This is a genomic window from Bradyrhizobium erythrophlei (genome assembly GCF_900129425.1).
GTDB lineage: Bacteria > Pseudomonadota > Alphaproteobacteria > Rhizobiales > Xanthobacteraceae > Bradyrhizobium > Bradyrhizobium erythrophlei_C.
Window position 1 is genome coordinate 6,961,797 of the sequence record NZ_LT670817.1, and the last position, 57,671, is coordinate 7,019,467.

50 protein-coding genes, 1 pseudogene and 1 riboswitch (2 of these 52 cut by a window edge) are annotated in these 57,671 nt (G+C 60.2%); of the genes and pseudogenes, 16 read left to right on the top strand and 35 right to left on the bottom strand.

What is annotated here, in order from left to right:
* The 3 genes from B5527_RS33170 to B5527_RS33180 all read right to left on the bottom strand — a co-directional run.
* Positions 1–973: the 5' portion of a M20 family metallopeptidase gene (locus B5527_RS33170; protein ID WP_079605255.1), read on the bottom strand. Its footprint begins 410 nt before the window's first position; 973 of the gene's 1,383 nt are visible here — the first part of the coding sequence; the start codon lies at positions 971–973; its stop codon lies off the left edge, out of view.
* A gap of 90 nt (positions 974–1,063) precedes the next feature.
* Positions 1,064–1,573, bottom strand: a complete 510-nt coding sequence (locus tag B5527_RS33175; protein WP_079605256.1) for a GNAT family N-acetyltransferase — start codon at positions 1,571–1,573, stop codon at positions 1,064–1,066.
* Positions 1,570–1,860, bottom strand: coding sequence for a DUF1778 domain-containing protein (locus B5527_RS33180; RefSeq protein ID WP_079605257.1), 291 nt, complete (start codon positions 1,858–1,860; stop codon positions 1,570–1,572). Before B5527_RS33180 ends, B5527_RS33175 begins: the two co-directional genes overlap by 4 nt.
* A gap of 264 nt (positions 1,861–2,124) precedes the next feature.
* On the opposite strand from B5527_RS33180, the gene B5527_RS33185 reads away from it, so the two are divergent.
* Positions 2,125–3,513, top strand: coding sequence for an LLM class flavin-dependent oxidoreductase (locus B5527_RS33185; protein WP_079605258.1), 1,389 nt, complete (start codon positions 2,125–2,127; stop codon positions 3,511–3,513).
* An 890-nt stretch (positions 3,514–4,403) separates the two neighbouring features.
* On the opposite strand, the gene B5527_RS33190 is transcribed toward B5527_RS33185, so the two are convergent.
* The 3 genes from B5527_RS33190 to B5527_RS33200 form a co-directional block, all read right to left on the bottom strand.
* Complete coding sequence (locus B5527_RS33190; protein ID WP_245332359.1) at positions 4,404–6,062, bottom strand: thiamine pyrophosphate-binding protein; 1,659 nt, start codon at positions 6,060–6,062, stop codon at positions 4,404–4,406.
* Positions 6,063–6,209: 147 nt separating this feature from the next.
* The gene (locus tag B5527_RS33195) at positions 6,210–6,692 is read right to left on the bottom strand and encodes a GFA family protein (RefSeq protein WP_079605259.1); all 483 of its coding nucleotides are present in this window, start codon (positions 6,690–6,692) and stop codon (positions 6,210–6,212) included.
* A gap of 185 nt (positions 6,693–6,877) precedes the next feature.
* A complete protein-coding gene (locus B5527_RS33200; protein ID WP_079605260.1) occupies positions 6,878–8,002 on the bottom strand; it encodes an alkene reductase in 1,125 nt (374 codons plus the stop codon).
* A 104-nt stretch (positions 8,003–8,106) separates the two neighbouring features.
* On the opposite strand from B5527_RS33200, the gene B5527_RS33205 reads away from it, so the two are divergent.
* From B5527_RS33205 to B5527_RS47215, 3 genes and pseudogenes are all read left to right on the top strand, one after another.
* Entirely contained in the window at positions 8,107–8,490 is a 384-nt protein-coding gene (locus B5527_RS33205) for a winged helix-turn-helix domain-containing protein (RefSeq protein WP_079607698.1), read from the top strand.
* Positions 8,491–8,716: 226 nt separating this feature from the next.
* Entirely contained in the window at positions 8,717–9,568 is an 852-nt protein-coding gene (locus tag B5527_RS33210; RefSeq protein ID WP_079605261.1) for an SDR family NAD(P)-dependent oxidoreductase, read from the top strand.
* 27 nt (positions 9,569–9,595) lie between these two features.
* Positions 9,596–9,919 (top strand): annotated as a pseudogene (locus B5527_RS47215) (isochorismatase family protein); the annotation flags it as partial.
* A gap of 71 nt (positions 9,920–9,990) precedes the next feature.
* Here B5527_RS47215 and B5527_RS46785 read toward each other — a convergent pair.
* From B5527_RS46785 to B5527_RS33235, 4 genes are all read right to left on the bottom strand, one after another.
* Positions 9,991–10,197: a hypothetical protein gene (locus B5527_RS46785; protein ID WP_079607699.1), complete on the bottom strand. Its 207-nt coding sequence runs from the start codon at positions 10,195–10,197 to the stop codon at positions 9,991–9,993.
* A 62-nt stretch (positions 10,198–10,259) separates the two neighbouring features.
* Positions 10,260–10,673 (bottom strand): Rieske (2Fe-2S) protein, encoded by a 414-nt coding sequence (locus tag B5527_RS33225; protein ID WP_079605262.1) that lies wholly within the window; start codon positions 10,671–10,673, stop codon positions 10,260–10,262.
* A gap of 5 nt (positions 10,674–10,678) precedes the next feature.
* Entirely contained in the window at positions 10,679–11,791 is a 1,113-nt protein-coding gene (locus tag B5527_RS33230; protein WP_079605263.1) for an amidohydrolase family protein, read from the bottom strand.
* A gap of 19 nt (positions 11,792–11,810) precedes the next feature.
* A complete protein-coding gene (locus B5527_RS33235; protein WP_079607700.1) occupies positions 11,811–12,872 on the bottom strand; it encodes an amidohydrolase family protein in 1,062 nt (353 codons plus the stop codon).
* Positions 12,873–14,147: 1,275 nt separating this feature from the next.
* On the opposite strand from B5527_RS33235, the gene B5527_RS33240 reads away from it, so the two are divergent.
* Complete coding sequence (locus B5527_RS33240) at positions 14,148–14,534, top strand: hypothetical protein (protein ID WP_154072651.1); 387 nt, start codon at positions 14,148–14,150, stop codon at positions 14,532–14,534.
* 507 nt (positions 14,535–15,041) lie between these two features.
* On the opposite strand, the gene B5527_RS33245 is transcribed toward B5527_RS33240, so the two are convergent.
* Both B5527_RS33245 and B5527_RS45545 read right to left on the bottom strand, forming a co-directional pair.
* Positions 15,042–15,353 carry a YdhR family protein gene (locus tag B5527_RS33245; RefSeq protein WP_079605265.1) on the bottom strand — a complete coding sequence of 104 codons (312 nt, stop codon included), beginning with the start codon at positions 15,351–15,353 and terminating at the stop codon, positions 15,042–15,044.
* Between the two features lie 256 nt (positions 15,354–15,609).
* Positions 15,610–15,756, bottom strand: coding sequence for a hypothetical protein (locus B5527_RS45545; RefSeq protein WP_172842736.1), 147 nt, complete (start codon positions 15,754–15,756; stop codon positions 15,610–15,612).
* Positions 15,757–15,991: 235 nt separating this feature from the next.
* Positions 15,992–16,198, top strand: a riboswitch (cobalamin riboswitch).
* Positions 16,199–16,295: 97 nt separating this feature from the next.
* Between B5527_RS45545 and B5527_RS33255 the strand changes: the two genes are divergently transcribed.
* The gene (locus tag B5527_RS33255) at positions 16,296–17,249 is read left to right on the top strand and encodes an alpha/beta hydrolase (RefSeq protein ID WP_079605267.1); all 954 of its coding nucleotides are present in this window, start codon (positions 16,296–16,298) and stop codon (positions 17,247–17,249) included.
* A 69-nt stretch (positions 17,250–17,318) separates the two neighbouring features.
* On the opposite strand, the gene B5527_RS33260 is transcribed toward B5527_RS33255, so the two are convergent.
* A complete protein-coding gene (locus B5527_RS33260) occupies positions 17,319–17,942 on the bottom strand; it encodes a TetR/AcrR family transcriptional regulator (RefSeq protein ID WP_079605268.1) in 624 nt (207 codons plus the stop codon).
* Between the two features lie 229 nt (positions 17,943–18,171).
* Between B5527_RS33260 and B5527_RS33265 the strand changes: the two genes are divergently transcribed.
* Positions 18,172–19,599, top strand: a complete 1,428-nt coding sequence (locus B5527_RS33265) for an MATE family efflux transporter (protein WP_079607701.1) — start codon at positions 18,172–18,174, stop codon at positions 19,597–19,599.
* A 25-nt stretch (positions 19,600–19,624) separates the two neighbouring features.
* Here B5527_RS33265 and B5527_RS33270 read toward each other — a convergent pair whose 3' ends face one another.
* The 11 genes from B5527_RS33270 to B5527_RS33320 form a co-directional block, all read right to left on the bottom strand.
* A complete protein-coding gene (locus B5527_RS33270; protein WP_079605269.1) occupies positions 19,625–21,148 on the bottom strand; it encodes an FAD-dependent oxidoreductase in 1,524 nt (507 codons plus the stop codon).
* Between the two features lie 95 nt (positions 21,149–21,243).
* A complete protein-coding gene (msrA, locus tag B5527_RS33275) occupies positions 21,244–21,756 on the bottom strand; it encodes a peptide-methionine (S)-S-oxide reductase MsrA (protein WP_079605270.1) in 513 nt (170 codons plus the stop codon).
* Between the two features lie 190 nt (positions 21,757–21,946).
* Positions 21,947–22,555: a flavin reductase family protein gene (locus B5527_RS33280; protein ID WP_079605271.1), complete on the bottom strand. Its 609-nt coding sequence runs from the start codon at positions 22,553–22,555 to the stop codon at positions 21,947–21,949.
* A gap of 2 nt (positions 22,556–22,557) precedes the next feature.
* Complete coding sequence (locus B5527_RS33285; protein ID WP_154072652.1) at positions 22,558–23,067, bottom strand: Lrp/AsnC family transcriptional regulator; 510 nt, start codon at positions 23,065–23,067, stop codon at positions 22,558–22,560.
* Between the two features lie 128 nt (positions 23,068–23,195).
* On the bottom strand, positions 23,196–23,930 hold the full coding sequence (locus B5527_RS33290) for an ABC transporter permease (protein WP_197689235.1): 735 nt from the start codon (positions 23,928–23,930) through the stop codon (positions 23,196–23,198).
* Positions 23,931–23,974: 44 nt separating this feature from the next.
* Entirely contained in the window at positions 23,975–24,796 is an 822-nt protein-coding gene (locus B5527_RS33295; RefSeq protein WP_079607702.1) for an ABC transporter ATP-binding protein, read from the bottom strand.
* Between the two features lie 105 nt (positions 24,797–24,901).
* Positions 24,902–26,101 carry an ABC transporter substrate-binding protein gene (locus B5527_RS33300; RefSeq protein ID WP_172842737.1) on the bottom strand — a complete coding sequence of 400 codons (1,200 nt, stop codon included), beginning with the start codon at positions 26,099–26,101 and terminating at the stop codon, positions 24,902–24,904.
* Positions 26,046–27,026 carry an LLM class flavin-dependent oxidoreductase gene (locus B5527_RS33305; protein WP_154072653.1) on the bottom strand — a complete coding sequence of 327 codons (981 nt, stop codon included), beginning with the start codon at positions 27,024–27,026 and terminating at the stop codon, positions 26,046–26,048. The genes B5527_RS33300 and B5527_RS33305 overlap by 56 nt, the downstream gene beginning before the upstream one ends.
* On the bottom strand, positions 27,026–28,135 hold the full coding sequence (locus tag B5527_RS33310) for an NAD/NADP octopine/nopaline dehydrogenase family protein (protein ID WP_079605276.1): 1,110 nt from the start codon (positions 28,133–28,135) through the stop codon (positions 27,026–27,028). The genes B5527_RS33305 and B5527_RS33310 overlap by 1 nt, the downstream gene beginning before the upstream one ends.
* The gene (locus B5527_RS33315) at positions 28,135–29,304 is read right to left on the bottom strand and encodes a mandelate racemase/muconate lactonizing enzyme family protein (protein ID WP_079605277.1); all 1,170 of its coding nucleotides are present in this window, start codon (positions 29,302–29,304) and stop codon (positions 28,135–28,137) included. The genes B5527_RS33310 and B5527_RS33315 overlap by 1 nt, the downstream gene beginning before the upstream one ends.
* Position 29,305: 1 nt before the next feature.
* On the bottom strand, positions 29,306–30,397 hold the full coding sequence (locus tag B5527_RS33320) for a M24 family metallopeptidase (RefSeq protein WP_172842738.1): 1,092 nt from the start codon (positions 30,395–30,397) through the stop codon (positions 29,306–29,308).
* Positions 30,398–30,885: 488 nt separating this feature from the next.
* On the opposite strand from B5527_RS33320, the gene B5527_RS33330 reads away from it, so the two are divergent.
* The 4 genes from B5527_RS33330 to B5527_RS33345 are packed head-to-tail and all read left to right on the top strand — an operon-like array spanning position 30,886 to position 35,251.
* Positions 30,886–31,491: an SRPBCC family protein gene (locus tag B5527_RS33330; RefSeq protein WP_079605280.1), complete on the top strand. Its 606-nt coding sequence runs from the start codon at positions 30,886–30,888 to the stop codon at positions 31,489–31,491.
* The gene (locus B5527_RS33335) at positions 31,455–32,390 is read left to right on the top strand and encodes an FAD binding domain-containing protein (protein ID WP_079605281.1); all 936 of its coding nucleotides are present in this window, start codon (positions 31,455–31,457) and stop codon (positions 32,388–32,390) included. Before B5527_RS33330 ends, B5527_RS33335 begins: the two co-directional genes overlap by 37 nt.
* Positions 32,391–32,415: 25 nt before the next feature.
* Positions 32,416–32,913, top strand: coding sequence for a (2Fe-2S)-binding protein (locus B5527_RS33340; RefSeq protein WP_079607703.1), 498 nt, complete (start codon positions 32,416–32,418; stop codon positions 32,911–32,913).
* Between the two features lie 4 nt (positions 32,914–32,917).
* Positions 32,918–35,251, top strand: coding sequence for a xanthine dehydrogenase family protein molybdopterin-binding subunit (locus B5527_RS33345; protein ID WP_079605282.1), 2,334 nt, complete (start codon positions 32,918–32,920; stop codon positions 35,249–35,251).
* Between the two features lie 30 nt (positions 35,252–35,281).
* Here B5527_RS33345 and B5527_RS33350 read toward each other — a convergent pair whose 3' ends face one another.
* On the bottom strand, positions 35,282–36,415 hold the full coding sequence (locus B5527_RS33350) for an ABC transporter substrate-binding protein (protein WP_172842739.1): 1,134 nt from the start codon (positions 36,413–36,415) through the stop codon (positions 35,282–35,284).
* A 634-nt stretch (positions 36,416–37,049) separates the two neighbouring features.
* Between B5527_RS33350 and B5527_RS33355 the strand changes: the two genes are divergently transcribed.
* Complete coding sequence (locus tag B5527_RS33355) at positions 37,050–37,487, top strand: EF-hand domain-containing protein (RefSeq protein ID WP_154072655.1); 438 nt, start codon at positions 37,050–37,052, stop codon at positions 37,485–37,487.
* Between the two features lie 424 nt (positions 37,488–37,911).
* Positions 37,912–38,250: a hypothetical protein gene (locus tag B5527_RS33360; RefSeq protein ID WP_079605285.1), complete on the top strand. Its 339-nt coding sequence runs from the start codon at positions 37,912–37,914 to the stop codon at positions 38,248–38,250.
* A 573-nt stretch (positions 38,251–38,823) separates the two neighbouring features.
* Here the strand turns inward: B5527_RS33360 and B5527_RS33370 are convergent.
* From B5527_RS33370 to B5527_RS33395, 6 genes are all read right to left on the bottom strand, one after another.
* Positions 38,824–40,329 (bottom strand): efflux transporter outer membrane subunit, encoded by a 1,506-nt coding sequence (locus B5527_RS33370; protein ID WP_245332777.1) that lies wholly within the window; start codon positions 40,327–40,329, stop codon positions 38,824–38,826.
* A 141-nt stretch (positions 40,330–40,470) separates the two neighbouring features.
* Positions 40,471–43,725: an efflux RND transporter permease subunit gene (locus B5527_RS33375; RefSeq protein ID WP_079605288.1), complete on the bottom strand. Its 3,255-nt coding sequence runs from the start codon at positions 43,723–43,725 to the stop codon at positions 40,471–40,473.
* A gap of 42 nt (positions 43,726–43,767) precedes the next feature.
* Positions 43,768–45,003 carry an efflux RND transporter periplasmic adaptor subunit gene (locus B5527_RS33380; protein ID WP_425305041.1) on the bottom strand — a complete coding sequence of 412 codons (1,236 nt, stop codon included), beginning with the start codon at positions 45,001–45,003 and terminating at the stop codon, positions 43,768–43,770.
* Positions 45,004–45,605: 602 nt separating this feature from the next.
* Entirely contained in the window at positions 45,606–45,782 is a 177-nt protein-coding gene (locus B5527_RS44780; RefSeq protein WP_154072656.1) for a hypothetical protein, read from the bottom strand.
* A 64-nt stretch (positions 45,783–45,846) separates the two neighbouring features.
* Complete coding sequence (locus B5527_RS33390; RefSeq protein WP_079605290.1) at positions 45,847–46,605, bottom strand: outer membrane protein; 759 nt, start codon at positions 46,603–46,605, stop codon at positions 45,847–45,849.
* 70 nt (positions 46,606–46,675) lie between these two features.
* Positions 46,676–48,304, bottom strand: a complete 1,629-nt coding sequence (locus B5527_RS33395) for an outer membrane beta-barrel protein (RefSeq protein WP_079605291.1) — start codon at positions 48,302–48,304, stop codon at positions 46,676–46,678.
* Positions 48,305–48,749: 445 nt separating this feature from the next.
* Here B5527_RS33395 and B5527_RS33400 point away from each other — a divergent pair, with 445 nt between their 5' ends.
* The 3 genes from B5527_RS33400 (at position 48,750) to B5527_RS33410 (ending at position 51,997) form a co-directional block, all read left to right on the top strand.
* Positions 48,750–49,367 carry a hypothetical protein gene (locus tag B5527_RS33400; RefSeq protein ID WP_079605292.1) on the top strand — a complete coding sequence of 206 codons (618 nt, stop codon included), beginning with the start codon at positions 48,750–48,752 and terminating at the stop codon, positions 49,365–49,367.
* Positions 49,368–49,673: 306 nt separating this feature from the next.
* The gene (locus B5527_RS33405; RefSeq protein WP_154072657.1) at positions 49,674–51,287 is read left to right on the top strand and encodes a DUF4118 domain-containing protein; all 1,614 of its coding nucleotides are present in this window, start codon (positions 49,674–49,676) and stop codon (positions 51,285–51,287) included.
* Positions 51,284–51,997, top strand: coding sequence for a response regulator (locus B5527_RS33410; protein WP_079605294.1), 714 nt, complete (start codon positions 51,284–51,286; stop codon positions 51,995–51,997). Before B5527_RS33405 ends, B5527_RS33410 begins: the two co-directional genes overlap by 4 nt.
* Positions 51,998–52,031: 34 nt before the next feature.
* Here the strand turns inward: B5527_RS33410 and B5527_RS33415 are convergent, their stop codons facing one another.
* From B5527_RS33415 to B5527_RS33430, 4 genes are all read right to left on the bottom strand, one after another.
* Positions 52,032–53,108, bottom strand: coding sequence for a YncE family protein (locus B5527_RS33415; RefSeq protein ID WP_079605295.1), 1,077 nt, complete (start codon positions 53,106–53,108; stop codon positions 52,032–52,034).
* Positions 53,109–53,128: 20 nt separating this feature from the next.
* Positions 53,129–53,905: a hypothetical protein gene (locus tag B5527_RS33420; protein ID WP_079605296.1), complete on the bottom strand. Its 777-nt coding sequence runs from the start codon at positions 53,903–53,905 to the stop codon at positions 53,129–53,131.
* 638 nt (positions 53,906–54,543) lie between these two features.
* On the bottom strand, positions 54,544–56,019 hold the full coding sequence (locus B5527_RS33425; protein ID WP_079605297.1) for a cytochrome-c peroxidase: 1,476 nt from the start codon (positions 56,017–56,019) through the stop codon (positions 54,544–54,546).
* Between the two features lie 333 nt (positions 56,020–56,352).
* On the bottom strand, positions 56,353–57,671 hold the 3' portion of the coding sequence (locus tag B5527_RS33430) for an exopolysaccharide biosynthesis polyprenyl glycosylphosphotransferase (RefSeq protein WP_079605298.1). Its footprint extends 157 nt past the window's final position; 1,319 of the gene's 1,476 nt are visible here — the last part of the coding sequence; the start codon falls outside the window, past its right edge; it ends in the stop codon at positions 56,353–56,355.

Consider the following 57,671-nt stretch of genomic DNA (forward strand, 5'->3'; position numbering starts at 1 on the left):
GCGCGCGTCCCGGAATGGCGTTGGCTGGCTTCTCGATATTGCCGGACGACATCGCCAGCACTTCGAGCGTATTCCAGGCATAAAGCCGTTCGGCGGCTGAAAACCCCTCCTCGCCCCAATTCTCCGACAGCGTCGGCTCGCCGGCCGTCGGCTCGATCTTGACGTCGGCCAGGACCGCGCGAATCTGGTTCGAAAGCCGCGGCGGCTTCAACTCGTCCAGCAACAGGTGTCCCTTGCCGTCGACCAGCGTGGCGATCGCGCTGGCGAGGATGGTCGCGGGATTGGCAAGCACGCCGCCCCAGTTGCCGGAATGGTGCGAGCCGTCGCGCAAATTCACATCCAGATGAATCCGCACGCCGCCGCGGCAGCCGAGGAAGATGGTGGGACGATCGGCGGCAAGCCGGGGCCCGTCGGAGGCCAGAAACAGGTCGGCCTTGAGTTCCTCGCGCAGGGATTCGCAGACCTGGCGCAGATCCGGCGAGCCGATCTCCTCGCCCATCTCAACGATGAATTTGGCGTTGAAGCCGATCCTTCCGCCGCGCGCCTCGCGCACGGCGCGAAGCGCCGACAGATTGATGCTGTGTTGTCCCTTGTTGTCGGCGGTGCCACGGCCATAGACACGATTGCCTGACGTGGTCGTCCGCCACGGATCGAGATTGTCCCGCCATTCGCCGACCATGCCGTCGACGACGTCGCCGTGACCGTACATCAGGACCGTAGGCGCCGAGGCGTTCTCGCGATATTCGGCCAGCAGATAAGGATGCTTCCCGCTCGGGGATTCGATCAATCGTGTCGAGAAATCGAGTTGCGCGAAAGCCGGCTGCAGTTCCTGTTCGAGGTAGCCGCGCAGGCAGTCGCGCCGTTCGGGATTCTGGCTTTCGGTGGGATAGGCGACCCTGCGGTCGAGTTCACGGAGAAACGCGCCGGAATGAAGATATTCCTGCGCCCGGGCGATAGCATCGGTTCTGGTCATGTCTTCCTTTCGCGGGCCGCGAGCTTTTTCGAACGCCCTCAGCGTATCGGGATACGCCGCCGGCCGGAAGTGGGCACAGCGCGATATCTCCTAGGGCTTTAACCCCGCCGCGAGCCGGATATCCTTGATGATCATGAACAGATGCCGTGCGTCGGTCGGCGACGGCACAAAGCCAAAATGCCGGTAGAATGCGGCGGCCTGATCGTCCTTGGCATGAACCGCCAGCGCCCGCACGCCGATCACATCGGCGACCTGGAGCGTACGCCCGAGCGCGTCGAGCAGCAGCCCGGAGCCAAGACCACGGCCTTGTGCATTGGAATGGACAGCGAGGCGCGCGAGCACCAGCAACGGGATCGGATGGCGGGACATGCCCTTGACGACGCGCTGAGGAGCTTGCGCGTGCTGAACTTCGCCGGCAACGATTGTATAGAAACCGACGACTTCACTGTCGCTCAACGCGACATAAGTCTGCGACGAATTTGATTGCTGCGCCTGCAACGCGTGACGTATCAGGAAGCGATCGAGCTCCGGTTGCCCGCAGGTGAATTGCTCGACGTTGTGGGTGCGATGCAATTTCACGATATGAAGCGCGTGCGTCACGGCTCGTTTTTGGGATCGAACGCGGAAGGCTCGCGAAACAATCTCTCAAGACGCGCGTGACGGCTCGGCGGCGCATCGAGCGCGGCGACAAAGGCGTCCCATCCTTTGGCGTCAAGCGTGAAAACCCGGCGGTCGGCGAGCCGCTCCTCGGCTTCGCTCAGCGCGGTGTCGAGCACGAATTCGCTGACCGACTTGCGTTCGGCGGCCGCGGCTGCCTGTAGGGTCTTTTTCGCGGCCCGGCTCAGCCGAAGATCAAGCTTTTCCGTTCGATTGGTGCGCTGGGTCATTTTATCTCCTGAGCTCGTGGATATTGCCAGACAATGTCATGACAAGCAAGCCCTGCCGACTCCCGTTAAAATCATATGTGCAACAGAATATTGGTAGATGGCCGGGTCCAAAAATCGTTCCCGCGCTGTCTCTCCGAGATATGTCGAAGCCATCATGCTATTTGATCGTTCCTGGAACTTGTATCGACCACCAAATCATCGATTTTCTTCACGCAGGCCGGGCGATAGTCTCTTCACAAGCGTCGCGCTGAAAGTCGCCAGACCATGACAAAACAAATCCGACTCAACGCCTTCGCCATGAACTGCGTCGCGCATCAATCGCCGGGGCTATGGACCCATCCGCGCGACCGCACCGCCGACTATAACCGCCTGCCCTACTGGATCGATCTGGCGAAAACGCTCGAGCGCGGCCGGTTCGACGGCCTGTTCCTGGCGGATGTGCTCGGCGTCTACGACGTGTTCGGCGGCAGCCCGGATGCAGCGTTGCGCAACGCCACGCAGACCCCGGCCAACGACCCGTTGCTGCTGATTCCGGCGATGGCTGCCGTGACCGAGAATCTCGGCTTCGGCGTGACCTCCAACCTGTCCTACGAGCCGCCCTACACATTTGCCCGGCGGATGTCGACGCTGGATCATCTCACCGAAGGGCGGATCGGCTGGAACGTGGTGACCGGCTATCTCGACAGCGCCGCGCGCGGCGCCGGTAAGGACAAGCAGGCCGCGCATGACGATCGTTACGACGTCGCCGACGAATATATGGAGGTGGTCTACAAGCTCTGGGAAGGAAGCTGGGAGGACGACGCGGCGCTGCGTGATCGCGCGCGGGGAATCTTCGCCGATCCCGCGAAAGTGCATCGCGTCGTTCACGAAGGAAACAACTACCGCGTCGATGCCATCCACCTCTGCGAGCCGTCGCCGCAACGCACCCCCGTGCTGTACCAGGCCGGCACCTCGCCGCGCGGACGGCAATTCGCGGCGGAGCATGCCGAATGCGTGTTCATGTCGGGTCCCTCGGCCAAAATCATCGCGCCGCGCGTGGCCGCGATTCGTGAACTCGCCGCAAAAGCCGGCCGCAACCCGGCTGAAATCCTGATGTTCAGTATGATGACGATCATTCTCGGCCGCACCGAAGCCGAAGCCACCGCAAAATACGCCGACTATCGCAGTCACATCAGTCCCGAGGGCGCGCTGACGCTGATGTCCGGCTGGACCGGAGTCGATTTCTCGACCTACGATCTCGACCAGCAGGTGCGCCACGTCCAGAACGACGCCGGCCGCACCGCGATGGACAACATCACCCGCGCCGATCCGGACCGGGTCTGGACCGTGCGCGAGGTCGCCCAGCATGTCGGCATCGGCGGCATCGGGCCGGTCGTGGTCGGCACGCCCCGGAAAGTCGCCGACGAGATCGAGGCCTGGTTCGATCAGACCGGCGTCGACGGACTGAATGTCCCGTTTGCGATTTCGCCGGGGGATTTCGAGGATATCACCGACATGCTGGTGCCGGAACTGGTCCGGCGCGGGCGTTACAAGAGCGCCTACCAGCCAGGAACGCTGCGCGAAAAACTGTTCGGTACGGGCCGCACACGGCTCACCGCCCCGCATCCGGCGGTGCAGTATCGCCCGCGCGCGGCGGCGAAGGCGGCCGAGTAGACCGCGGGTCTTGTCGCCATTGCGAGGAGTGAAGCGACGAAGCAATCCGATTCAGCGTCATTCCGGGGCGATGCCAACGGGTCCGCGCGCAGCGCGGCCCGATGACAGGCTCCGCATCGAACCCGGAATCTCGAGATTCCCCGATGTGCAGTTGCACATCTGAGGTCTGGTGCTAATGCACCATCCCGGAATGACGGCTTCGCACTGCTCCACCGAGCCTGTCATCGGGCGCGCATTCGCCCAGTCCGCACCCGCGGCATTTTGGCTCACTTCTGAATTTCAGAAACATCGCTTGCGGCCTGACCCAAATCAGTAATATATCCCTCCCCGTCCCGTCCCACTCAGAGGGGCGGCTCGCGACGTCACGGACGCGGGGCGGGATGCGGTGGACGCGGCGGCGCGCTTGACGGGCGTTGCTCGCGGCGGACGGCGAAGACGTGTGGTCCTGATGCCTCGACGCCGGCATCAAGTTTGCAAATCTTTTGCAAGCGACGGTGACAAGAAAGCCGATCACCGGGGAGAGCACGGTATAAGCCGTAAACCATTGCGTGCGGGAATGTCGGGTGATTCCGGTGGCTCGCTGTGAATACTCGTGTGCATACTTGCTACCAATAGCGCACACGAGGCTGCGGGTGCATCGGGCGCCCGGCATTCCCCACGCCCTCTGTTTTCAGGGCGGAGATTAATTGCAAACCTCGGACGCACTGCGCCGCGAGATCGCGAAAGTGTGTCGCAAACCCCTCAGCCGTCATCGCCCGCGAAGGCGGGCGATCCAGTACTCCGAGACGCCAGTGATTGAATCGATAAGCCGCGGCGTACTGGATACTCCGCTTTCGCGGAGTATGACGACCATTTGTGAAGCGGTGCAAGCGAGAGCAGGCGAGGCTCCCTCACACCGTGCCGTCGACCACCACCTCGATCAACTTCGCACCGGGCCGCTTGAATGCCGATGCCAGCGTCGATTTCAAATCCCCCGCCTCCGTGATCCGCATCGCCTCCAGCCCAAGCGCCTTGGCGACGCCGCAAAAATCCACCGGCGGGTCGGCGAAATCCATGCCGACATAATGATCGTCACCATGAAATGCCAGCAGCCGCTGCTTGATGATGCGGTAGCCGCCGTTGTTGACGATCACCACCGTCAGCGGCAGCTTGTGATGTGCCGCGGTCCACAGCGCCTGGATCGAATACATCGCGCTGCCGTCGCCGGAGTAACACACCACCGGCCGGTCCGGATTCGCCAAGCTGACGCCGACCGAGGCCGGCAATCCCCAGCCGATGCCGCCGGAGGCCAGCGCATGATAGCCGTAGCGATCGCGATGCGGGCGCAGCGCCAGCATCTGCCGCGAGGATGTCAGTCCCTCATCGACCAGAATGGCGTTGTCGGGCATCGCCTCGACCACCTGCAGCGCGAGAAAATCCGGATCGATCGGCGAGCGATCCTTCGCTTTCGAGATTTGCTCGACCAGGGTCGCGCGCCGCGCCGTCCAGTTCTTCGACGTGAGCGCCGCGATCCCCTGCCTTGCGCGCGTCTCGAGCGCGGCGCCGCCGGCGGCTTTCAGCGCCGGAATCAGCGCGCGCAGCGTCTCCTTCACATCGGCTTTCACGGCGATCTCGGCGCCGTAGTTCTTGGCGAGATCCCAGTCGACCAGGCCGATCTGCAGGATCGGCAGGCCTTCCGGCAGTGGATCGACCTCGCTGTGAACCGACATCCGCAAAGGGTCGGCGCCCAGCACGATCATGAGATCGTAGGGCGACAGCACCTCGCGCACCTGCGGCTGCGAGCGCGACAGCGCCCCCATGAAGCACGGGCTTTCCGACAGGAAATGCGCGCCGTATGGCGCTGATTGCTGATACGCAGGACAACCGAGCGTGGCCGCCAGCTGGGCAGCTTCGCGCAGCGCATCGCTCTTGACGATTTCGTCGCCGGCAATGATGACCGGGCGTTGCGCTTTCAGGATACGCGCCGCCAGCGCCTGCAACGCCTCGTCGGAAGGTTTTACGCGGGTATCGACGCGGGTCGAGCGTCCGAGTTCAATGCCGGCTTCGGAATTGAGGATATCGCCGGGCAGCGAGATGAACACCGGGCCGGTCGGCGGCGTGGTCGCGATCTTGGCGGCGCGGCGCACGATCCGCGGCAGGTCCTCGAGCCTTGTGACCTCGACCGCCCATTTTACAAGCGGCTCGGCCATCCGGACCAACGGGCCGTACAGCAGCGGTTCGGTCAGGCCGTGACCCTGCTCTTGCTGGCCGGCGGTCAGGATCATCGGCGTGCCGGTGAAACTTGCGTTGTAGAGCGAGCCCATCGCATTGCCGAGCCCGGGCGCGACATGGACGTTGCAGGCGACGAGGCGGCCCGAGGCCCGGCTGTAACCATCGGCGATCGCGACCACCAGGCTTTCCTGCATCGCCATCACATAAGTGAGGTCGGGATGGTCCTTCAGCGCGTGCATGATCGGCAGTTCGGTGGTGCCGGGATTGCCGAACAGATGCGTGATGCCCTCGTCCCTCAGCAATGCGAGGAACGCCGAGCGGCCGGTGATGCGATTCATAAGAGGTCTCCTCCATCCCGCGGCCATTACCGCCGGGATCAAGCGCATCATGACCGATCCAGCACAGTGAGATCAAGGAAGCGCGCTCATGGCTGCCCTGCGCCGGCGACGCCGTGGCCTCGACATCGCGAACCGGCGGTGCCCGGCTCAAAACATCCCTTCATGATCGGCGCGCTTCTTCCTTTTCGAGCGCTGCCAGACCACGCCGGGAAAACCCTTCAGCGGCACCAGCGGCTCGCCGGTATAGGCCCACTCCTGCAATTCCTCGATGGCGATATGATAGAGCGGCTGGCGGCCGGTGCGGCCTGCGAACAGCGCGCGCGGAATGTTCACCATGTGCGGCGAGCGCGCGCGTTCGTAAAACAGCGGCGTGCCGCATCGCGCGCAAAAGCTGCGCACGGCTTTCGCGACCTTGTCGTCGAAGCGCGTGATTCCGGCCTGGCCCTTGGTGATGCGAAAACGCTTGCGCCAGCTTCCGACATAGGTCGCATACGCCGCGCCGTGCGCGCGGCGGCTGCCAGGCGAATGGTCGTGAAAGGCCCAGCGCGCCGGCGTGTCGATCTCGAAACAGACCTGGCCGCACAGGCACTGGCCGGTGGAAATCCCGACTCCCTTCGCGGCATTTGTCATTCACGCTTCCCGTGTTGGCCGGCATTGCGAGAAACAAGGCGACGAAGCAATCCTGACGCCGTCATTCCCCGATGCGCAATTGCGCATCGTGGATGGTGCGTAAGCACCAGACCTCAGATGTGCAATTGCACATCGGGGAATCTCGAGATTCCGGGTTCGATGCTTTGCATCGCCCCGGAATGACATTACGCCCGCTCCATCTCACCATGGACCGGATAATCGGTATAGCCAACCTCCTCGCCGCCGTAGAAGGTCGCCCGGTTATAGGGCGTCAGCGGATAGCCATGTTGCAGGCGTTGCGGGAGGTCGGGATTGGAAATGAAGATGCGGCCGAACGAGATGGCGTCGGCGTGGCCCGCGGCGATCGCTGCTTCCGCCGTCTCGCCCGTAAAACCGCCGGCCGTGATCAGCACGCCGCGCCAGATCGGCCGGAACAGCACCATCGCCGAAGGCACGTTCTGATGATTGACCTCGGCGCGCCCCGCACCGCTGGAGCGCGGCTCGATGAAATGCAGGTAGGCGAGGCCGAGCCGATCGAGCGACTGGATGACATGGGTATAAAGCGGCATCGGATCGGCCTCGCCGCTGCCGTTGGCGACACCATACGGAGACAATCGCACGCCGACGCGATCGGCACCCCAGACCTCGATGACGGCCTGCGTAATCTCCATCAGAAATCGCGCCCGGTTGGCAATCGAGCCGCCATACCGGTCGGTGCGCAGATTGGTGTGCGACTGCAGGAATTGCTCGATCAAATAGCCGTTGGCGCCATGGATCTCGACGCCGTCGAAACCGCATTGTTGGGCGTTACGCGCACCCTGGCGAAAACCTTCGATCACGTCCGATATTTCGCCGGTCTCGAGCACGCGCGGGGTCTCATAGGGCGCGGGTTTTCCGGAAGCCGTCATTGTCGTCAGGCCCGCGATCGGCACCGCCGACGGCGCCACCGGCAGCACGCCGCCGGGCTGGTACGAGGAATGCGAGACACGCCCGACATGCCAGAGCTGGAGAAAGATCAATCCGCCCTTGGCGTGAACCGCATCGACGACGTCGCGCCAGCCGTTGATCTGTTGTTCCGAATAGATGCCGGGCGTGGCGGGATTGCCGCGCCCCGCCGCCATGACAGGCGAGGCTTCGGCGATGATGAGGCCGCCCGGCGTGGCGCGCTGCCTATAATATTCGGCATTCAGCGTGCGGGGCGCGAAGCTCGATCCGTCCGCGCGCATCCGCGTCAAGGGCGCCATCACCACGCGATGGCTGAGCCGGCAGGGACCGACCTGCAATGGCGAAAACAACGAACGAAAATTCATGTCTGCCCCGGAAAATGAGTTGATCCGAATTATGTAGCCGGTTCGCCTTGTTCGCAAAAGCCTTCAATGGCAATCTGACGCCCCGGACCAGCAGGATGAGTTTCATGCATAAATCCAGCGCTAGGGCGCTTCCGTCGCTGAGTGTTCGCATCGATCTCGACACCGAGGGTCGCATCGGGCCGGGCAAAATCCAGCTGCTCGAAAATATCCATGCCTGCGGCTCGATTTCGGCCGCGGGCCGCGCGATGGACATGTCGTACAAGCGCGCGTGGGATCTGGTGGACGAGATCAATCGCATCTGCAGGCAGGCCGCCGTCGAGCGACAGACCGGCGGCAAGAACGGCGGCGGCGCGGTGCTGACGCCGTTCGGCATCTCCCTGGTCGCGCGCTACCGGAAGATCGAACGCGCCGCGACCAGCGCCGTCCGCAAGGATCTTCTGGCGCTGCGGACGGACATTGGCCGACCGAGGAAGGCCGCGAGCCGGTGAAAACACAAAGGGAGCGGCAGTCGAAAGCCGCCGCTCCCCGGGGCCGGTCGAGCCGGTAAAGCCTAAGCGGTCTGCGGCGATCACCCAAACCGGCAAAGCGGCCTCGCCACCGGCGACATCGCTATCGAACGAAGACCTCCCATGCCGTTTCGTGCGTGGTAGGTTCGCAGCATCGGCCTAATTCGATCATTGAACAGGGCAATCCCTTCGCATCAGGAGAACTCACGTGCCCCACGCAGCCATGTCCCCAAACAACGTCGCCGTCATCACCGGAGGCGCGTCCGGATTAGGCCTTGCCGCCGCGATGCGGTTCGCTCGTCTCGGCATGAAAGTGTGCATTGCGGATCTCGGTACTGACCGCCTCGCTGAGGCGGAAGCCAAGATAGCATCGGTGGCGCCGGGCGGCGGCGCCGACATCATGACCACTGCCGTCGACGTCAGCCGGTTCGAAGATGTCACGGGGTTGGAACTCGCGGTACGAGAGCGGTTCGGGGGCGCCGATATCCTGATGAACAACGCCGGGGTCCAGCCGGGCAGCGAGACGTTCGGCCCGCTGCAAAACTGGCAGCGCGTTCTCGGCGTGAACCTCTGGGGCGTGATCCATGGCTCACAGGCTTTTGCGCCCGGCATGATCGAGCGTGGTCGCCCCGGCCTCATCATCAACACCGGGTCGAAGCAGGGCATCACCACGCCGCCCGGCGATCCCGCTTACAACGTCTCGAAGGCCGGCGTGAAGGCCTTCACCGAGGCGCTTCAACACGAGTTGCGCAACGCGGCCGGCGGCCGGATCAGTGCGCACCTTTTTATTCCGGGCTTCGTCTTCACCGGTCTTACCGCCAAAGGCCGTACGGAGAAGCCAGCAGCGGCCTGGACGCCGGAGCAAACCGTCGACTTCATGATCGAACGCATCGACGCCGGAGATTTTTACATCCTGTGTCCGGACAACGATGTGCCGCGTCGCCTTGACGAACGGCGTATTCTTTGGGCAGCGGGCGACATCGTCGAGAATCGCCCGGCGCTCTCACGCTGGCATCCGGATTTTGCCGAAGCGTTCGCGGCGTTTGTGAAGAAGTCGTAACTCACGCGTTTTTGAACCGATGATGAGATGAGTTTAGCACTTGCGCCATTTGAGGTGATCGAGGAACGCCGAACTACACCGCGATGGAACAACGTGCTCGCCAACACGGTGGAGGTCGCGAACAAGGGCCGCGCCACGGTGATGCACGCGCCGATCAGTTTTGCCGAGGGTTACGGCGAACTCACCACCCATCCCTATGGAATCCTCAAGGGTGTCGTCGACAACAAGGCCTTTCGCAGGGGATCCTGGGGTGCCGCCATCGTCGACGCGTTAACGCCGCAGCCCGAGGACATCCTGATCGAAGGCGAGCGCGGTCTCGACGCAGTTTCCAGCACCAACCTCGATTTCATTTTGCGAAGCAGTCACGACGAGTTCTTGAACCTGCTGGCGGGACGCGCCAGGTTGGGACCGCGGACCGGCTATCAAAGCGCCTCCTGCTTGTGTCCGCATTGCTTGCAGGCGAATTTTACGCGGGTTGCGCCTTTTTCGGCCGAGATCCGGTTTGGTGTGCCGCATTTTCCGCACACCGTCTCGATGCGGGTGTTGCCCTGCTTCACCACAAGGGCCTTGCGTTCCATGGTTTCACGGATCAGGCGCTCGGCCTCTTCCCGCATCGATTGCTTTGACATCCGTTCGCACCTGTCTTGAGAACGCTACCGCGGCAGGCTTATAGCACTTGCAGCGCAATCCGCTACGTCTCGACGATCACGTAGCTGTCCTCGACATGCACCGGAAACGTCTCGGCCACGTAAGGTCCCTTGGCCAGGGTTTCGCCATCCTCGATGACAACCGGATAGGTCCGCACCTTCACCCGCTTCGGATCGAACCAGGATTGCCCGTTGCGCATGTCGAATTCCCAGCCGTGCCAGGCGCAGCGCAGGAACTCGCCGACCCGGGAACGCTGATAGACCCCCGGTTCCGGCGAGGTCAGCCGGGCCACGCATGCCGCCTTGTCGAGCGGCGCGCCGGCATGCGGACAGCGGTTGAGCAACGCGAAGAACTCGCCATTGACGTGGAACACGACGATGTCGCGGCCCTCCACGCCGACCACCTTGTTGCCACCGGGCGGGATCTCTGTGGTGCGGGCGACGATGTGACGGGCCATGGCGATCAGAGCTTGTACAGCGCGCGGGCGTTGCCGTTGAAGATCTTCGCCCGTTCCGCTTCGCTCAGCGGGGTTTTGAAGGCGAAACGCGGATCGTCGAAATCCCAGTGCGGATAATCCGACGAGAACAACAGGCGGTCGACGCCGACCCATTCGATCAGCGACCGCAGGTGTTTTGCCTCGTCCGGCTCGTCGATCGGCTGCGTGGTGAACCAGAAATGCTCCCGCACATATTCGGACGGCCGTCGCTTCAGATGCGGGACTTCATCGCGGAAGCGCGCAAAATGCTGGTCCATCCGCCACATCGCCGGTGGAATCCAGCCGAACCCGCCTTCGATGAACACGATCTTGAGACGCGGGAAACGCTCGGGCACGCCCTCGATCACCAGGCTCGTCAGCGTTGCCGCCATCGAATGCGCATTCGACTGATGCTCTTCGGCATAATAGGACGGCCAGCCGCCGCCGGTCGGCGCGTGACCGCCATAGCCGCCGACATGGATGCCGAGCGGCAGGCCGAGTTCCTCGGCGCGGGCGTAGATCGGCCAATAACGGTGGCGGCCGAGCGGCTCGTTGGCGCGCGGCGAAATATTGATCTGCACATATTGCCCGATCTTGGCGCAACGCTCGATCTCGGCGATCGCCGCCTCGGTGTCGTCCTGTCCGACCAGGATCGAGGCTTTCAGCCGCGGCTCCCGGCTGGTCCAGTGCGCCAGCTGCCAGTCGTTGACGGCGCGCTGGATCGCGGCGCCGAAATCGAGATTCTGCTGCGAGAAGATGAAGAGGTCGAGCACCTGCAACAGGCCGAACTCGATATCGAGCGGGTCGAGGTGCTGCTTGCGCATGAAAGCGAGATCGGATCCGGGCGGCCCGCCGGTCGGCGGCCACGCATCGCGGCGCGCGATCAGCGGCGAGGATCGCGGATAGGGCGTGGTGCCCATATAGGGCGTGCGCAGATGGTCGCCGTAGGTCTTCAGATGCTCCTGCCAGCGCTTCGAAAGGAACGGGTTGAGGTCGGAGCGCGCATGCAGGCTCGGGTGAATATCGCAGTCGATGATCCGCAGGCGGCTCTTGGCGGAGGCTTCCTGCCCGGACACGGGGCGGTCGATGACGTCGCTCATGCGATCCTCCTTCGAAAAGTTATGCGGCGAGAGAGAGCCGCGGAAAGGTTTCCAGCGGATTGTCCGAACACATTCGCGAAACGATACTCGCAGGCAGATGCGGCGGTATCGCGTCGTCGCCGTCGAACTGCCAGTGCGGATAATCCGACGCAAACAGCAACATCCTGTCCGAGTCGATCATATCGATGATGTCGGCGACACCGGCCGCGTCGGGTGGACTGTCGAACGGCTGCGTGGTCAGGCGAATGTGGTCGCGCATGATCACCGCCGGCTCGCGGTCGATCCAGGGCACCTCGACCCGCACGCCGCGCCAGGTCTTGTTGGCGCGCCACATGAAGGCCGGCAGCCAGCTCACGCCGGATTCCATCAGCACCGCCTTGAGTCCGGGAAATTTGAGGAACACGCCTTCGTAGATCAGGCTGAGGATCTGGGCCTGAAACGCCTGCGCCTCGGCCAGATAATATTCGTAGCGATAGGAAGGCCAGCCGGTCGAACTCGGCGCCCCGCGGTACTGGCTGCCGGCGTGAATCGCGATCGGCAGCTTGTATTTCTCGGCGACCTGGTAGACCGGCCAGTAGTGCCGCCGCCCGAGCAGGCTTTCGCCCTGCGCCAGCACCAGCACGGAGACGAACCGGTTGTCGCCGGCGCGGCGCTCGATTTCCTCGATCGCCAGATCCGGCGCCTGCATCGGCACCACGATCGAGGCCCGCAGCCGCTTGTCGCGCGACAGCCATTCGGCCGCGATCCAGTCGTTGATTGCCTTGCAGAAGGCCGCCGCCATGTAGGGATCGTACACCGCCTGCGCGCCATAGAGCACATTGCAGATCGCGTGGCTGGCGCCGAGCTGATCGAACGCGCCCTGCTGCACCATCGAAAGATCGCTGCCGGGCTTGCCCTGCGCGGGCCGCCAGTCGGCGCGGCCGGACAGCGGCATGTTGGGCGGATAGCTGGTGAGATCGAGCCCGTCGATCGCGCGGCTCACCACCTGTTCCTTCCAGTGGTCGTCGAGATAAGGCAATAGCGTGGTGCGGGTTCCGCCGATGGCGGGATGGATATCGCAGTCGATCCGCGTCGCCGCCATGCGCATTTCCCGGATGTCGTTTTTTGGCGGCTTTTCGATACCGCGCTTCGGCGCCAAATGTGCCGCCGATGCGTCGGGAGCGCAAGGGTTGAGCGGCCAAAAACCGCTCAGCGGAGCAATTGGGCTCCGCGAAGCAGGTGAGCTGTGGTGAAGCACCATGTCTCGGCAATGACGGTGGGCTCCCTCTCCCCTTGTGGGATCGAGACGAGCGAAGCTCGCTCTGTAAGGCTGGGGTGAGGGGTTCAGGTCTATCGTGAAAGCATAACCCCTCACCCGGATCGCATCTGCCGATGCGATCCGACCTCTCCCGCAAGGGGAGAGGTGAAGGCCGCCTAGCAATGGCATCGGCCGCATCAGATTCAATTTTCAATAGCCAAGGCGCAAGTGGATGCAAGACCGTCATTGCGAGCCAACGGGTCGCGCGAATGCGCGCCCGATGACAGGCTCCGCGAAGCAATCCATTCTTTCTTTTTGTTGCTGCATGGATTGCTTCGTCGCTTCGCTCCTCGCAATGACGCAGCAACTCCAGATATGACTCCGCGATCTCGCGGCGCAGTGCGTCCGAGGTTTGCAATCAATCTCCGCCCTGAAAACAGAGGGCGTGGGGAATGCCGGGCGCCCGATGCACCCGCAGCCTCGTGTGCGCTATGGTAGTAAGTATGCACACGAGTATTCACAGCGAGCCACCGGAAATCACCCGGCATTCCCGCACGCAATGGTTTTAACCGCTTATACCGCGCTCTCCCCGGTGATCGGCTTTCTTGTCACCGTCATCTGCGGAAACCTGGTTCATCCGCGCCCGGTCGGGCCGACTCGCCTTCCGCAAACTTGACGCCGGCGTCGAGGCGTCAGGACCACACGTCTTCGCCGTCCGCGAGCAACATCGTTCGTCAGCATGCCGGTCGTCGCTCACGGGAAACCCGCCCTGCGATCCCTTGCACACCCGACGCTGCCGCGTCCACCGCAACCCGCCCCAACGTTCACGACGATGGCCAACGCCCCTCTGATCGGGACGGGATGGCGCTGGATATAAAGTGATTTGGGTCTTCGGAAAAACAGAATATTTTTGCAAAAGGGGCTGGACAGGTTTTCGCGAAGCAAGCCCGTCGGGCAAATCACATGGTAACAGAAGTGGACTGGCCGCCCGCCGCGTCAGCGATGCGCCTCTCTTTTGTGGCGAGCCACGGCGTCCTCCTTGCCAAATCTTAATTTTCGTCGATGAACGGCCGCGCGGGCGGCGCCGACCAACATCTGCAATGTCAGATGGAGGCCGCCATGAAACGAATCATCCTCGCCGGCTTGTTCGCGCTGAGCGCGGTCGCGCACGCCGATACTTCGACTTACGTCTGGCAGGGCAAAGGCCAGTGGAGCGATGCGCAGTTGCAGGCTGCGGCGCAGGTTTGCGATCAGCGCTACGGGGTTGTCGAGAACGGCGCCGTCACTTCGGGCAACTACAAGCGCTGCATGCTCAAGCAGGGCTGGCGATACCAAAGCACGGCGCGCGAGAAGACCTTTATCGATCCGGATTCGGGCATGAGTTGCCATGACGAGGGCGGCATGTCGGTCTGCGTTCCGCCGCAGGGCACCGTGAGGTATTTCGACCCCGATCAGGGATTGCCGTGCACGCGCACCGGGATCGTGTCGGTCTGCTCCAATTTTTGAGTAGCGGTGGGCTCCCGGCCAACTTGTAAGATGCCTTCCGTTTGAATCATAGCGACGGGTCTTTTTCGAAAGAGCCGTTTTTGCTTCGCGCTAGAGCAAGTTGGTAATTTGAATCGGTGTGCCCTTCACCTCTCCCCAGCGGGGAGCGGTCGATTTGCCAACGGGTCGGCGCGAAGCGCCGCCCGATGATAAACTCCGCAAATCGGGTGAGGGGGTGCTGCACCAACGATAGACTGCAACCCCTCACCCGGCGCTACGCGCCGACCTCTCCCTATGGGAGAGGTAAAGTTTCGGCTGCGCCGCAGCTCAATCTAACTTCATCTCATCACGCTTTAGACGTCCGGGCATTCACGACTTGTAGCGGCGGCGGCAAGAAAGGCGTGGATGGCCGGGACATCTAGCGCGAAGACGCGCTTCGCGCTGTTGCCCGGCCATGACGAAAAGTGAGAGTCATGTTCAGTTGCGTAGAATAAAGCTAGAAAATGCCGGCTGCAATTTCGGTGAGACTCAGATCGCGCCGGCCTGGCCGGTGGCCTTGTCGGTGAGCGCGACGGTTTCGAAATACTGGATCCTGGGATCGTTGCCATAACGCGCGCGGATGCCTTCGCGCCAGGGGCCGGAGTAGAACGCTTCAGCGGCGGCCTGGCTTTCCCACATGTAGACGCCGCCGGCGATGTCGCCCTCTTTCCGGCAGATGAACTGCTTGCGAAGGAAGCCGGGGGCTTTCAGGAAATCGGGCGCGATTTTGGTGAAATGTTCGCGGCATTCCTCGAGCCCGATCGATTTCGGCAGATCGTAGAGAACAATGGCAGTAATCATCGACGTTGTTCGCTTTGCTCATGGTTGAAATCAGGCCGCGGCACTGCTCGATAGCGTGCGCGCCGACGCCGGCGGTAGAGACCATGATAGTCAATTTGATGGAAAGAAGAATGTCGAGGGGATCCGTGGCCTCGATGTATTCGGACCAGATCGATCGCGACGAGAACCGCCGTGACGCCGGAGGGAGCAAGGGTCTGCGCGTCGGGACCGACGACGCTCGCCGTCGGTCGATTCCGACTGTGGGCGGAAGGCTTCTTTAAATGGCAAACACCCAGACCGCGAGGATCGTCGCCAGCGTCGCCAGGCCGCTGACGGTCCAGCCCGCCGCATAGGCTGCCGTATCCTCGCTGCTGCCGTGCATGACATCGACTCTCTCGGTCGAAGCCGGCCAATGATCGGACATGATCGCCTCCTGATATAATTCAGCAAGACAATCGCTCCCCCCGCCGCCGGTTCCATCCACACCGACGCGTCCGGGTCAAATCATCCGCCTGTCGCACGGCGCTGCCGTGCTCCTCACCATGAGGGTCCCGGACCTGAGGGGCGCATGGCCGTCTGAACTGAACGCGGCAACAATCCCGGATTCTCGAGTATGGCCTCCGAGGGCCCATCGACACGCCCCGCCGAATATCACCACATATTGAGGTCACTCCGCCGGATCGCAAGATTTGGTGGCTAAGCGGGAAGCCGGTGGGCTGCGTCCGCGCAGCCATTCCGGCGCTGCCCTGGTAACTGTACGCAGCGAGTTGGTCCCGATTTGACGCCACTGATGCCCTGGCATTGGGAAGACCGGAAAGCAGCGGCGACCGGCGAGCCAGGAGACCTTCCGCGACACCGAAAAACGTCCGCGGTGTGCTGTTATTCGGGCGGCGATGCCGTTAAAATCGCCCAAAATGCGGATCGATGCTCGATCCCTGACGGTGCATTCATGCGTGCTCGGTAATGACAAAATACCTCGTACTTGGTCTGTTGCTGACGACACTGACGGGTTCATCGGTTCGCGGATCGGAGTCCGGGCTGCCGTTCACCGCGGCCGACGTGGTGAAGGTCGGACTCGACCTCAACGATTCCGATACGCCCTCGCCTGACGCCGCCACGGATGAATCGAAGCCATGCGCGAGCGTTTCGTTTTCCCGCAACCTGAAATACGGCGAGAGCGACCAGAACGTGCTGGATGTCGCAACCGGCGATTCCAGGGACACCTCACCGCGGCCGGTGCTCCTGTTCGTCGCCGGAGAAAGTTTCACCGACGATAGCGGAGCTGCTCCGGACGCGGCCATGATCGAGGACGAGGCGATGTGCTTTGCCGCGCGCCACGGAATGGTCGGGGTGAAAGTGAATTACCGGCTGGCTCCCGCCAACCCGTGGCCTGCCGGCGCCAGGGACGTCGCGGCGGCAACCTCGTGGGTCCACCAGAACATCGATCTGTTCGGCGGAAGCCGCGACGAGATCGTGGCTGTCGGCTACGTCGTCGGCGCGTTTCACGTGGCAAGTTTCCTCGGTCACCCGGAATTGCAGGCAAACGATTCCAGTGTCGCCGGAGCGGTGCTGGTGTCGGGCATTTACCGCCCGGGCCCGGATGCCAGCGCGCCCGAAAGATCCTACTTCGGTGCCGATGCCAGCAAATACGACGAGCGATCGGCATTGCCGGGTATTCTGAACGTCGAAACGCCACTGTTGCTCGCCTGGTCGGCTGCCGACGCTCCGCGCCTGATCGCTCAGGGCGAAAAGCTCAAACAGCTGTTGTGCAATGCCTCCGCTCACTGCCCGCACACGACGGTGCTCAAGGAACGTGAGAGCCTGGCTTCGCTGTTCGCTCCGGATGCGTCCGGGGGAAGCCTTGCCGAACCAACGCTGGAACTGATCCGTGAAATCGAAGCCAGGGGCATGCCGTGACACACCGAAAAGGCGATGCCGACTGGCGTCGTCATCGGCCGGCGCCGGCTTGATCGAGTTCGAAGAACCTCAGCGTGTTGATGGTGATGTGTCGGGCGCCGCTTCCCCGGCCCCTCCCCGCGCATCGCTGCCCTGACCGACAAGGGCAACCGCCTGATCGGCGCCGCTTTCCAGGATCTCGCTGGATAACTTCCTGTCGTTGACGGCACGAGCAAGCTGCAGCGTTCCCACCATCAATCCGTAAATTGCGATCGCCTTGCCCCGCTGCTCGGCTTCGCTTCCCGGCGGCAGCAGCCCCGCGATCAGTTCGACGACGTCCGCGACCTTGTTCGTGAACGCATCCCGCGTCGCCCTGGGATGGCGCGCGATTTCGGCGACCAGCGCCGAGGTCGGGCAGCCCCCGCCGGGATTGTCGCGGTGGCTCGCCGACAAATAGCCGCGGATGGCGCTTTGCAGTCCAGCGCCGCTTTCGGCGGCCTTCAATTTATTGCGGAAGCCGGCGTGGGAAAGCACCTCCCGGACGAGATCCTCCTTGGAGTCGAAATGGGCGTAGAACGCGCCATTGGTCAGGCCGGCGTCGGCCATGATGCCGGCCAGCCCGACCGCGGCGACGCCCTGCTCCCGAAACTGCCGGGACGCCACGTCGATGATGCGCTGGCGGGTCGCATCCTTGTGTCCCTTGTCGTAGCGCATCCACTGTTTCCTCACGCGTTGCGAGCCCGCGAGCGGCTGCCGGGGTTTCCCGGGCCGGCCATCCTCCGCTCTATTGCATTACGATCATAATAGTATATTACGGTCATAATCTCACGTAAAGACCGCGCCTGCAAGGGCCCGCCGGTCGGCAAGGATACCAACCATGAGCCTGCACAAGCCCGTACCGATCGACGGAGCGTATGCCGACGAACTGGAGTTCGCTCCGGCGATGACAGGCGGAAACGCCATCGGCAAAACGGCGACGGGGGAAGCTCCGGCCCCGCCCAATGCACCGGCGCCCACCAAGGCGATGCAGACCCGCGCCACCATCCTGACCGGACCGATTCTGCCGACGCTGCTCAAGCTGGCGCTCCCGACCATGACCGTGCTGCTGGCCCAGACCGCGGTGAGCGTCGCCGAGGCCTATTATGTCGGCTATCTCGGAACCGATGCGCTGGCCGGCGTCGCGTTGGTCTTTCCGGTCTTCATGCTGATGACGATGATGTCGAACGGCGGCCTCGGCAGCGGCGTCGCCTCGGCGGTGGCGCGGGCGACCGGCGCCGGTCACAAGGACGACGCGGATGCCCTGGTGCTGCATGCGATGGTCATCGCGGTGATCGTCGGCGCACTCTTTACCGTCGGCACGGGCTGGGGCGGCCCGGCGCTGTACCGCGCGCTTGGCGGCCACAGCGGGGCGCTCGATGCGGCGTTGAAATATTCCAACTATCTGTTCGCCGGCGCGATCCCGGTCTGGATCGTCAATTTCCTGGCCGCGGCGTTGCGCGGCTCGGGTAACGTCCGGGTTCCGGCGACGGTGACGCTGGTCGGCGCGATGGTGCTGATCCCGTGCTCGCCGCTGCTGATTTTCGGGTTTGGACCGGTTCCGAGGCTTGGCATCGCCGGCGCCGGCATTGCGTTCGGCCTCTATTATGGCGCCGCCATGCTGGTGCTGCTGCGCTACATGACGACGGGACGCTCCGGCCTGACGCTGCGGCTCACGCCGCTGCAGGGCCGGCTGTTCAAGGATATCCTGAAGGTCGGCCTGCCGACGGCGCTCTCCACCACCCTCACTAATCTGACCGTGATCCTGGTGACCGGTGCGGTCGGCCTGTTCGGCACCACCGCGCTGGCGGCCTACGGCATCGGCTCGCGCCTCGACTACATCATGATTCCGATCCTGTTCGGCCTCTGCACCGCGGTTCTGACCATGGTCGGCGTCAACATGGGCGCCGGTCAAGTCGCGCGCGCCAAACGAATCGCCTGGGCCTCGAGCCTGGTCGGCGCCGGCGCCGCCGGAGCGATCGGCGTGGTGGTCGCGATTTTCCCGATGCTGTGGCTGCACCTGTTCAGCCACGACGCCGAGGTGCTGCGCAACGGTGCGACCTATCTGCGGATCGTTGCGCCGTCCTATGGCGCCCTGGGATTCGGTTTTGTCATTGCGTTTGCCGCGCAAGGCGCCGGGCATGTACTGTGGCCCTTTGTCGGGGCGGCCTCGCGGCTGGTGATTGCCGCCGGCGGCGGCTGGATCGCGGTGCGCTATTTCGGCGGCGGCATGGCCTCGCTGGCGGCGATGGTGTGCGCCTCGCTGGTGTCCTACGCGCTGATCTGCCTGATCGCCATGGGTTCCAGGTCGGTCTGGCGCGTCGACATCCCGTAGCCGGCGCGTAATGGAGCGCCCGCGTTCAGGACGTCGCCCGCTCCATCTCCAGTTCGGCCTTCAGGTTTTCGAGATCGCGGTAGATCGAGGCGACGGCGAGGACGCGGCCCTTGCTCTTGTAGCGCAGCAGGCAATCCTTCGCCGCGATGTCGCCGTCGATGGCGATCTCGTCCCATGCCTCGGCGTGTCCGACATAATTGATCGGCACGTCGTAATGCTGGCTCCAGAAGAACGGCACGGCGTCGAACGGCTCGCGCTGCCCCAGCATGTTGCGGGCGGCGGTCTGGCCCTGGCGTTCGGCCACCACCCAGTGCTCGACGCGAATGTTGTCCTTCGAATGCGGATCGGGCCAGCGCGCGATATCGCCCGCGGCATAGATGTCGGCGACGCTGGTTTCGAGACAGGCGTTCACGCTGATGCCGCGGTCGAGCGCGAGGCCGGCCTGCTCGGCCAATGCCAGCCGCGGCCGCACCCCGACGCCGACCACGACTAGGTCGGCCTCCAGCACGACCCCGCTTTTGAGCGCGGCGCGCTGGCCGTCGATCGCTGTCACGGTATCTCCGAGATGGAAAACCACGCCGTGCTGCTCGTGCAGGGCGCGGACGAAGTCGCCCATCGCGGGTCCCAGCACGCGCTCCATCGGCCGTTGCTCGAGGCAAACCACATGGACCTCGATCTCGCGCGCCCGCAGCGCCGCGGCGACTTCCAGCCCAATAAAACTCCCGCCGATCACGATCGCGCGGCGCGCGCCTTTTGCAGCTTCGATGATGGCGCGGCAATCGGCGAGCGAGCGCAGCACATGGACATGCGGCTGGCCGGCGCCGGGGATCGGCAGCCGCACCGGCTCGGCGCCGGTCGCCAGCAGCAGGCGGTCATAGGGAACGGCCGCACCGCCCGATAGCACGACGCTGCGCGCGGCCGTATCGATCGACGCCACTTCGGTGTTGAGCCGCAGGTCGATCGCGGCATTGGCGTAATAATCGTCGGGACGCAGCGGCAGCCAGTCCTCCGGCGCGCTGCCCGCCAAATAATCCTTCGACAGATTCGGCCGATCCACCGGCGCCGCCGCATCGTTGCTCAGCATCACGATGCTGCCGCGATAGTCCTGCCGCCGCAGCATCTCCGCCGCCGCAAAGCCCGCCGCGCCGCCGCCGATGATCACGATCCTGTCGGGGGTATCGATCGGTCCGGTGATGCGCGGCTTCGGCTGCTCGCGTTTTTGTTTGACGAAGATGCGGTCGCCCGTTCGCGCAACCTGCCAGACTTGAAGCGGATTCAGCGCCGGTGCTCGTGCCGCCTCGCCGCTGCGCAGATCGAAGCAGGCATGGTGCCAGGGGCAGCGGACGCTCTCGCCCACCACGAGCCCTTCCGCCAGCGGCCCGTGATAGTGGCTGCAATGCGCGTCGATGGCGAAAATATCCGGGCCCGCGCGCACCAGCAGCACGTCTTCATCGCCGACATGGCCAAGCAGGGTCTCGCCGGTGAAGTCGGACAACGCGACGCCCTGCGTCAGGTCCGGACCGGCAGGCGGGGTTTTTTCATCGGCCATGGCTCAAGCTCCAGCTCTCTGGCTCCAGCAATCGAAATCCCCGCCGCGGAGTTCCCGCGAAAGGGCAACAAATGCCGGCGCCGATGAGCAGAACTTCAGCCGGCCTTGCGTCGCGGCAGTTTCCAGTTCGGCCGCACGAAGTGGCAGGTGTAGCCGTTGGGAATCCGTTCGAGATAATCCTGGTGCTCGGGTTCGGCCTCCCAGAAGTCTCCAGCCAGGACCACTTCCGTGGTCGCCTTGCCGGGCCAGATGCCCGAGGCATCGATGTCGGCGATGGTATCCTCCGCGATGCGCTTCTGTTCGTCGCTGGTGTAGAAGATCGCCGAGCGGTAGCTGGTGCCGACGTCGTTGCCTTGCCGGTTGCGCGTGCTGGGATCGTGGATCTGGAAGAAAAACTCCAGGATGTCGCGGAAACTCGTCACCCGGGGATCGAAGATGATCTCGACCGCCTCGGCGTGGGTGCCATGGTTGCGGTAGGTGGCGTTGCGCACCTCGCCGCCGGTGTAGCCGACGCGGGTGGAGAGCACGCCGCGCTGGCGGCGGATCAGATCCTGCACGCCCCAGAAGCAGCCGCCCGCCAGTACGGCCCGTTCGCTCTTGTCAGTCATCTCGATGCTCCCTTCGCAATCGCGGGCCGCCGACCGGCAGACCGCTCGCCGCGCACCCGTTGCTAGTTGGGCACGATACAGCCTACCGCAAGAGTGAGGCAGCCGGCCAAGGTAGTCAATTCGCGGCGGAACGGCCGAGTTCGGCCTCTGGACGGCCTCCGTCAGCGGCGTCCGTGGATCGGAAAATCCGTCATTTCGGCGTCACACGGATTGCCCGCTTCGTAATGATATCGCCGAGCTCGGCATAGTTCGGACCGCCCAGACGGCAGATCGGACGGAGATCCCGCGTTTCAATCTTGCCGTTTTTCATCAATCCGTCGCGGATGTGAAACATCACCACTTCGCCAACAAAGAAGCAGCTCTTCATATCGCCAAATTCGAATACGTTGTGCAGCCTGCATTCCAGCGAAATCGGAGCCGCTGCAATGCGCGGTGATTTTACTCTCTCGCTTCCTGCCACATCAATCTTCAACTCTTCCGCTTCGCTTATTTCCTTTGGGAATTCCTGCGCGCTCAGATGCAATTGATCGAGAAGATCGAGATTCCCGATATTTACAACGAACTCGCGACTCCAGAGGATGTTTCGCGCCGTATCCTTCAGGACGCCTGCTTTACGTCCGATGCTCACGCCCACCATCGGAGGCTTGTTCGACACGAACGTGAAGGCGCTAAAGGGCGCTACGTTGACGATGCCCTTTTCGGACAGACTCGTGACCCAGGCGATTGGCCTTGGGACGACACATCCCGTGAGCACTCTGTATGCTTCGTCGGCGGTCAGGGTTTCGGCGGGAACCAGCATAATTACTTGCCCTGATACAACGAATCGATCGGAACGACCGGCGTGCGCTTCACATTTCGAATCTCGACAAAGAATGAAAATGACTTGATCCCGATTCCCATCTCCATCATCGTTTGCGTCAGCTCGTTAAAATGCTCCAGATCGCGGGCTATGACTTTCAGGAAATAGTTGAACTCGCCGCTCATCAAACTGCATTCCAGAACTTCGGGAATATTCTGGATGGCGGTCTCGAAAATGGTGAATTGGCGGACGGTCTGCTCGGCGAGATTTATTTTTGCAAAGACGACAATGGACGGGAATATTTTTGCGATGTTGAGAATTGCCGTAACACCGCGGATGTATCCCGCCTTTCGCAAACGGTTGACGCGTTGGAGGCATGGACTGGGCGAAAGGCCGACATATTCCGCGATTTTGAGGTTCGAGAGATTTCCCTGCGACTGCATCACGGTCAGGATTCTTAGGTCAATAGCGTCTAGGGTCGTCATGCTTGAACATCTCTCGGCGGCGCGCAACAGCCCCCACCGTGGTGAACGAAATCAAAGCCAACCACGGCTCCGGCGATTGTACAACCCCGCCAGCCATGAGAGCCGGGCCGCGACCGCGCAGCGTTGCTTGCGCGCACCACGCTTTGTCACCGACACTATTCAATGGCCGTCACACCGGGTTTGGCCCGATCCCAGAAGACCAGGCGGTTATGCGCGAATTGAACGATCCTTGTACCGACCAGCCCGATAAAGACCAGACTGAATAACGCCGCAAACATCTGCGCTGTATTGAAGTTGGCCAGAGAGGCCTGGATCAGCCACCCGATTCCCTTGGTCGAGGCGACAAACTCCGCGACAACCGCACCTATCAGGCTAAGCACGATCGAGATCTGAAGCCCTGCAAATATGTGACTCGCGGCGGAGAACAGCTTCACTTTGAAGAATATCAGCCATTTCGGCGCTGAAAATGCCTTCATCATATTCAGCAACGCGGGATCCGCCTGCCTGATGCCCACCACGGTGTTAACGAACAGCGGGAAGAAGCACATCAGAGCAACCATCACGATTTTCGATGCCAATCCATATCCGAACCAGACCAGGATCAGGGGAGCCAAGGCGACCTTGGGCATCGATTGCAAGGCGATGATATAGGGATAAACGAATTTCTCGAACGTTCGAGACTCCGCGAGCAGCGCGCCAACTATGATTGCTGCCGTACAGCCTATCACATAACCGGTTAACGTGGATCGAATCGTGAAAGCGAAGTGCGGCCAGAAATCCCCGTCAATATATCCGCTCTTCAGATAGCCAAGGACGCTGAGCGGACGCGGCAGAATGTAATCCGGGACAGCAAACAGATCGATCGACAGTTGCCACGCCGCGATCAACACGACGAGGCTTATCAACGGGTAGACGATGACGGTGGTACGCTCACTCATTTTCGCTGACCCAGTTGCTCGGTAAACATCTTGCGAATTTCCCCGCATAAGCCGCCAAATGCGGCGGTGGACATTACGTCTATCGATCTGGGGCGCGGCAAATCGATAATCACTTCATGGATAATTCGACCCGGCGACGACGACATCACAAGTACTCTGTCCGACAGAAACACAGCCTCCGGAATACTATGCGTGATGAAAAGCACGGTCTTCCGGCTTGTATTCCAGATATCCTGAAGCTCGACGGACATCCGTTCGCGCGTCATCGCATCCAGAGCCGCGAAGGGTTCGTCCATAAGTAGAAGCCCGGGATCGTGAATGAGAGCGCGGGCGATGCCGACGCGCTGCTGCATACCGCCCGACAATTCATCCGGATAATGCTTGGCAAACGCCCGCAGGCCCACCAGGTCAAGCAACTGAAGGGCACGCTCCATATAAGAAGCCTTGTTCAGTCGCAGCGCCTGGATCGGGATCAATATGTTTTCCAGAACAGTTGACCACGGCAGCAAGGTCGGACGCTGAAACACGATGCCAACATCAGCACGAGGGCCGTCGATCGCGTGGCCACGGATAGCCACCCGGCCGCCGCTCGCATGCAACAGTCCCGCGACCACGTTGAGGAAGGTTGATTTTCCGCAGCCCGACGGACCGACAATCGAGACAAACTCGCCGTCACGAATCGTCAGCGAAAGATCGTCGACAGCCTTATGCAGCCCCCGGCTGGAACGATATGTTACCGACAATGCCTCGGCGGTCAGCACCTCTTCGGCATTGTGGGGAGACGACACATCAAGCAACTTGGCGTACCCTTTGTTCATTGTCGGTCCCATCGCAACCACTTCGCTGTTTCCCGGCGCTGCGCTTTCATTGCAAAACCGCTAGTCACCTGCTGGCCAAAACAAGGCCAGCGCCCCTCAGCCACACTACTTGCGGGATTCGGCATCCCTCTGAACTGCGCCGATGTCAAATTTATTGAACTGATCCACGAATTCGTTTGTGTAAAGTTTCGAAACGTCGATGTCAGGGGAGGACAGTTCGCCACCCAGGTAGAGAGCTTTGACAAAGTTCTTCCATGAACTCTCGGGGTATTCGCCAAAGCGCCTTGGCCGGCCAGCCGGAAACGCCAGATACTTTCCCATGCGGGAAGCCAGGATATGCCTGCCCTTCTCCAGCACCTCCGATTCCGTCGCGCCGGCCGGCTTCAGCGTGGGGCAGTAGTGGTAAAAATTCCAGACGCAGAAGTCCGGATTGGTCTCGCAGGCAATGATTCCTTTTGTCAGCGCGCGGCCAAAGCCTGCCAGCATCTTCGGATTGTTCTTGATCAATTCGTCGCTCGCCGCGAATCCGTTCGAGAAAAGATCCTTGTATTTTTGCTCCTGAGGAAGCCTTCGCAGCTCCGCGCCGGTATTTTCGAAGGCGGCAATATTTGTGTCGAATGTGTTATAGGTATCGACCTGCTTGTTTTCCGTTGCACGGAAGGCTTGCGCCCCGACACCGATAGCCAGAAACGAATAGTCCCGTGTCGGCTCAAGGCCGATCTCCTTCAGCATGGCGCGCGTGATGGGCACGTTCGCGTTCGCCAGGGCACCTACACCGATGACTTTGCCTTTCAGGTCGGACAGCGCCTTCAGCGGACTGTCCGCCGGCACGAGAAATTCCCATATGGATTCACGCGCGCCGTCGTAAAAGAACTTGACCGGAATTGGATCGCGGCCCGGCTGGTTCGAAATAATCAGGGGATCCGGGCCCGGAAAGCCGATCGTGACGGATCCATTTGCTACTTGCGGCAACAACACCGACGCGCCCTGGAATTCCAGAATTTCCAGTTTGATGTCTTCCTCTTTGAAATACCCAAGCTCAATCGCCGCATAGATCGGCCCGAAGGTCAGACTTGTGCCGGTGGCCTGTCCGAGCTTGACCAATTCAGCTCGCGCCTCGGTCAGGAAGCCCGAACCAAAGACCGCCAATACCAGCGCCAGAATCTTCACCAGCCGTCCATAACAACTCACAAACCGCATTTCGATCTCCGTAGTTTCTGGGCCAGGCGGGGGATTCCGACGTCTTCTCTTAACAATCCTTGATGATGCTGAGACTGCGCATCCGATCCTCGGCTGTGCCGACAAGCGACAGCACCAGCTCGTCCAGGCCCGCATCGAGATATTCCCGCAATCGCTTCCGGCATTCGGCGGCGTCACCTGACACTGTAAAGACCTCGATTGCCGCATCAGGAACGTGCGAGGCCGCCTTGGCCTGATCACGCTGCGCGATCGCCGCCATGATCGCTTCCTGGTCAATATCCAGACCGCTTGAACGGATGTTATCGGCGATGTTCTGATTTCTAAAAAGAAACGCCAGCTTCTGGCGAAGCTTATCCTTGCGATCCTGTGCATCGCCGCCAGCGCAAAAATAAATGTAGGACGTTTTGCGCAGTTGCGCCGGGTCGATGCAGCGTTCGCGGGCGGAGCCTGCGGCCAGCGCCAACGATTGCGCTACATAGGCTGTCGTCAAGCCCGCGGAGAGAACGAGCCCGTCCGCAATCGCACCGGAAAGACGCAGCATCTGCGGTCCCATCGGCGCGAGATAAATCGGCGGCAGTTCATCCGGACGGAACGCGAGCCGCGCGTTGTTCAGCGTAAAGGTTGCGCCTTCCATTGCAACCGGATTGGTCGTCAACAGCGCGCGCATCGCGCCCACGTAATCACGCACTGCCTTGATGGGTTTTTCGACTGTTAATCCGGATTCCCTGAGAAACATCGGATTTCCAACTCCGACCGCAATCCCAAATCTTCCGGGAAGGAATTCAGCGAGGCTCGCAAGTGCCATTGCGGTGGGCAAAGGATGTCTCAAATAGGGGCTGACGGAGGTCGGAAAGATACGCGCCTGCCTGGTCGCCTGCGCGATCGCAAGAGAGGTTACGAATGATTCGCGAAAGCCGAGGTGCTCGGCGACCCAAAATGAACGGGCGCCGGCGTCCTCGGCCAGCTTCGCCGTCGCGACCGATTCCGCTATCGGGGTAAATCCGTCGAAGCTTACACCAAATGGAATCATCACTCGTATCCATGTTCTAGCAACGTCTTAACGGCAGCAATATCCATGCCATCGATTCGCATGCGCGCGCTGGTCAGCCCGCCGTCGCGATATGATTTGCCTGTCGCAATGGAGGCCAACAAAATAACCGCGTCGCTGGCGGGTGTTTGAACGCCCGCAAGCCTTGCAAGCTCCGTCAACGGCACGAGTCCGAATGGAATGTCTTCGTTGAAAAAACGGTAATCAATCGAAGGTGGCGCTTTGATCCAGCGATTGGGCTCGCTGTTGTGGAAGACCGAATATGCATTGCCGCCGTCGCGGCCCTCTTCGTTCGTATAACCGATCTGAAAGAAGTAATCCGACAGCTTGTCGACAACGCAACCGAATGCCGATGCAATCGCAACGCGCTCGGCATCGAGGGCATCGATAATTCGGCCCACCGAAGGTGTAATGCCTTCGTAATAATGGCAGTAATCTCCGCCCGTCGCTTCGACTCGCCCAATATTGCAAAGCAGCGCCGGCGGATGGTGGATGGCGTTGGTGTAAGGAAAGACTGTGTCGAGTAGCGAGGCCACCGGCGAGATCGCTGGAAACAGCGGCAGGAGTCTTTCAGCAAGCTCTCGCGTGCGCGTCGCCGGAAACGCGGCAAATTTAAGCTTTGCAGCCTTGCGTGAAATCTTCACCCGGATCGGCGTAAGCTTCCGGCAGATGTAAGGCAACGTTGCCGATTCACACGTCACCGGCTTCTCGTGGCCGCCATCGCGCAACGTGTTCGGCAACAATGTCAGAGTGTGTCCCGGCGCCGCGAAAAATATCTGGCCAGGCTTCAGATGCCGGGCAACCGTCTCCGCCATGCTGACGTGGGCGTGCGTCGGCCCCATAACGAGCACGGCGTGAGCATCCCGCATCGCTTCGCTGGCATCATTGGTGATGACGCTTATGGGAGCAAAGCCCTCCCCCAAAACCCCCTCATATTCGACACCACCGCGAGCAACAAGCGGCTCTATGGTCGAGGGACTGCGACCATAGAGGCGAACATCAAATCCGCTTTTGACGAGGTCAGCCGCGGCCGCACACCCACCGTTTCCGGCGCCGATGATTGCGACACGCTCGATCGCGGAGGCAGCCATCAGTTCACCCTGTATTTCTTGAGCTTGTCGGTATCGACTTCAATACCCAGGCCGGGGCCGTTCGGCACGATCAGATGACCGTCTTCGTATCCGAAAGGCTCTGTAATAATGTCGTCGAGATATTTATGTCCGGCAGTCTTCGTTCGCTCGATTTCGGCGGTCGATGTAATCGGGATCGTGCCGGCGAGAATGATTTCGGGAGCTGCGGCAGCCAGATGAAGGTTCGCGGCATTGCCGATTCCCATTTCGCCGGATCCGTTTATGTCACACAACATGTTGTGCGCGCCGGCCACGGTCAGGAGGCGCTTCGCTTTCCAGAGACCACCCGGCTTGGTGTAATACACCGACAGATACTGCGCCGCTTTGGCTCGCGCGATACGAATCACGTCGCGCTCGGTCCAGACGCTTTCATCGGCCATGATGGGAACATCGCAGCGCGCCGAAACCTCCGCCAGATCGTCAACTCCGTTGACGAGCTGCTCTGCATAAATGATCCGGGACTCGGCCATCCGATTGACCGCGGTGACGGCTTCGCGCCAGGTTCGATAGCCTTGATTGGCATCGACCCGGATATCGGGCTTGTCGCCGATCGCGCGACGGATCTCGGCCACGATCCGCACATCGCGCTCGACTTCAACCCCTATCTTCACCTTGAGCGTCTTCACGCCTTCGTCCACGACGCGCACCGCTTCATCGATCGCGGCATCGACCTCCATCAAGCCGATGCTGTGCGCAACCGCAATGCGATCGCGAACGCGGCCGCCCAGCAACTGGTACACGGGAACGTTCAGACTGTGTCCGACGGCATCCATGACGGCAACATCAATGGCTGCCTTTGCGTAGGGATGTCCCCGCACCACGCGGTTCATCGCGGCGTGCACATTCTCGAATTGTCGCAAATCCACATTCCGCAACGCCGGGACCAGATGCTCCTCAATGAGATGACGTGCCGTTGTGGGCGTCTCGCCGTATCGGGAGGCGTCATCCCCGCCCCAGGTTGGAATAGCCTGTGCCTCGCCCCAGCCAATGGAGCCGTTTGTCAGCTCCAGCTTTACAACGAGATACCCGTGTCCGGCGGGACTTGTCAGCCCGACCCAGAGATGCGGTCGGCGCGCCGGGAGAGAAACGACAAAGGTCTCGACCGACTTGATACTAAGCGCGTCCGCCACTTCAGCCGACCTCGATCAGTTCGTCGTTGTTCGAAATGTTTCCGGTAATGGTGTCGTAACCGTCCGCGGTGACGACATACATATCTTCGACATGGAAACCCATCTCACCCGGCATCATATACAGAGGCTCCATCGTAAACGTGATGTTGCGCTCAAGAACTATATCGCGCGTATCGGTGATGTACGGCTCTTCGTGGATGGTCTGACCGATGCCGTGGCCGAGAAACCTCAACGTGGGCTCAATGCCATTCTGGCGGCAAGCCGCGACGTATGCACGGTACAGCTCCGAAACCGGCGTCCCCGGCTTCAACATCGTCTTGCAGATCTCGCGCGCTTGAATCAGCTTGGCCAGCACACTTCGCTGCCTTTCGGTCGGTTTTCCCACGACCGCCGTGCGCGTGACATTCGAACGATAATTGTCCAGGTCTCCAAGCACCTCGATGCGTATGATATCGCCCGCCTCGATCTTCTTGTGCGTGGTTCCGCAATTCGTAATCGAACTGTTCACGCCGGAGCCTACGCGGTATTTGAAATTTGTTGATCCACCAGCGATCATGCGATCGACCAGGAACCGCGCGACATCGATCTCGGTCATGCCGACCCGGATATCCTTGATTGCCTCGTGCATGACCTGCTCGGTCAAGAGACCGACCTTGCGGATAATCCCGACCTCTTCGTCGGTTTTGATCATCCGAGCCCGGAAATAAAGTTCCTTGCATTCCACAAACGTCGCATCGGGAAGGCGTCTCTTGAGATGGAGAAAATCGATCGCCGGCATATAGTCGAGTTCGATGGCGATCTGGCCTTTAGCCGCGCCCGCTTCGATCAATGCATCTGCGAGGACGTCCGCCGGGTTCTCGGAAAATTGATCGTATGCGCGGATGTCCCGAAAGCGCGATCGTGCAATGGCCTGCTTTTCCTCGACGCTGACGACAATCTCACAGGCGAAAGTGTCTCCGGCTATTACTGTGATGGTGCGGCGAAATCTGTTCGTGGCGTGACTGGGAACCAGGAAGCCGGCCGTATAAGTCACATTATCCTGAGAAAATGCGACCAGCGCGTCATATCCGGCCTCGCGGGCCCGCGCTCGCAATAAACGCAATGTCTCGTGTTCTGCATTGGCAAAGCCTGATTCGGCCACGAGAGACGTTTTACTTTTGGATTCCGCAGTTCGGGCTGGTCTTGAGCTATTCATGCGCGCTATTCCCTATTTCGATACGCAAGCTCGTCGGCCCTTCAGGGGCCAACGCGCATTTTTGCGCACGGCAGCAGGATCATTGCAATTGCCGCGGGCATTAGTTGCTCATTTTGGGAGGAATTCAGCGTAACCATGCCGGCAAGGGACGGTCCCACCGCATGAAATTGTTCGACGGTCGCCGTACAGCCGTGGAATCGCTTCTCCATCAAACCTGCATGAACCGAGCAGCGGCGCCCCATGATCGCTCCATGAAGCTGCCGCAGGCCAATAGGGCCTATCCGCATACTGTGCCGGCTACAGCACAAAATGCTGCCACGCGACCGGGATTTGAAATCCGATATCGGGCATAGGCACTAGGTTCAGGCGCCAAAGGGATCGCTGGAATGAAGCTACGCAATGAGTTCGAGGTGCCTTTGCCGCCCGACCACGCCTGGGATGTCTTGCTGGACGTTCCCAGAATTGCTCCGTGCATACCGGGTGCGACGCTAACGGACGTTGTCGATTCGAAAATCTATAACGGCAAGGTTTCAGTCAAGATTGGGCCGGTGGCGCTGATATTTTCGGGCACGGCCCAATTCGACCAGGTCGATCCGGTCGCATACGTCGCGCGCGTCAAGGCCCAGGGCAGTGATACCAGGGGCCGCGGAGCCGCGAATGCCGTCGTTTCATTCGGCCTTGCGCCTTCTTCCGCCGGAAGCATCGTATCCGTGGAAACCGATCTCACTCTATCCGGCTCGGTGGCTCAATATGGCCGCGGGATCGGCATTATTCAGGCCGTTGCGGCGGAGCTCACCAATTCATTTTCCAAAAATCTACAGGCGGAGATCAACAGGTCGAAGACGCACGAGAAAGGTAGCTCAATTCCTGCCGAGGCACCCGCTGCGCATCAAGGCGCCGGTTCAAACGCCGGGCAAGCTCCGATTTCGGGCTTATCGTTGATATTGAGGAGTCTATGGCGCGCGCTCTTTGGGCCCGCGAAACAAAAATAGATACGACCGGACAGGAAGCGATATTTTTTATGAAGCCGCCGTCGTTTCGATACCATGATCCGCGAACTGTGGAAGACGCCGTCAGCATATTGTCGAAGCTGGAAAATGCGAAAGTGCTGGCCGGCGGTCAATCGCTCATGCCGATGCTCAACATGCGCTTCGTCTTGCCAGACCATTTAATAGATCTGGGTAGGATTACCGAGCTGTCGTCCATCACGCAATCGGCAGACACGATCACGATCGGGGCGATGACCCGCCAGCAGGACATACTGCAATCAGATCTCGTCCGGACCAGATTGCCTGTTGTCGCGGAAGCACTGCGCCACGTCGGGCACCGTCAGACCCGCAACCGAGGAACCATCGGCGGCTCACTTGCTCATCTCGATCCGGCTGCCGAATTGGTTGCTGTCGCAGCATTGCTCGATGCCGAGCTCACAATTCAGGGACCCGCCGGAACGCGCCGCGTTGCTTTCAGCGAATTCGCCGTCTCTTACATGACGACATCTCTTGAGCCCAACGAAATCCTAACCGCAATCACCTTTCCGGTTTGGGCAGGCGAACATGGCTCCGGCTTTGTCGAGTTCGCACGGCGACACGGAGATTTCGCCATCGTCTCAGCCGGAGCGTTGCTGAGCTGTGATGGGCAAGGGCGCATTTCGCGCGTCTCGCTCACGATTGGAGGCGCAACTCCGATTCCGCTCAGGATCAAAGAAATTGAACAATCTCTCCTCGGCGCCCTTCCTCAGGACGAAGTGCTGAAACAGGCGTGCCTTCCTTGTTCGCGCATCGATGCCCTGAGCGACGCGCTGGTTCCCGCTTCATATCGTCAGCATCTCGCTCCTATTCTCGCGCAACGGGCCCTGGTTAGGGCTCGTGACCGACTTAAATCCGCGCATTAACGAAATCAAAAAGAGGAGTTTTACCGTGGGCCCCCCCGGCGATCACAAACGCTCCGTCCGCGTCACGGTTAATGGCATACGCCACGAGGCGGAAGTCGAGGTGCGGTTCACGTTGGCTGACTTCCTGCGCGGGCAACTCGCGCTCACGGGCACGCATCTGGGATGCGAACATGGCGTGTGCGGCGCATGTACCGTTCTTGTCGATGGCAGGTCCATGCGATCATGTCTGATACTTGCTGTGCAGGTACACGAACGCGAGGTTACCACCATAGAAGGACTCGCAAAGGCCGGCGAACCACTCCCTCCCCTGCAGGCGGCGTTTCACGATAACCACGCACTCCAGTGCGGCTTCTGCACACCGGGCATACTGACGACTCTCACCGAGCTTCTCAGAGAAAACCCCACGCCGTCCAAAGCCGATGTATCAGAAGCAATATCGGGAAATCTCTGCCGGTGCACGGGCTACAACAGCATTGTAACCGCGACCCTTGATGGCGCGGCACGTATGAGAGCCGGAACGTAGCACGATGCAGGATATGGGCAGGGTATTTGGCCGAAGTGTCGGACGGTTGGAGGATGAGCCGCTTTTGCGCGGCAATGCACGCTTTGTCGATGACATCAGGCCAGGCGGCGCCCTTGAAGCGGCATTCCTGCGCAGCAGTTTTTCCCACGCTCGCATCCTCGATATCGATGTAACCGCCGCGAAAGCGCTTGCCGGGGTGCACGCCGTGCTCACGATGCGGGATCTGAGACCGCATCTGACCGAAGACAAGCTTGCGCTTGCTCTCGCCAGCTCGAGTTTCAAACTTGAGGCTCTGCGTCCCATTCTGGCAGAATCCGAGGTCGCGTATGTCGGAGAAGCCATCGCGGTCGTACTGGCGGAGAACCGCTATATTGCCGAGGATGCCTTGCAGCTGATCTCAATCGAATACGACCCGCTACCGGTCGCTTCCGATTGCCGCCAGGCCGCGATGGACGGCGCTCCCACAGCGCACAGCATTTTTCCTCACAATATTGTTGCCGGCTTTCGCGCGGGCTACGGCGACTGCAAAAAGGCATTCTCCCCGGAGGCCCGAACGATACGCGAAAGCTTCTGGCAGCATCGCGGCGGCTCACATTCGCTGGAAGGTCGAGGCGCGGTTGCCGTCTATGATGCCATGCTGGACCAGCTGACGGTCTGGAGTTCCACGCAATCTCCGCACGCTGCCCAGCGATTCATTTGCGATCTTCTTGGCCGCGATCAGGACCGGGTCAGAGTCATCGCACCGGATATGGGCGGCGGCTTCGGACCCAAGGCTGGATTCTATCCGGAGGACCTGATTGTCGCGCTCGGCGCCGTTCTAACGGGCAAGCCAATCCGGTGGACGGAAGATCGTCGAGAGCATTTCATTTCCACCGCTCAGGAGCGCGACCAGTACTGGGACGTTGAAATCGCGTTCGATGACGAGGCGCATATCCTCGGTGTGCGGGGAACGCTTCTTCATGACCAGGGCGCCTATATCGTACGCGGCATCAACGTCGCCTATGGATCGGCGATCTCGGTTCCGCTTCCTTACAACATTCCCGCTTACGACCTTGATGTCCGTTGTGTGCTTACCAACAAGGTCCCGGGCGCGGCTGTCCGCGGCGCAGGACAACCACAGGCCGCGTTCGTCATGGAACGCCTGCTGGATCGCGTTGCACAGGAGCTTGGCATTGATCGCGCCGAAGTCAGGAGCCGAAATCTCGTTCGCGCCGACCAGATGCCGTGCCGAAAGGAGCTGCAATTGCGCGGAGGGACGAATGTCATTCTCGATAGTGGTGACTATCCCGCTGCGCAGCAGGAAGCCCTTGCGCGTGCAGGATGGCACAAATTTGCTGCCCGTCAGGCGGCGGCCCGGCTGGAGGGACGATATATCGGAATTGGACTGGCAAACTACGTCGAAAGCACCGGTCGAGGTCCTTATGAACCTGTAACGGTCAGAGTCGGTCAGGACAGCAAAGTCTATGTAAGCTCAGGCGCGACCGCGATGGGTCAAAGCACGAAGACGATGCTGGCACAGATCGTCGCGGAACAGATCGGCGGCGATATCTCCAATCTTGTCATCACCACCGGCGATACCAGCACCTCGCATCTTGGTTTCGGAGGGTTCAACAGCCGGCAGGCCGTCGTCGCAGGTTCGTCGGCACATGCGGCGGGCGTAAAACTTCGTCAGAAAATATTGGCGGCAGCAGGCGCCATGCTGGAAATCGCTCCTGATGATCTCGAGATCACCGGCAACTCCGTATTGTTGAAAGGTGTGACCGACCACAAGATTACTCTGGGCGCTATCGCCAAAAAGCTCGCCGGGGCTCCCGGCTATCAGCTGCCGGGGGGCCTGTCGCCCGGGCTCGAGTGTACAGAACAGGTGGTGATAGACGATATGGCTTTTTCAAGCGGCAGCGCGGTTGCGGAAGTGGAAGTTGATGTCGAGACCGGCGCCGTCGATATAACCCGATTTGTCCTCGTGCACGATTGTGGCCGTGTCATTAATCCAATGATTGTGGACGGCCAGATTGCAGGCGGCATTGCGCACGGCATCGGCAATGCGCTTTTCGAATGGATGGGGTTCGACGAAGAGGCTCAGCCGATTACGACCAATTACGGCGAATACCTTCTTGTGACGGCGACCGAAATGCCACCGATGGACATGATTCATCGCTCGTCGGTGTCTCCGCTGAATGAATTGGGCGTGAAAGGCGTCGGAGAATCCGGCGTGATACCGACGCCGGCGGCGATAATTTCCGCCATTGAGGACGCCCTTTCCCCCTTTGGCGCGCGCTTCTCGAAAGTGCCGCTATCGCCGATCGACATCATCGCAGAGCTGGCAGTCCGCCGTTGACGACCCACGTCAGGCCGCGAGCCCACCTGGTTACTTCAAGGTTTTGGCAAACGACTGGATTTTGCCAACGTCAAAGTCGTTGAAACGATCGACCAGTTCGTTGGTATACAACGTCGATACGTCGATATCTTTGGTGGAAAGCTCCTCCCCTTCAAAGAGAATGTCGACATAATCGTGCCAGGCGTGCTCTTCGAAGGCGCCAAACCGTCGTGCCGCGCCGGGAGAAAAAGAAAGATACTTTGCCATCCGCGCGTCAAGCATTTGGCGGCCATTGGCCAGTAACTGCGCATCGGAATCGACGACCGGCTTGAGGGAAGGATTGAGTTTCCAGAAATTGCGTACGCAGAAGTCCGGATTGGCCTCGCAGACCAATACCCCCTTGGTCAGCGCGCGCCCGAATCCGGCCAAAAGCTCGGGTTTCTCCTTGATCGTACTCTCGTGAGTGACGAAGCCGTTGGAGAACAGGTTGCGAAATTTGTCAGGCACCTGAAGGCGCCGGATTTTCGTCATCTGCGCGAAAGCCGCCACAAAGACGTCGTTGGCATTATACGCCGCCACGTCGCCATTCAGCGTCGCGCGAAAGGCCAGCGGACCGTCACCAGTCGCCATAAACGAATAGTCCTTGCCCAGGACGAGACCGCGCTCCTTAAGCATGGCCTTTATGATGGGCACGTTGCCGTTCGCAAGCGCACCGACGCCGATCGTCTTGTTGCGAAGGTCATCGAGCGACTTGACCGGGCTGCCGACCGGTACAGCGAACTCCCATATCGAGGCGCGGGCGCCGTTATAGAAGAACTTGACCGGTATTGAATCGCGGCCCGGCTGGCGCGACAAGATCAGAGGGTCAGCATTGACGAACCCGATCATCACGCTCTTGTTGGCGATCTGCGGCAGCAGGATCGAAGTGCCCTGGAACTCAAGGATTTTCAGCTCGATCCCTTCCTGAGCAAAGTAACCAAGCTCCATCGCGGCAAAGATGGGACCGAATGTGAGAGTGGTCCGAGCAGGCTCACCCAGAGTGACTTCCGTGGCGGCGGCATGCGCGATGCCCGAGAGAGACACGAAGATGAAGGCGGATAACAATCGCAGCGCGCCAGTCAAAGACATACTGTTTTTCCTTGGAACATCAGGACTGAGGGATCGACGGAACGCGTCGCCAATCATTTCGGCGCCATACGACAGGCACCCGGCGCGGACTATGCGCAGAGGGAAGTGGGCAATAACCTCTCGTAGAAATTGGCGACCCCGGCATGACCCGAACATGCGACCGTTTGCGGGCAACAATGTCAATAGCGTATCTCAAATGGCGGACATGAAACCATCTGATAACAGCAGGCGGCGCAGCCCGCTTTGCATTCCACTTTTTCGATGGCCGCGCTCTGTGCGGCTTCAGCATCCAGCCGCGCGCTCAGACTGAGTGTGGTCCGCACTATAACCCGCGTCGCTGTTTTGCCGATTGTCCGCCTTGCGCCACAATCGGCCGGTCAGGAATAACGGGTTGGGAGGGGGCCCCGAAAATGGTGACCTGCGGCAGCCCGTCTATTTCAGCGAAGGACGTTTACGTGCGCCTGCGATTCAGGCGCAGACGCGATGCATCCTGCGCTCACGCTAGCGGCGCGTGTCGCCTCCGGGATTGCTATTTTGTGGCTACTTAATTCGCTGCCAGCTCATATCGATTTTCTATGGTCCCCTCTGCTCATGATCCGGCTCAATCCGCCAGGTGCGCCCCGGCCGCGGAGCCTGAAAGCAGGAGAGCAATTTGTCGCGCAGAACATCTGTTTCCGGCATCGGCGCTGCGGTGGCGCTGCTTCTGAGCGGCGCGTCTCTCGCTCTTGCCCAATCCACTCCCCAGCCAGCGCAGGACGGCATGCTCAAGAACGGGCCGCCGACCTGGGACCGCAATCACGACGGCGTCTACACCTGCGACGAATGGAAGAGCTTTCTTGACCGGATATTCACGCTGGCCGATCGCAACCGCGACGGAATTCTCAGCCCGTCCGAATTCACAACGGTGCAAAAAGCCGATGCCACACTGGCAGACGCGGACTTCGGTTATTTTGACGAAAACCAGGATGGCAAGATCACGCGCAAGGAGTTCGTCGAGAAGCCGAGCGCGTTCATCCTTCAGTTCGACCGGAACGGTGACTGCCGCGTCACTGCGGATGAAATCAAAGCGGCGGCCACCCCCAAGGGGCCGCAGGGACCCGCGGAACGGCCGCGGGACAGGTTTCACTGAAAATGTAATACACCGGAAACAGACTTTCACACCGCAGCGCTGCAACGGGCACGCCGGAGCCGAACGGCAATCATTTCTTCTTGCGCAACAAGAACTCTGGAACGCGGCGCCCTCTTGCTTGCAATGAGGTAATCGCAATGAAAACGCCATGGTGGTGCCGATACCGATGGCGATACCGTCGACTGCGGCAATGATCAGCTTCTTGTTGTTCACCGGCGATTGCAGGAAGATTGCAGGAAGATGACCGGGTTTCGCGGCCGGGCTATGTCGTCTTTCGCCATCGCTGCCTGCAAGAAATCCCGGATATCATTGCCGGCCGTGAACATCCCCGAACGACCGAATTTTATATAAAAAAATAAACGAGCCCTTGCGGTTTCAGCGTAATGACCGATATGTTTTTGTGCAACCGATGCGAGATTGCGCGATGCACACAACCCCTGACTTGCAAGCGGACACCCCGAGTAAATCTGAGGTCAAGCTTCCAGCCTATGTCAGGATCGGGGGATTGGTTTTTCGCACACTGTTTCTCATTGTTCTGACGGTGTTAACAGCGCGGGTCGCCAGTCCTCAGATCGAGCGCCTCTCTTCTCTGTACGAAACGCCGGGTGACCTCGTTCGGGTGATATTGGGTTTCGCGGTCTGCGTCTGGTTCGTGGCCAATCTCTTCATTTTGCCTAAGGATGCCGGTGCATATCGGACCTGGCTGTACCTCGGCTTGGCTGTTTTGCCCCTTTCACTGCTCTGCGTCTTCGTTGGTTGGTAAACCGGCGTCCGATTGGATTTTTCCCATGTTGGATCTGGCCGGCCTTTGCTGCCGGCAACCTTAGTATCCACGCATGGCCAAGGTCGACCTTTGCAATAGCACCTCGCAAATAGCAGGTTGGTCTGACACAAGCGCGCGAGCTAACCTTCAGTCGCTGTCCGTTTCATGATATGAAGTAGCGATGAAACGCGCGTCGATAATCATTGCCGCCATCCTGTCCTTGGTGGGAATTGCCACCCTGAGTTCCGCTTCCGCGCAGAACGCTGTCGGCGGGATACCGAAACACAGTCCTGTTGGCGGCCCCGCGTCTATCGGCGGTCCCGTGAAACAGAGTTCTCCGGTGATACCGGCGAACAAGGTCGGATCGGCCCCGGTTGCGCCGCCGACCGTTGTTGTCCGTTGTGCCGCGGGAAGCTGCCCTCCGAAAGGCCTCGCCAACACGGGACTCGCCACGCCCCACAAGCCGAACATCGCTATTGTACCGCCGCGATCACGACCTCCTACATGAGTTCGAACTAGGCCGGAGATCCGACGCGATCCTCCAGGCCGTCGCGCGGGAACGACCGTGTCGCCCTATTTTGCATCCGCGGCCCGGATGACGTTCGGCGGCTCGCCCATCGCGCATTGGCGCCAGTCAGGCGTGGTGCAGTTGGTTGGCCAAGCGCCACCGAGCGCCATGAAAAGGGCTGCGGTATCAGAGAGCCGGTTGGCTTCCGATTGCACGCGGATCACCGCCGCGGCCAGATAAGTCTGCTGCGCATTCAGAACGGCGAGTTGATTGACCTGGCCGGCACTCAACTGCTGCTGGACGATATCAAGACTGGCTTTGGCGGTAACTTCCGCACGCACCGAAGCCTGCACCGCCCTCGCATCGGTCTGCAGCGCACGCAACGCATCCGCGACATTCTGGAAGGCAGTGATGACGATGGCGCGGTATTGCGCCTCAGACTGTTCGAGCGCGGCCTCGGCCGCCTTCTGCTTGTTGTACAGGGTGAAGCCATCGAAAATCGGTGCGGTCGTACTTGCCGCGAGTGAGTAAAATCCGGTTCCCGGCGCAAAGCTCTGTGCGAAGTTGTAGGCGGCGGAGCCGCCATTGGCCGTGAGCACGATATTTGGAAGCCGGGCCGCGATCGCCACGCCGACCAGGGCGCTCGCCGCATGCATATTGGCTTCCGCGGCCCGCACATCGGGTCGCTGGTCAACCAACTTGCCGGGCAGGCTTACCGGCAGATTGGCCGGCAATCTGAGATGCGCGAGATCGAACTTCTCCACAATTTCATTGGCCGACAATTGCCCGGCGAGCGCGGTCAGCAGGTTACGCTGCTGAGCCAGTTGCTTCTCAAGCGGCGGCAGCAACTCTTCGGCCTGCGCCAGCGCGGCCTCCTGCGCGAGCATATCCGCCTTTGCCGCCTGACCGGCATTGAACTGCCGTTTCAGAATCTCGAGCAAATTGCGTTCGATCGCAATAATGCGCCTGGTTGCCTCGAGTTGGCCGCGCAGCGACGCCTCCTGGATCGCCGCGGTCACGACGTTGCTGGTGAGGCTGAGATAGGCCGCCTCGAGTTGAAACAGCTGTTGCTCCGTGACGGCATCCAGACTCTCGACAGCCCGAGAGTTGCCGCCCCAGATGTCCGGCACGAACGACACCGCCAACTGGTTGGTCACGAGCGTGTATTGGGATTGCGGTCCGGTTGTCGGAATCGGCGGCACCTGGCCGGGATTAGCAATCAGAAAATCCGCGGACGTCGAATTGCCCGTGACCTGCGGAAAGAACAATCCGCGCTGGGCCTGCGCATTGTATCGGGCGAGCTTGATCGCCGCCTCGGCGGCCTGCAAATTTGGATTATGGTCTACCGATTGCCTGACGAGTTCGTTGAGCGGCCGGGATTTGAACGCGGCCCACCATCTTGCCGAAACATCCTCGCCGGTGACGAAATGCTGACCGGCCACGCGAGGTCCGTCGCGCTCCGGGGCTGGCGAGGCGAGCTTTCCCGGGACGTAGCCATTAACGTCAGGCACGGCGGGCGGATTGAAATTCGGCCCCACGGCACAGCCTGAAACTGCCGCGGTTAATATCAACGCCGCAGTTGCGCAAACGACCGCGCGGTGTCGCCGGTCCGGCGTCGGCCGGCCCGGCGAGACCAGCGGCGATCGAGGATCAATTCGTCCTAGACGCAACATGTGATCGAATCCCTTAAGGCTCCCGACATCCCATTCCCATCAACTCTGTGCACTGACGTCGGCGGTCTCTGCGTCTTCGTTCTCGTTCGTAATGTTGCTGTCTTTCGAAAGAAATATCTTGCGAAGCGCAGGCGCTACCACCAGCAGCAGCAGCGGCCCGATGAACATGCCTCCCACCACAACGGTTGCCAGCGGACGCTGCACCTGACTGCCGATGCCGTGCGAGATCGCCGCCGGAAGAAGGCCGACGCCTGCGGAGAGCGCGGTCATCAACATCGGCCGCATCCGTTGTTCGGCGCCGCGGAACACCGCCTCGCGGATCTCCATACCCTGGGTCCTGAGCTCGCGATAATAGGTAATGTTGAGAATGCCATCCATCACGGCGACGCCAAACAACGAGATGAAGCCGATCGCCGCCGAGACGCTGAAATCGAGACCGGCGAGATATAGCGCGATCAGGCCGCCGCCGATCGCAAACGGGATGCCGGCCACCGCCAACAGGCTGTCTCGCAGCGAATTGAACAGGCCATAGAGCAGGACGAGAATCAGAAGCAGTGTGATCGGCACCACGATCAGTAGGCGCTTCTTTGCATTCTGCAGGTCATCAAACTCGCCGGCCCATAGGATCCGGTATCCGTTCGGAAGCTTGATGGCTTTTGCGACACGCTCCTGTGCCTCCGCGACCGTCCCGCCGAGATCGCGGCCGCGGACACTGAACTTGATCGGAATGAAGCGCTGGCTGCGCTCGCGATAGATGAACGAAGCGCCGGTGTCGAGCGTGATATCGGCAAGCTCGCTAAGCGGCACATAGGCGTTGGTGCCGGACGGTGTTTGATAGGCCACCTTGACGGTTCGGATGGCATCGACGCTGCTGCGATATTTTGGGTCGAGCCTGACGGCCAGGCTAAATTGCCTATCGCCTTCCAGGACGGTTGTCGCGGTGGTACCGCCAAGCGCCGCCTGAACAACGGAGTTGACGTCGCCGGTATTAAGCCCGTAGCGCGCGGCTTTGTTGCGATCGATCCTGATGTTGAGATTGGGTTGACCCAGCAGATGAAATATTCCGAGATCGGCGACCCCCGGGACCTTCGCCATCTCGGCCATGACCTGGCTTGCCAGCGATTCCAGTGTTGCCAGGTTCGGTCCGACGATCTTGACCGAATTGGCGCCCTTCACCCCCGACAGCGCCTCTTCGATGTTGTCCTGGATATATTGTGAGAAGTTCAAGCCAACGCCCGGCAGCTCCTCGCTAAACTCCTTTTGCAGCTCTTCGGTCAGCTTCTCCTTGGTGAGATCAGCGGGCCATTCGTCGAATGGCTTGAGCGGCGCAAACAACTCGACATTGGAAAACGGTGACGCATCGCTGCCATTGTCGGGACGGCCATGCTGCGAGACGACGGTGATAACCTCCGGGTGCCGCAACAGGATTTCGCGCATTTTTCCTGCCGCAGCGGTGCCGGCTTCGAGCGACATCGTGGAAGGCATCGCAGCCCTGATCCAGAAATTTCCTTCCTCCAGCGCGGGCAGGAATTCACTGCCGAGCTGGGAGGCCGCCCCCACGCTCAAGACCATGAAGGCAACGCCGATGATCACCGCGACTTTCAGGTTGCCGAGCGCCCAGCGCAGCACCGGTGTGTAACTCGCACGCAAGGCGCGCACGATCACCGTTTCGACCTCCTCGATGTGCCTGGGGAGCAACAGCGCCGCCAGAACCGGCGTCACGGTGAAGGTCGCCAACAACGCGCCCGCCAGCGCGTAACCATAGGTTCGCGCCATCGGCCCAAAAATCTGTCCTTCCACACCTTGCATCGTGAACAGCGGCACGAAGGCAGTCACCGTGATCGCCGCGGTAAAGAACACGGCCTTGTCGACCTGCAACGCGCTGACGAAGATGATCCGCAACCGGTCCGACCATCGCCGGCTCGTGGTCTTCTGGCCCGTCACCGATGTCGGATCCGGGCCCCAATAGCCTTCGGAAAGATGGTGAAGCAGCGTTTGCCGATGCTCGGGCGTCGACTGGAAATTTCGATAGATGTTTTCCATCATGATGACAGCCGAATCGACAATGATGCCGAAATCGACCGCGCCGAGTGACAGGAGATTCGCATCCTCTCCGCGCAGGACCATGATGATGATGGCGAAGAAAAGCGCGAACGGAATATTGGCGCCGACGATGATCGCGCTCCTGAGATCGCCCAGGAAAATCCACTGAATCAGGAAAACCAGCAGGCAGCCGAAGATCAGATTATGCAGAACCGTATGGGTGGTCACCCCAACCAGTGAACTTCGATCGTAGTAAGGAACAATTTTGACTCCGGCCGGCAGGCTCCCATCGGTATTGAGCTTTGCGACTTCGGCCTGAACGCGCGGAATGATATCGTTAGTGTGCTGGGTCCGCCCCATCACGACAATCGCCGCCGCAACATCATCATCGTGATCTCTGCCCGCAATTCCAAGCCGCGGAACGTAACCGACAGAGACTTTGGCGACATTCTTGATCTGGATTGGAAGGCCGCCCGATTGGGTCAGGACGACGTTCTCGATGTCTTCGACCTTGTAGCCTTTGGTGACGTCGTCAGCGCCGCCACTGTCGACCAGCCCGATACCGCGAATATTGACCGATTGCTGTCCGATCGTGATCTCTCGGCCCCCGACATTGATATTGGCATTGCCAAGCGCGGAAATCAGCTGAGGGACGGTGATGTTGTAGGCTTCCAGCTTTTCAAGGTCCGCATCGACATTGAACTGCTTCGTTGTTCCACCCCAGGAATTGATCTGTACTACTCCGGGAACGGTCAGGAGACGGCGTGTGACAACATAGTCCTGCAGCGTCCGCAGATTGGTCAGCCCAAAGTGCGGCGGACCAACGATTTGATAACGGTAGATTTCGCCGACCAGACTCGACTGTTGAATCTGGGCAACTTGATTGCCAGGCAGATTGACGTTTTGCTGCAACATGATCGACGCTTGCGACAGCGCGAAGTAATAGTCGACGCCGTAAGCGAATGTCACCCGAACAAACGACAAGCCATAAAACGACGTCGAGCGAATATTGACGACGCCGGGTGTCGGATAGAGGCCCACCTCCATGGGAATGGTGTAATACTTCTCCATCTCCTCGGCGGACAGACCGGCGGCTTGCGCCGTGATCTCCAGAATGACGGGAGCGGGATTTGGATACGCTTCAATATTGAGGCGCGAAAATGCGACCAGTCCTCCTGCGCAAAACACCACAAGACCAAGGACAATGATCGCGCTACGCGTCAGACCGAACTCGAGCAAAGACTTAATCAAGTGACCCCACAGATGTTTTTGGATGATCGAGATCCGGGCGGTTCAGCCGGCATCACCCAACAAGAGCTTGTTGCTCAAAAACACTGCCCCGTCCGTGACAACGGTTTCTCCGGGCTGAATACCCTCCAGGATCTGATCCCAGCCGTCCTGCTGCAGGCCGAGCTTGACGGTTCGCTTCACGAAACGACGGCCGTCGCCGGTGACCCACACCGTCATCGTCCCGTCGCCTTCCCTGACCACGCCTTCAGCGGGCACGGCCAGCGAACGGACCGGCTCGCCGACATGAATGACAAAACTTGCAAACATCCCGGATCGCAGGAGATGCTGGGGATCGTCGATTTCGGAACGAACCAGCTGCCGATGGCTGTTCGGGTCAATCATCGACCCTAGCGCCGTGACATGCCCCTTGAAGACGGTGTCAGGATAGGCCGGGACTTTGACTTCAACGTCCTGCCCCAGTTTGTAGGCCGGCGCATCCGTCTCGATGACATTCGCGATCATCCACATTGTCGACAAGTCCGCGACCGAAAACGGCGCCGGCGCATTGCCTGGCTGGGTCAGGAATCCAGGAGCCGCATTGCGAGTGACGATCTTTCCGGAGATAGGACTGGGAACAGCCAGCGTCGATTCCACTTTGCGCGCGCTAAGAATCTGTTCAATTTCCGCGTCGGACTTTCCGAAGATTCGTACCGCATTCTTCGCTGCCTTGAAGTTACCTTCCGCGGTTTGTTGATCTGACGTCGACTGGTCAACGTCTTTCTGCGCGCTGCCGCCAGACTTCAAGAGCTGGGTGGCCCGTGCGAGGGTTCGCTTTTGCAATTCAAGAACGCCTGCGCTCGCGAGAAGGGCTGATTCGGCTTGCAGGAGATCGGGGCTGTCAATCGTAAACAGGATATCGCCGGCCTTGACCTCATCGCCAATGTTGTGGAATGCCTGCAGGATTTTGCCCGGATACTGCGAAAATACCTGAACGAGCATGTTTTCGTTGAAGTCGATCGTACCAACGGCGGTTTTGAGAACCGCGAATTGACGTGATCCGACCGGAGCGATTTTTAGCGCGCCGGCCTGTTTTTCCGACAAATCGACAGCTGGCGTTTGCTCTGCATTGCCGGGCCCGGACTGCTCAGTCGCTGCAGAAGAGCTCCGCTCTGTCGACGCGGCCTGATTACCGGCGAGGCCAACGAAATCCCGCCCCCAAAACAGCGCGGCTGCGCCGATCGCAGCCAGCGCAAAAGCCGCGTTTCGAGAGCGCCCCGACAGGTTTCCCAAAACATTCACCTCGACTACCCCCAGCGATAGACAGCTACTCGACTAACGACACCGTCCACGTCAATTCTAACCGACCGAACTTAGGCTACCGCGCTTACGCTCACCTTACAGACCATCCTCCAGGTCTCTTTCACCCGCTCTTTTTTGGGGCGTTCAAACCATCCACTTGCCACGATTCAAATGAGGACTCGCTCGCGCGAGGCAAACTGTCGTGCTTCGCTTCGGGTCACGAAAATGCTATACGCCCAAGCGCGCGTCCGTCTATTGACTCTGCCGATCTTTTCGGACTCAAGCCGAAATCAGGATGACGAGGGACGCGGTGCGCTATCTTGCTTCCCGCCACATCGGGGATTTCGGACCTCCGTAATAACGCATAGGTCCGAGTGGCTGGGCCGGCTGCTGCGAGGCAAGCTGCAGGTGCGTTTCAGCCCCTCTTTGGCGGCAGTGACATGCGAAGTGGTGAAAGCGCAGGCGTCCCCTGTGAGCCTTTGCGGCTGCGTCGCCGCAAACCCCGACGGCCATGACCATGGCCATCAGCCCGACCAACCAGGTCCGCGCACTTCTCGCATTCATATCGATCAAAACAGCCTCCAGGAAAAACATGTGCGCACTTACTGGCCTGTCCACATCGGGGATTTCGGACCCCCGTAGTAGCGCAGTTGATTGCCGGCCTCGGATTTGTCGGACTTGGCGGCTCCCATATCCGCGGCGCATCCCGCAACGGCGGCGCTTAACGCGGCGACAGCGAACACGATTCCGATTCTTCGCTTCAATGCTGAAGCAATCATGACTGCCCTCCCTCACAGAGTGAGACCCGATCCCCAAGTGCCGCAAATCGACTCAGACGAAGCTTCAATATCCCGCGACAACAGGCCCGCCGAATTTGTAGTCGAGGCCAACCGTTACGACCGAATAGGTACTGTTGACGGTGTAGGGCAGTTGGCCGTTCGCCGTGAATATCGGCAGGCCCGGGCGGCTGTATGCATTGAAGTTGTAGTAGCGGTACTCCACCTTGCCGATCAGGTTGTCGGTCACCGCGTATGCGATACCGCCGCCAGCGGTCAGGCCATTGCCGTGAACCGTGAACTGATCGGCCCCCAACACCGGGGCGGTGTTGGTATGAAGCAAGTCGCCATAGGCCCAGCCGCCGGTGAAGAACAGCAGCAAGCGATCGACGGCGATACCGCCTCGCGCACGCAGCGTGCCGCCCCAGCGGAGACTATCCTGATCGACCGAGGTGGTCGGAAAGCTACCCGCGGCGATCGCGGCCGCATCATTACCGCTGATGCCGGACCAGAACCCATCGGCCTCAATACCGAGCACATAGTTGCCGCTTTGCCAGTTGAAGCCGGCCTCGCCGCCGGCCATGCCGCCCTGCGAACTGTAATTCGCCGTGTAATTGGCGAAGGTCGTAGCCGAACCCAGCGCATTGTTGACATTGTGGTTGCCCCACCCGCCGCCTCCGAACACGCCGACATAGAAGCCGGACCAATCATACGCGGGCGCTGTCGATGCCGGAGCCTTTGTGTAGACCGCAAGATCCGCCGCGAAAGCGGGACCCATCAGGCCCAGGACTCCGAGCGAAACGGAGGTAAGAAGAATTCGCTTCATTGTTATCCCCTGTCGAATTTATATGATGCAGTGTCCGGCGACCACTTGGGTCGCCGCGACTTTCCAGGCGTCAGAAGTGAATGATGATGTCCGCCGAGCCGATGACGGCCGTGCTCTTGTTTGGCGCAATACCGAGATTCGCATTGCCGTTGAATGCATTCGCGTTCAGCGACTTGTAGAAGGAAACCTCGGGCCGGATCTCGATTTGCGGCGAGAACCAGTGCTGCCAGCCGATGCCGGTCTCGACGTAGGCCGTCTTGGTGCCGGTGCGTTGCCCCTCCACGTCGTCAAAATATTCCAGGCGATACGAAATGTTGTCCAGCGCCGACGCCTTGTAGTTCACATATGTCAGGGCGGCGCGTGCCTCCGCTGTGCACGAGAACACAGTCGAGTTGGAGCACTGCGCGAGGAATGGCGAGTTGAACGGCATGATTTGAGGCGAGAACGGCGTACCTCCCGCGGCAAACGCGGCCGCAGCCGCGGGATTGTTCGCGTTGATCACGTTATTCTGGTGCTCATCATAAACTTCGAACGAGATGTGCCACCGGTCATCAAACTTGTGATAATACGTCAACCCATACCATTGCAGGTTGTTGTAGCCCCACTGGCCGCCATTGATGCCGTTCGCAACGACATTGACGTCATCGTTGCCGCTGTCGCTGGTCCACCGAACGCCGGCGGTGATGCTTGGCGTCGCGCCCGGATCTTTCAACATGGTGGTGTACGGAAAGAGCGGGTTCGGATCTGGATTTGTGATCTTCTGACCGACATGCCAGGGCATTGCTTCGGTACCGACCGTGACGCCTAACTGGAACATCCAGTTCTTGGTCGCCGCCAAGGTCGCTTCAACGCCGGTGTTGGTGTAATTGTCGAACGTATAGGTCATCGAGTGCGAGTACATGTAATTGTTGGGCGCGAGCTGGGCCTCGATGTCGGGAATGGAGATGTAACGCCCGAACCTGACCATGAGCCCTTCCATCACCTGCGGGATGAACACCTCGCCATAGGCCATCGGTATATCGAAGCCGTTGCTCGCGTTCTGGTTCAGCAATTGACTGCTGAATAGTCCGTAAGCGGTGGTGTAGCGATAGTTCGCGCCGTAGATCGGCGCGACGCGGAAGCCCCAGTCGACATGATCTTTTTGAACCGTGTCGGGCAGACGTTCGATATAGAGGACCGCCTGGTCGAGCTGCACCGTATTCGGATTGTAGTCATACGCAGCCGGCGCGTTGCCGCCACGCACCGTATTGTTGCTGAGGTTACCGCCGCCGTCGATCCAGCCGTAAACCTGGATGTGACTATCGTTCAGCGCCTGTCCAACGGCCGTATTTCCGATCGCGGTCATCAGCGGACTGTCGATTGAGCTGGTCCGTGTCACGCCGAGGCTGGTCGTGCCACCATAGGGCCACTCGGTGAACGGCATCGGGGGCGTGGTTTGCGGCGTCGGCGGCCAGTAGTCGCGGCGGCTCGGAGGCGCTTTCGGATCTGCCGGCGCGGCCTCATGTCCCCACTCGAGCCTGTAGTAGTTGACGAAGCGGGTAAAGAAGTCGCTGCCCAGATACGAGTCGAGACAAGCATAATTCTTGTAGGGATCGCAGGCATATCCCGACTTCATCGGGGGAATGGTATCCGCGGCGTTCGCCGCGTTGATCAGACAAATTGCTGTCAACGACACGCCCGCCAAAAAAAGCTTCTTCATAGTTTGCCCCAAGCTGTTGTCACAGGCGCCTTGTCGACGCACTTGCGATCTCGATAAGCGTGGAGCGATGTTTCGTTTTGGGGCCGAAAAAAAGCGATACGGTTTTCCGAGCCGCTTAGTTAAAATAAAATATCCAAAGTCGCGCTTTTGGGATTGCTTGCACACGTAAGCATCAATCGCTTATCGCGCTGCTCAAACTCCCACCGAAATTCGTGACGTTTCAGCAAAAATGCGCGACGCACCGCAATAATTTGTCTCGCTATGTGTCTTTTTGGCTATACCGCGCGCGATTAGGCGCAGTTTTTTCTACGTTGGAAAAACTCGGCGCTGCCGCGCGCTATTTTTTTGCTATGGAAACGACCGCGATTATCCATCGAAGATATATGCCGGGAATCGTTATGCTGACGCATTGAGCGAAATCGTTCGCTCATCGCGAGGCGTGACGATGGAAGTCGGGACAGTGGTTGCGAACGCCGCAGGTCACGCGGCAGTCGCCGACGAGACTGAAAACTCTGATCTCGGTTTCTTGCCGAAGCGCCTGACCGAGCAATGTCAGGGCCTGATCGAAAGTTATCATGAGTTGCACGGTTACACCTGCCTCCCAGACATATTGTGGAAGGCCCGGCTCGGACCGTTCATCGAAAACCATCGTGAATTTCGGCAGCTCCTGAAGAAGGCTTCGACGACCAGAAGTGCAAAGAAATCCAACCAGGGATTTGTGCGGATAGCGACCACAATATTGTCGCTTGAAATCCTGGCCAGCAGTTTTGCCGGCTGGAGCGCAATCTATCCGGAAGCGGGATTGACCGCGCATGCGCTGCTCAAGCGATATGCGCAAAGCCCGCATATGCCTCTGATGGAATTCTATCTGTATCCGCCAAAATATGTCAGCGCCGCCGCCATCGCGGCTCTCGCGCTCCCTCTGAATCGTCCGACAAGCGAAGCGGAGTTGTACCGAGCGTCAACGCCCGAACTCTCCGGGGAAAAGCTGGCGCTCAACTACGTCACTGCAATTCGGCAGTCGCGGGATGGAAGTTTGCCGCAGACCGCGTCGATCGCCTAAACTCCGCAGGCGACGGCGCAGGTTAATTCGCTTCGAATATATTACTTTTATATTTCTTGAAGCCACAAACGACATAGACTTTCTACGCCGAGATAGAGAATGCTTGCAACGCTGGGTGGTTGGCGACATCGGGGCAACGATCGACATAAGAACGGTGACGACTCTTCGCTGGTATTGCGATCAGCAATTGCTGGTCCTGCGAACCGGCCTTTCGGCGTCATGATCGAATGTTGCGGGGCGTGATCTTACTGCGGCTGGCGACGACCCGTGGTGACGATCATTCGGTGTTCTACGAGAGCTAATTCCTTGAATCTTTATCCGCCCATGGCCCGAAGACTCGCGAAAGTGGGGGCGAGGCCGGCTGGAACCAGCACCAGAATTGCCGCGCGGGTGCGGGCAAAACTGGCATTGCACCGCTTCCCGCAGACGGGTGTCTTGCCGCTGGGGGCGTCCCTGCTGTGCGTCGGCCTGGTCACCGCCGGCCTGCTTTTGCTTGATCAACCTCGCGCGCTTAGCCTCGCTCCGATCTCGTATCTGATACCCGTCATTATCGCCGCCACCCAATGGGGAATCTGGCCGGCCACCCTGGCGTCGATCGCAAGTACGGGCGCGATAGACTTCTTCTTTACTACTCCTCGTTACAGCTTCTGGATAGACGACCCGCAAGAGGTCGTCGATTTGCTGCTGTTTCTGACAGTGGCGCTGGTCAGCGGCAATCTTGCCTCGCGCTTGCGACGCGAGACAGAAACGCTGCGTCAGCGGGAGAAGGAAATTGCATACCTCTACGAATTCTCGCGGCTTCTGGCCGCCTGTTTCACCATATCGGACCTGATCTCCGCAATTCAGAATTACCTCTCCCGCACGCTCGGACAACAAGCCGTTTTCTTCGCGGCGACGGCCGATGGTCGGTTTGAACCACCCGAAGCCGGTTCAGTACCAAGCGTCGTGCAGGAAAGCGTCGGGTCAGTGTCCGCCACGATCGGAACTCCCTCACACGCCATCATTGATAATTCGACACAGAACATTTGGTTGCTTAGGACTGTGTGTTCCGAAACAGCAGTCCACGGCCTCGTTGCCGTCAACATCGGACACGGATCACACAAAGTCGATGCCAAGACGCGCCGCTTCGAGGCCATGCTTGAAGAAGTATCTCTGACGCTTCAGCGTCTCGATATCGAGAAGGCGATGGAGGACGCCCGGCTGCACCTGCAGGCGCAGCTTTTGAGGGACGCATTCCACGGCACACTCTCGCATGAGTTATGCTCGCCCTTGGCCGCCATCCAGGGTTCGGCAAGCGTTCTGGAAACGATGCCTCTGGTGCGGCAGGACAATCGTATCCGCTCGCTGGTCGAGGGAATGTCCGACGAAGTCGCGCAGCTTGAGGGCTTTATTAAGAACCTCCTGAGTGCAACACGGGTCATCGCGGGCGGCGTAATCCCGCGCCTCGAGTGGGCAGATCCCAGAGACATCGTCAACGCGGCCGTCAGGGGCAGAGTCCGGCGACTGGCGGCACACAAGGTCGAGATCGAATTCGCTGACGATTTGCCGCTGATCAATGTGGATTCCGGTCTTATCGAGGAATCGTGCGGACAGCTTCTCGAAAACGCCGCTAAATATTCTCCATCAGGCTCGACAGTCTCGATCGACACACGGGCCGAACATGGACGCGTCATCCTGTCGATTTCCGATCAAGGCGTCGGGATAACGCCGGACGAACAGCAGCAGCTGGGCCGCAGGTCTTTCCGCAGTCAACGCCACCAGGCCACAATCCCTGGATCCGGTCTGGGCTTTTGGATCGCATCGACATTTGTCAGAGCCAACGGCGGAACGATCGACATTTCAAGCCGGGGACAGGGACAGGGAACGAAGGCTTCCATCGCCCTGCCCGCTCCCAGAGAGCTGACGGGCTTTAGCCAATGAATAAGCCCTCCAACGTCGTACTGCTGATTGACGACGAGCCGAAAATAAGACGGTTTCTTCGCGCCGGCTTCGAACTTCACGGCTTCTCGGTGATCGAGGCCGAAAGCGCGGCCGACGGGCTGAAGGCCGCGACATTCAACGCGCCGGACCTCATCGTGCTTGATCTGGCTTTGCCCGATCTGCACGGAACGGAAGTTCTCGATCGGCTGCGATCATGGTCGAACGTACCCGTCATCATTCTCTCGGTTGTCTCGGGAGAGGACGAAAAGGTTCGGCTTCTCCAGTCCGGTGCCGACGACTACGTCGTCAAACCGTTCGGTATGGCCGAACTGCTCGCGCGCAGCGAAGCCGCGCTGCGGCGATACTTCAAGACCGCAACCGAGAATCCGGTCGTATCGGCCGGCCCTCTCTCCGTTGATCTTGTGGGGCGCGCCGTTTCGCTCAACAAGAACCAGATCAGGTTGACTCGAAAAGAGTACCGCCTGCTCCACATTCTGGCGACGCATGTCGGCCTCGTCGTCACGCACGACCAGTTGTTGAAAGAAATCTGGAGCGGCAATCAGAGAGACAATATCCAGTACCTGCGGATTCTCGTTCGCAAACTGCGACAGAAAATCGAGACCGATCCGAATCACCCTCGCCTTCTCGTAACCGAGTCGGGTGTGGGCTATCGCCTTCAGGCTCGCCTTGAGGACAGCGCGGTGGGCTAAACAGAATGCTCCAGGGCGGTGAAATGCACCCAAGTCATTTGACGGGATCCAGATAAAGCAATTTTAGCGAATTGGGTACGTAGGTAACGTGTGGTCTGCCGCCTGCCTTGGTTGGCAAATCAATTTTTTCGACGTCGGCAGCCACTAAAAAGAGACGGCCTGTTTCCGGATCGATCGCCATCGTCCGTGCGCCTGGTGACGTCTTGATCGCGTCAGAAAGCACGAAGGTCTGAGCGTCCTTCTCCTGAACCACACTTAGCGTGCCGTCACCGTTGGAGCTGAAGATCAGCTTGCGGATTGGATCGAAGGCAGCCCCATCGGTTGAGCTTCCGATCGGCAGAGTCGCAACATTGGCTCCGGATTCCGCATCGACTACAACCATGACGTTGTTGGCGCATGTTGCGAACAGACGGCGAGTTTCCGGATCCATCGCCAGACCGTGCGGCGTCTTGCAAGCCGGCATCGGCCAATGGGCCTCGACCTTGTTTGTTCTCGCGTCGATCTTGACGATTTCGTTGTTGGCCGCGCCGTTGACAAATAGCGTACCTTTGCCATCCGCGACGCCCGGCTCTAACCCGGCCCCGACATCGATTGTTGAAACAGTCGTGTTCGTTTCGGGGTCAATCACGGTTAGGGAGCCGCTGTCTCCGTTAATGACATAGATGTGCCCGGTCACCGGTTCATAGACAATTGCATCGGCGTCGGGAGCGGCCTTGATCTGCTTCAGCGGCTTGAGCGATTTCAGATCAAATGCAGCCGCGGTCCCGGCCTTGCCGTCGTCCGTGTAACCTTGGTTGGTCTTGGTTGAGACTGCAATTCCGTGCGTACCTCCGGGAAAAGGGCCGATCTGCCCGACGACTTCGCCCGTTGTTTCATTGACAACGGTGACATGGTCACCATGCGCGACGTAGACACGCTTGCCGGAGGGATCGAAGACCACGAAGTCCCAGCGTTCGCCGCCGCCGAGTGCCACAGTTCTTGTCACGCGATAGGCTGGTGATGCTGGATTGGCGTAAACAGGCGGACTCGAGCAAAATGCGAACAGCATGCCGGCGGCGCCGAGGACATTGTAGCCCAATTGCAAGATCTTCTTTATCAAACCGTTCAACATGGGATTCCTTGTTGGGCTGCTTATGAGGCACGCCGGCTTTCGCCAGCATGGCTACCGGCTTTTTGAGGCAGGATCAGGATGCACGCAACGATGAAGGCCGCGAGAATCGCCGAGGCATAAAATCGGCTCACTGCCAGTCCGCCATCGGTGACCGGCTTGTCGAGCAGGTCGCCGACCGTTGCACCGAGGGGGCGTGTCAGGATGAAAGCGCCCCAAAACAGAAACGTGCGCGAGACATTCGTCCAGAAATACAGACCGGCGAGCACCACGAGGCCGGCGCCAAATACGCGAGCCCCGCCTTCGTAGCCGAGCCCGTTTGTGTCAGCCATCCAGTCGCCAAGCGCGGTGCCCAAGGTCTGTGAGAAAAGTATCGTCACCCAGTAGAACATCTCGGCCTTGGGCGACGTGATCGAGTCCACGGCAACGGAGCCGACCGACCGGTACCAAACGTACAAAGACGCGACGAGAAGCACTAAAAGGATCGATGCCCCGCCGGGATAGCCAATTCCGAGCGAGCGATCCGAGAAATCCGCCATCGTGGTACCCGCTGTCGTGGTCGCGACGATCACGAACCAGTACAGGAAGGGGTGGAATGATTTTGCCGATATCTGGGCAGTGACCGCGGCGACAAAGATTCCAATAAAGATGATGCTGCTGATTGCGTAGCCGAGGTTTAGCGACATGGAAGCGGCATCGCCGCCGGTTTCACCCAAGGTCGTCGCTGCAATCTTGATCACCCAAAAAATGAGAGTAACTTCGGGAACTTTGCTGAAGCCTTCTTTGGCAAACCTATTCATCGACTGTCTTTCAGTTCCTTACAAACGCACGCAAGGCGCGGGGACGCCTGCCACTCGCTGCGGGAAGAACGCAGACGACGATGGCTAGCGTGAGGCAACCGTGGCAGAAAAATCGCCCGCCGGATACCGTGATAAAAAATTGAGGGTAGCGACGACGGCCAGCGAACGGCAGGCCACCGTTTGTGCGCCCGACCCGCACGATTTAATTGGCCTTATGGTTAAGGCTCCTACTTTTCGCTGGTCCCGATCGGTGAAAACGCGATAACGGCCCTCACGGCGAATTGACTCGATGGCGGATTCGAAATGTTGGCAGTACTGCATCACGCCTCACTGAATGGTGAGATGTTCGCAAGCAATCGATTTATGCGCGGCCGCATCCGTTGGGCGATGCCTGTGTGCTGACCCGGCGCCATCGGCTGCTGCGATCAATGCCTTCGAAATTTCCCGTTAGCGATAGGCAGCGGCGCGACCATATGCGGCCGGGGCGAGAAATGATCACAATGGCTCTGGCGGTTGAAAAGGAAAATGCCATGACTGGATGAAGAATTATGATGGTATTGGCAACCGCCTCGCTGGCGGGGTCACTGCCTGCGACGGGTGCGCAGGCTCGCGGCGGAGGCGCTTCCACAATTACCGACTTACGGCCGATCGAGAGCCATAAAGCCGTCCGTCAGCGTCTGCATGAAGCTCACGATCGCATCCTCTTCTGCCTCCGACAGGCCGAGGTGCCCGACTTTGCTCCTGTTCATGTTTTGGGTCGATTCCGGCGCGGGCCAGCAGGTCGTGCCTTCACCGGCATCGTGGGGCTGGCAGCGCGGCAGCACGTCGCGCGTGTTGTAGAAATGCACGATCTGCTTCAGGCTCGTGAAATATCCGTTATGCCCGTAGGCCTTGACGAAGGACGGATACGGCCGCTTGTCCACGTTGCGAAGCGTCGGCACCTGAAATCGTGCCTGGTTGTCCGGCGCCAGCTTGAGCCATCGCGCATCGACCGCCGAGGGCTGGCTGAGGACATGTCCGTTGCTGAGAAAAGTGCCGACACCGCCATCGACGTATGACGATCCCAGCGGATTGGCGACATAGCCCAACGCGTCGGGCCTATTCTCCTCATAATAAGGAAGCCTCGGGTTGGCGGGAGTGCCGATATTGCTGGCGGTGAAGTCGGTGAACAGCGGATCCTCGCCAGGTCCGCCGTCACGGTGGCATTCGTTGCATCGCGCCTGGCCTCGGAACAGAGCGTATCCTTGTTGCTCCTGCGCCGTGAACTGGACCTTGTTGGCGCGCACCGCGTCGAATTTCGACGTGAACGGGGTCACCTCGGCAGAGGCTTCGTAGCCGGCGATAGATTGCGCCATCTGATCGAAGGTCGTGCCGACCCGACCGCGATCTGTTGGGCTTAGGTGAACCGGCAACGGCTCCGCGGCCGCCGGCGGCCCGGGCCGGTCGCAGACCTTCTCCACATCAATCGGCCACGAGATCGCGAACGCCTGTGGTCCCCACACGCTTTCGAACAGAGCGCGGTAAGGCCGCTGCGAGGCGCGATAGACTGCGCAGGCGATATCGGGCAAGCCCATTTCCACCGGGTTGGTCGGCGGGCCTTGCGCCTGCTCGGCGGCCGGGTTGCCCAGCCGGCGTCCTGTTGCACGCATGTCCCAGAAATTGCCGCCGACGAGGTCGCCCTGCCCGGGATTGTAATGCAACACCGGCGAGAGCGGCGCATAGGCGTGCGTTTGCGGCTTGCGATTGCTGAATCGCGTGCGCACTGACCCGGGATAGGCGGCGGTGGTCCGGTTCAATTCCGACACCGGACCGGTAAAGCCCATCTCGGGCATGTGGCAGAAGGCACAAGCCTCGTTGCGGTTTACCGACAAATCCTTGTCGTACAGCATCAACTTGCCAAGCAATTCGACCTGCTGGGTCTGATTGTCCGGCGGCGCGGCGAGCCGCTCGGTTGCCTGCGCCTCGATGCGGTCAATCTCGAGCTCGACCTGCGCGATTTCCTGTAGCGCCTGGGACGAGAGATTTGAGCTCGTCTCCTCCGCGTCCCGCGCATCCGCGCCCAGCGTGGAGAGGACCATGGCCCCGGCGATCGACAAAAGCGTGCGCTGTGTCATCACTTCGGAACCTCGGCAAGCCAGCGCTTAACGGCGTGCCCATGACATAGCACTGTGGGCTGATCGCTAGAAGAGTGCGCATCCTGTCGCAATACTAAATTCTATTTTACGATTTCCTCAAATCGGCAGTACTCGGTTCGAAGGTCTCGACGCCGCTGATTTTGAGCGGTCGCCGGGAAGGTTGCCATGAGGGGTTGTTCGCTCAACCGGCTGCGGTTCGAACAAAATACCGCTGCTCCAACGCCAGCGACAAACAGGAGCTCAATTGTGGGGATGACCAGTCGGCCCGATCGCGCTTTGTCAGCCGTCGCTTGCTGCGACGGCTCTCCACAATTAACGTGCCCCTTTCGCGCTCAAAACAGCTGGTACTGTCTGCAGCAGGATGTAGAAATCGAGCCAAGGCGACCAATTGCGGATATAGAAAAGATCCTGTTCCCGCAGAATCTGCAGACCGCCCTCGCTCCGAGAAGAGACCTGCCATAGTCCAGTGATGCCCGGCAGGACACCTGTCCGGAGCGTCCGAAATTCATCGTCGAACTGTTCGGCGTGATACGCGGGGAGTGGCCGCGGCCCGACGAGACTCATATCGCCACGGATGACGTTCCAGAGTTGCGGTAGTTCGTCGGCGCTGGAGCGGCGCATCACGTTGCCGATAATCGGCAAAATTCGGGGATCGTGCCGCAGCTTGAAGAATCGCTGCCACTCGGCGCGCGCTTGCTGGTCGCGCCGCAGATGCTCTTCGAGGAGCTGCTCGCCGTTGGCATACATTGTTCGCAACTTGAGCACCTTCACGATCTTTCCATTATGCCCGATGCGCTTCTGGACATAAAAGGCGGGACCTGGGTCAACGAGTTTGACCATTAGCGCCGCCAAGGCTACGGCCGGCAGGGCTAACAGCCCGAGAGGAATGGCGAGCAGGATGTCGAACGTCCTCTTTAGCAGCCGATTCTGCCAGGAGCAGAGATTGCGCCGAATCTCGATGCCAATGATTGCGTCTATCGTTCGCGTGCGTGCCCACAGGCCTTGAACGTTGCGGATGTCCTCAAGCAGCATGAAACGGCAAGACGAGCTGAACGCAGAACAATCGCGCGGCACGGCCGTCAATTCGCTTGTAGTCGTGAAAATGGCAAGTTCAATTTCGCTCCCTAGCCGAATGCTATCGAAGTCGGCTGTCGTCCCGATCACGCGCAACGGAAATGATCCACCTGTCCAATTTCTGTCATCGGCGGTCCTGATCATGCCGATTGGCTTGAGGCCGAGTTCGGGCTTGCGCGCCAGGAGATGCGCCAGTTCTCGGCACTCGCCGGCCGCACCGACCAGGACGGTCCTGGCCCCCCACAGATCGAGATAAATTAGCAGACGCCTGGTCGTCTCTTCGATGTAATGGCCGATCAACAACAGGCAGGCGGCATAGGCGAATTGCGGGATCATGAAGCCGATAACATTTCGTTCGGGCAGCGTAGCAACGGACGAGATGGCAATGAAGCCGGCGATGCCTGCCGTGCGCAGGCGGAACCGTTCGTAGGGCGCTGGACCGGACCCGGTGTATAATCCGACGGCGAAGAAGGCGAGGACGACAAACGGAGCGGTGACGTGTTGAGGCCCGGGCGACAGCAGCCCGGTCGTCCGTATCAAGAAATGGGTACACGAGA

Bases quoted from the DNA above. Each gene is read 5' to 3' on its own strand.
- B5527_RS33260 (WP_079605268.1), bottom strand. From the start codon at position 17,942: ATGCGCTACGACAAGGGACACAAGGATGCGACCCGCCAGCGCATCATC.
- B5527_RS33420 (WP_079605296.1), bottom strand. From the start codon at position 53,905: ATGAATAGGTTTGCCAAAGAAGGCTTCAGCAAAGTTCCCGAAGTTACT.
- B5527_RS33180 (WP_079605257.1), bottom strand. From the start codon at position 1,860: ATGACCCAGCGCACCAATCGAACGGAAAAGCTTGATCTTCGGCTGAGC.
- B5527_RS33185 (WP_079605258.1), top strand. From the start codon at position 2,125: ATGACAAAACAAATCCGACTCAACGCCTTCGCCATGAACTGCGTCGCG.
- B5527_RS44780 (WP_154072656.1), bottom strand. From the start codon at position 45,782: ATGATTGCTTCAGCATTGAAGCGAAGAATCGGAATCGTGTTCGCTGTC.
- B5527_RS33335 (WP_079605281.1), top strand. From the start codon at position 31,455: ATGGCGCGCGCTCTTTGGGCCCGCGAAACAAAAATAGATACGACCGGA.
- B5527_RS46785 (WP_079607699.1), bottom strand. From the start codon at position 10,197: ATGTCAAAGCAATCGATGCGGGAAGAGGCCGAGCGCCTGATCCGTGAA.
- msrA (WP_079605270.1), bottom strand. From the start codon at position 21,756: ATGACTGACAAGAGCGAACGGGCCGTACTGGCGGGCGGCTGCTTCTGG.
- B5527_RS33195 (WP_079605259.1), bottom strand. From the start codon at position 6,692: ATGACAAATGCCGCGAAGGGAGTCGGGATTTCCACCGGCCAGTGCCTG.
- B5527_RS33225 (WP_079605262.1), bottom strand. From the start codon at position 10,673: ATGGCCCGTCACATCGTCGCCCGCACCACAGAGATCCCGCCCGGTGGC.
- B5527_RS33310 (WP_079605276.1), bottom strand. From the start codon at position 28,135: ATGGCTGCCTCCGCGATCGAGCGTGTCGCAATCATCGGCGCCGGAAAC.
- B5527_RS33400 (WP_079605292.1), top strand. From the start codon at position 48,750: ATGGAAGTCGGGACAGTGGTTGCGAACGCCGCAGGTCACGCGGCAGTC.
- B5527_RS33235 (WP_079607700.1), bottom strand. From the start codon at position 12,872: ATGGCGGCGACGCGGATCGACTGCGATATCCATCCCGCCATCGGCGGA.
- B5527_RS33205 (WP_079607698.1), top strand. From the start codon at position 8,107: ATGCATAAATCCAGCGCTAGGGCGCTTCCGTCGCTGAGTGTTCGCATC.
- B5527_RS33360 (WP_079605285.1), top strand. From the start codon at position 37,912: ATGCACACAACCCCTGACTTGCAAGCGGACACCCCGAGTAAATCTGAG.
- B5527_RS33280 (WP_079605271.1), bottom strand. From the start codon at position 22,555: ATGCTGGTTCCCGCCGAAACCCTGACCGCCGACGAAGCATACAGAGTG.
- B5527_RS33415 (WP_079605295.1), bottom strand. From the start codon at position 53,108: ATGTTGAACGGTTTGATAAAGAAGATCTTGCAATTGGGCTACAATGTC.
- B5527_RS33295 (WP_079607702.1), bottom strand. From the start codon at position 24,796: ATGAACAAAGGGTACGCCAAGTTGCTTGATGTGTCGTCTCCCCACAAT.
- B5527_RS33350 (WP_172842739.1), bottom strand. From the start codon at position 36,415: ATGATTGGCGACGCGTTCCGTCGATCCCTCAGTCCTGATGTTCCAAGG.
- B5527_RS33200 (WP_079605260.1), bottom strand. From the start codon at position 8,002: ATGAATTTTCGTTCGTTGTTTTCGCCATTGCAGGTCGGTCCCTGCCGG.
- B5527_RS33240 (WP_154072651.1), top strand. From the start codon at position 14,148: ATGAAACGAATCATCCTCGCCGGCTTGTTCGCGCTGAGCGCGGTCGCG.
- B5527_RS33245 (WP_079605265.1), bottom strand. From the start codon at position 15,353: ATGATTACTGCCATTGTTCTCTACGATCTGCCGAAATCGATCGGGCTC.
- B5527_RS33390 (WP_079605290.1), bottom strand. From the start codon at position 46,605: ATGAAGCGAATTCTTCTTACCTCCGTTTCGCTCGGAGTCCTGGGCCTG.
- B5527_RS33270 (WP_079605269.1), bottom strand. From the start codon at position 21,148: ATGGCCGATGAAAAAACCCCGCCTGCCGGTCCGGACCTGACGCAGGGC.
- B5527_RS33305 (WP_154072653.1), bottom strand. From the start codon at position 27,026: ATGATTCCATTTGGTGTAAGCTTCGACGGATTTACCCCGATAGCGGAA.
- B5527_RS33190 (WP_245332359.1), bottom strand. From the start codon at position 6,062: ATGAATCGCATCACCGGCCGCTCGGCGTTCCTCGCATTGCTGAGGGAC.
- B5527_RS33425 (WP_079605297.1), bottom strand. From the start codon at position 56,019: ATGACACAGCGCACGCTTTTGTCGATCGCCGGGGCCATGGTCCTCTCC.
- B5527_RS33255 (WP_079605267.1), top strand. From the start codon at position 16,296: ATGACAAAATACCTCGTACTTGGTCTGTTGCTGACGACACTGACGGGT.
- B5527_RS33230 (WP_079605263.1), bottom strand. From the start codon at position 11,791: ATGAGCGACGTCATCGACCGCCCCGTGTCCGGGCAGGAAGCCTCCGCC.
- B5527_RS33330 (WP_079605280.1), top strand. From the start codon at position 30,886: ATGAAGCTACGCAATGAGTTCGAGGTGCCTTTGCCGCCCGACCACGCC.
- B5527_RS45545 (WP_172842736.1), bottom strand. From the start codon at position 15,756: ATGTCCGATCATTGGCCGGCTTCGACCGAGAGAGTCGATGTCATGCAC.
- B5527_RS33345 (WP_079605282.1), top strand. From the start codon at position 32,918: ATGCAGGATATGGGCAGGGTATTTGGCCGAAGTGTCGGACGGTTGGAG.
- B5527_RS33410 (WP_079605294.1), top strand. From the start codon at position 51,284: ATGAATAAGCCCTCCAACGTCGTACTGCTGATTGACGACGAGCCGAAA.
- B5527_RS33265 (WP_079607701.1), top strand. From the start codon at position 18,172: ATGACAGGCGGAAACGCCATCGGCAAAACGGCGACGGGGGAAGCTCCG.
- B5527_RS33395 (WP_079605291.1), bottom strand. From the start codon at position 48,304: ATGAAGAAGCTTTTTTTGGCGGGCGTGTCGTTGACAGCAATTTGTCTG.